At 56.4% G+C, this 57,671-nt stretch carries 15 protein-coding genes, 1 pseudogene and 1 CRISPR repeat array; of the genes and pseudogenes, 12 read left to right on the top strand and 4 right to left on the bottom strand.

What is annotated here, in order from left to right; genetic code table 11:
* Positions 1-252: 252 nt before the first annotated feature.
* The 10 genes from BN2106_RS14740 (at position 253) to BN2106_RS14695 (ending at position 42,108) form a co-directional block, all read left to right on the top strand.
* Positions 253-6,138 (top strand): LamG-like jellyroll fold domain-containing protein, encoded by a 5,886-nt coding sequence (locus BN2106_RS14740; protein WP_050699310.1) that lies wholly within the window; start codon positions 253-255, stop codon positions 6,136-6,138.
* Between the two features lie 411 nt (positions 6,139-6,549).
* Positions 6,550-7,045: direct repeats of the CRISPR family, unit length 28 nt; unit sequence TGCCCGCAGGGGCACTGTGGATTGAAAT.
* Positions 7,046-7,355: 310 nt separating this feature from the next.
* Entirely contained in the window at positions 7,356-8,387 is a 1,032-nt protein-coding gene (locus tag BN2106_RS14735; protein ID WP_050699309.1) for an acyltransferase, read from the top strand.
* Between the two features lie 235 nt (positions 8,388-8,622).
* On the top strand, positions 8,623-13,863 hold the full coding sequence (locus BN2106_RS14730) for a beta-L-arabinofuranosidase domain-containing protein (protein ID WP_050699308.1): 5,241 nt from the start codon (positions 8,623-8,625) through the stop codon (positions 13,861-13,863).
* A 552-nt stretch (positions 13,864-14,415) separates the two neighbouring features.
* Entirely contained in the window at positions 14,416-20,637 is a 6,222-nt protein-coding gene (locus tag BN2106_RS14725; protein ID WP_050699307.1) for a carbohydrate-binding protein, read from the top strand.
* A 403-nt stretch (positions 20,638-21,040) separates the two neighbouring features.
* Positions 21,041-24,649: an FIVAR domain-containing protein gene (locus tag BN2106_RS14720; protein WP_050699306.1), complete on the top strand. Its 3,609-nt coding sequence runs from the start codon at positions 21,041-21,043 to the stop codon at positions 24,647-24,649.
* Positions 24,650-25,423: 774 nt separating this feature from the next.
* Complete coding sequence (locus tag BN2106_RS14715) at positions 25,424-31,774, top strand: discoidin domain-containing protein (protein WP_050699305.1); 6,351 nt, start codon at positions 25,424-25,426, stop codon at positions 31,772-31,774.
* 647 nt (positions 31,775-32,421) lie between these two features.
* On the top strand, positions 32,422-37,662 hold the full coding sequence (locus BN2106_RS14710; RefSeq protein ID WP_050699304.1) for an FIVAR domain-containing protein: 5,241 nt from the start codon (positions 32,422-32,424) through the stop codon (positions 37,660-37,662).
* 437 nt (positions 37,663-38,099) lie between these two features.
* Complete coding sequence (locus BN2106_RS14705; RefSeq protein ID WP_050699303.1) at positions 38,100-39,392, top strand: SPFH domain-containing protein; 1,293 nt, start codon at positions 38,100-38,102, stop codon at positions 39,390-39,392.
* A gap of 26 nt (positions 39,393-39,418) precedes the next feature.
* Entirely contained in the window at positions 39,419-40,486 is a 1,068-nt protein-coding gene (locus BN2106_RS14700) for a TFIIB-type zinc ribbon-containing protein (protein ID WP_050699302.1), read from the top strand.
* Positions 40,483-42,108 (top strand): TPM domain-containing protein, encoded by a 1,626-nt coding sequence (locus BN2106_RS14695; protein WP_050699301.1) that lies wholly within the window; start codon positions 40,483-40,485, stop codon positions 42,106-42,108. Before BN2106_RS14700 ends, BN2106_RS14695 begins: the two co-directional genes overlap by 4 nt.
* Positions 42,109-42,248: 140 nt before the next feature.
* On the opposite strand, the gene BN2106_RS14690 is transcribed toward BN2106_RS14695, so the two are convergent.
* Positions 42,249-49,301, bottom strand: a complete 7,053-nt coding sequence (locus tag BN2106_RS14690) for a glycoside hydrolase family 3 C-terminal domain-containing protein (RefSeq protein ID WP_195891858.1) — start codon at positions 49,299-49,301, stop codon at positions 42,249-42,251.
* Between the two features lie 342 nt (positions 49,302-49,643).
* Here BN2106_RS14690 and BN2106_RS14685 point away from each other — a divergent pair, with 342 nt between their 5' ends.
* Positions 49,644-50,537: an N-acetylmuramoyl-L-alanine amidase gene (locus tag BN2106_RS14685; protein ID WP_050699299.1), complete on the top strand. Its 894-nt coding sequence runs from the start codon at positions 49,644-49,646 to the stop codon at positions 50,535-50,537.
* 65 nt (positions 50,538-50,602) lie between these two features.
* Here BN2106_RS14685 and BN2106_RS16855 read toward each other — a convergent pair whose 3' ends face one another.
* The 3 genes and pseudogenes from BN2106_RS16855 to BN2106_RS14670 all read right to left on the bottom strand — a co-directional run bounded on the left by BN2106_RS16855 (position 50,603) and on the right by BN2106_RS14670 (position 55,724).
* Positions 50,603-51,007 carry a hypothetical protein gene (locus tag BN2106_RS16855; RefSeq protein ID WP_050699298.1) on the bottom strand — a complete coding sequence of 135 codons (405 nt, stop codon included), beginning with the start codon at positions 51,005-51,007 and terminating at the stop codon, positions 50,603-50,605.
* Positions 51,008-51,578, bottom strand: a pseudogene (locus BN2106_RS16985) (hypothetical protein); the annotation flags it as partial. It abuts the gene before it with no gap.
* Positions 51,579-51,761: 183 nt separating this feature from the next.
* Positions 51,762-55,724, bottom strand: a complete 3,963-nt coding sequence (locus BN2106_RS14670) for a discoidin domain-containing protein (protein ID WP_050699296.1) — start codon at positions 55,722-55,724, stop codon at positions 51,762-51,764.
* Positions 55,725-56,190: 466 nt separating this feature from the next.
* Here BN2106_RS14670 and BN2106_RS14665 point away from each other — a divergent pair, with 466 nt between their 5' ends.
* Positions 56,191-57,432 (top strand): ROK family protein, encoded by a 1,242-nt coding sequence (locus BN2106_RS14665; protein WP_050699295.1) that lies wholly within the window; start codon positions 56,191-56,193, stop codon positions 57,430-57,432.
* Positions 57,433-57,671 lie beyond the last annotated feature (239 nt).

Raw genomic sequence — 57,671 nt, 5'->3', positions numbered from 1 at the left:
TGGAAGTTTCTTCGGACTCAGCCATTTTTTATGCGGCTCTGTTCCTGAATCGACAGGAAAAGCCTGCTAAAAAAACGGGCGTTATTGTCCGTTTTTCATAAATACAGCGGCGCCACCCCGATGCTATACTGAAAAAGAGTATCCAAAACTCCTGCGATCCGTCTACGGGATAACAGGAAAACGGGAGGAGGCGCGGCGTTACGTAGGGGTTGTATGAAAAGGAATTTATGAAACAAGGGGGAGAATGCAAAAATGAAATTGCAAAAAAAGATTACCGCATGGGTGCTTTGTCTTGCAATGTTGCTTGGCAGCGTCTCGACGGCGCTGGCTGTCGGAACGGAGACGGTTGAGGCACAGGCGGACGGCCTGCTTCTACAATACGATTTTGAAGAGCTAAACGGCACTGCGGTTCCGGACACAAGCGGGAACGGGTTTGACGGAACCTTGACGGGGAGTGCAAGCCAGGTGGATGCCAGAGGCGGGAAAGCGGTTTCTCTTGCCTCCGGCAGCGATTATATCCGTGTACCCATCGACGTGATGCGGGATGTTTCCGACATCACCATCAAAATGGATGTTTTCCTGAATGAGGTGCAGGCCTGGACGGCTCTGTTCTCCGTTGGGAACAGCGGCGGAGATTGCATGGTTATGGCGGCGAAGGGCCAGCCCGGCGGCGCGTCCGTCGGCTATACGCTGGGGATCCGCGTCGACGGAAACGAGCAGCGCATTGCCGCACCCGCCGCGCAGACGGTTCCCGTGGGCAAGTGGGTTACATTGGCGTATACCCAGCAGGGCAGCCAGGCAAAGTTGTATATGGACGGCACGCTGGTGGCCCAGAAGGATGATATGACCAACACCATCGGGCAGACCTATACGCTCGGAGAAACCTGCTATGTGGCAAAGAGCCCGTTTTCCGCGGACCCGACCGCCATCGGCCGCATCGACAACGTGCAGGTGTATCGCCGTGCATTGCGCGCGGACGAGCTGGCTGTTGAAAAGCTGGAAGATCAGGCCGTCGTAGCATCGGATGCGAAGTCCCTGACTCTGGGCGACATAGAGCCCTTTACGGGCAGCCGGCTTGCCCTGCCGCTGGACGGCGACTACGGCAGCCGCATCTACTGGGAGACAAGCGACCCTGCGCACATCACGGAGAACGGCCTTGTCACCCGGGAAAAGGACCGCGATGTATCGGCTACACTGACCGCGACGCTTGTTTCCGGCGAAGCAAAGGAACAGCGCTCCTTTGACGTGACGCTGAAAGCGGACCCGAACGCGGTTAAAAAAGAACCGGTCCAAATTTTGCAGATTGGCGATTCGAATACGGAATTCGGTTACCTGACGATGAACATGAAAGCCATTCTGGACGAACAGTACGGCGACTGCGGCACCGGCTTTGTTACGCTGAACGGCTCGTCTTATTTTCAAAAGGCGCCCGCCAATATCCGCTTTTCCTACAGCGGCTCCTGGTGGGAAGAAGATACCGCACGCTGGGGCGGCCACGGGAAAATTGTCGATTCCCCAAACGGCCTGTATGTGCATGGACACGGGACCGGCAGCAGCTTGCAAATTCAGTTCACCGGCTCAAAGATTGACCTGTTCTATCTCTCCTGGGGCGGCGCGGGCAGTTTCACCGCTACGCTGGACGGCGTGGAACAGGGCACGGTAGTGCAGAACCAACCCAACGACTACAACACCCATAAGGTGACGTATGATGCGGGCAAATATGGCCGTCACGAGCTGGTGGTCCGTCCAACGGACGACCGCGATATCAATTTCTACGGCGCGGACGTGCATATCGGACGCGATGAAGACCGTACGGTCATCCACACCTGGGGCAACGCGGAGGCCACCTCCAACGACTATGCCATCCTGACCGACAGTATCTTCACCTCCGCGCTCCAGCTGCTCAACCCGGACAAGGCCGTTGTGCTGCTGGGTACGAACGACCACGGCGCGCTGGACAAACCCCGCCCGGCGGCGGATGTGGAAGCGGATCTCGTCACCGTGCTCAGCCGCGTGCGGAAGGCCTTGCCGGAATCCGAGGTCTGGCTGCTCTCCACCTTCGACACAAACGATCCGGGGAAGAACCCCGCTTCCCGCGACATGCTGCGCGAATACTGGAAGACCTCCTTCCCGAACGCGGCGGAAGCCGCAGGCGTGCGGTATTGGGACATGGGCCAGTGGTTCGGCGAATACGATTCCAATAAAATGTCCGACGCCTGGCATGTCAACGACCGGTACGGGCGCGTCATTATGGAAGAACTGTATCACAAACTGGCGCCGCAGGAACCGGTTCCCGCGGAAGGCCTGGTCCTGCGGTATAAATTTGACGAAGCCGAAGGCGACACAGCGATTGACTCTGTCAACGGCTTTGACGGCACGCTGAACGGCGCGGCGGCCCGCACAAGCGGCTTCCTGGACGGTGCGGTCGCATTGGGCGGCGGCAGCGGCGATTATATTTCCATGCCGAGCGAAGCACTGGGCAAGACGGATGACAGTTCCATTTCCTTCTGGGTGAAGCTGGACCACACGGATATCTGGACTTCTCTGCTGGTGACGGGCTCTTCACAAAGCAACTACATGGTTATGGCGGCGCGAGGCAACCCGTACGGAACGCCCTGCGGCGTGACTGTGGCGGTGAAAACAGACGGAAAAAACGAAGAGCGAATCAAAGCCGACGCGGGCGTTGTTGTCCCGGCGGGCGAGTGGACGCTGGTTACCTTCACACAGAGCGGCAGCGACGCAAAGCTTTACCTGAACGACCGGCTGGTTGCCTCCGGCGTGCTGGAACAAAAGCTCAGCCAGCTTGCGCAGGGAACCACCACGCGCATCGGCGCAAACCATATCTTCCCCGATCCGAGTGCAAAGGGGCAGTTTGAAGAATTCTGTGTTTACGACCGCGCACTCACACCGGAAGAAATTCAGGTGGAGGTTGCGGCGCACAAAGACGACATTGCAAACGCGGCTGTGAAGGAAGCGCTGGACGGCATCGATCTGGGTGATCTTTCCGACGTGACGGAGAACCTTTCCCTGCCAAAACAGCATGCGAATGGAACCACCTTTGTATGGCGGTCCGACAAGCCGGCGTTTGTGACGGATGAGGGGAAAATTTCCCTGCCGACCACCGCACAGGGCGACCAGCTGGTTGCACTGACGGTTACGGCCACCGGACCGGTGGGACAGGTGTTGGAGCGCGTGTTCACCGTGACGCTGCTGGCCCTGACGGATGAACGCATTGTAGAACGAGAGGCAGACTATGTCCGCCGCTATGTCGATTACAAGATAAACGACGGCTATGAGCTGACGACACGGGACGCGCTCACCAGCAAAATTTCCTGGGAAATTGTCTCCGGCGATGCGGAGATTCTCAATGGGAAGGTCTGTAAGACGGAGACATCTCTGGAACGCCAGCCGATCCAGCTCAAGGCCACGCTGACGCTGGGAGAAGCGAAGCAGGAAGTGCGTTTTGAGCATGTTGTCCTGCTTGACAAGTTCACCGGTTATGTCTTGTCCCACTTCGGTGGCACGCAGGGCGTGGAGAACCTCTGTCTGGCATACAGCTACGACGGTGTGCACTGGACCTCCCTGAACGGCGGCAGGCCGGTGATTCAAAACAAGCTTGGCAACGGCAGAATCCGCGACCCCTTTATTCTGCGCAATAAGGACGGTTCCTTCACCGCCATCGCCACGCAGGGCTGGGATACGCCGCAGATTTATCTGTGGAGCTCCGATGACCTGACCTCCTTTGACGATGAGCGCCTTGCAACCGTGGCAAAACCCGGCGTGGACGGCTTGACCGGTGCGCGCGCCTGGGCGCCGGAGGCGTCCTACGATCCGATCAACGACGAATACCTTGTCTATTGGTCCGATCCAAGCGCAAACGGCGGCAACGGACCGATTTACTGCAATACCACAAAGGACCTGCACGAATTCTCCGCGCCATTCAAGTTCTTTGATGCCGGTTATTCCATCATCGACGCCAATATTACGAAGAACAACGGCTCCTATTATCTGGTCTATAAGGATGAGCGGGATTCCGGCAAGGCGATCAAGGCCGCGAAGTCCCAATCCCTGGCGCCCGGTTCCTTTGAAGTTTACACTGACGATTTCATTACCGACCGGATGGTGGAGGGTCCGTTTGTCTTCAAGGATATTCACGAGGACAAATGGTATCATTATTACGACTATTTCTACGAGCAGAAATTTGGTTATTCCGTTACGGACGATCTCGACAGCGGCGAATGGATTGACATGGGCCGCAATCCGGATATGCCGACGCAGGACGTGCGCCATGGCGGCGTGGTCACCGTAACGGAAAAGGAACTCCGTGCAATTCTGGACAAGTGGGGTGCGGAACCCCGCCGGGTTCTTTCCCTGGAGGAACCTGCGGCAGTCCACGCACAGCTTGGCACGGCCTTTGACCGTCTGGCCCTGCCGCCCACGGTACAGGCCGTACTGAGCGACGGCGGCAAAACGGCAATCCCGGTGGAGTGGAGCGCGGAAGGCTACAACGCAAACCGCGAGGGAACCTATCTTTTGACCGGAACGCTCATCCTGCCGGAGGGCGTGCAAAACCCGGAGCAGTTCACCACATCTGTGTCCGTCATTGTCAAACGGCAGGAGACAGAGGACGGGAAGCTGCTGACTGTGCAGTTTACAGAAAATGCGAATCTGACAGCGGAAGGCGAGCTGACCACCGTCTTTGATACAAACGGCATTTATGCGGCGAATGTTCTACCCGGCAAGGAGATTACGTTGCACTTTACTCCGACGGACGGCCCGTTTGCAAGCGCAAAGCTGAACGGTGCCGATATCCCGTTTGAAGTGAATGGCTGCGCCTATACGCTCGCGATGCCGGAGAAGAATACCACCTTGGCATTCCTCTTTACCGTTGTAAAAAAGAATGTTCTGGAAACTCTGCTGGAAAAGGCAAATGAAGTGACCGATGAGCAGCTTGCCGGTTTGGTCGAGTCTGTAAGCAATCGCTTCATCGCGGCGCGCGACAACGCGAAGGCCGTCTATGAAGACGACACAGCCACGCAGGAAGAAGTAAACGAAGCCTGGAAGGAACTGCTCGACGCGATGCATTACCTCTCCTTCGAGGCAGGCACCAAGGAACAGCTGGAATACTGGCTCGACTACGCCGCCATGCTCGACCTGAACAACTTCACCCCGAAGAGCCTGGAAGGCTACGCGGAAGCGCTCGCCTATGCGGAAGAGATCTACAACGACGAGGGCGAAACGCTGAAGGCAGAAGTTGAGAAGGCGGCCAACAACCTGCACGACGCGATTATGCGCCTGGAATTCAAGGCGGATACCGAGACGCTGGCGCTGTTTGTAAAGCAGGCACAGGAGATCGATCTGGACGAATATCTGGATGGCCCGGAGAAGGACGCCTTTGAGAAAGTCCTTCCGCAGGCGGAAGCCCTTCTGGCAGACGGCAACGCGACCCAGAAACAGGTCGATGCAATGACGGACAAATTGTTTGACGCACTGGCTGGCCTGCGTGTCACGCCGGACAGAGAAGCGCTGAAAGACCTGCTGGAGGAATCCGAAGCACTCGACCCGGCGGACTACACCGAGGCAAGCTATGCGATCCTCCGCGCGGCATTGAATCTCGCATGGGATACCTGCAACGACGAGAATGCCACCCCGAAGGACATCGCCGTGCAGTATGCGACCGTGGAGAAGGCCCGCGCGGGACTGGCGCTGGCAGACAAGCCGGAAGAGCCTGCGAAACCCGACAACAAGCCGAGCCATAAACCGTCCAACAGCGGCGGCAAGAAGCCGGTTGGCAACACCTCCGGTACGGGAACGGCAGTTGCTGTGCCCAACCCGTTAATCAACGCGGTACAGAACGTGATGGGACAGAAGTCCGTCCGTTCCGATACCACAGCGAACTTCACTCTGAAGAGAGGCAATGCCTACTGCTTCAAGATGACGGTTGTCAACGGCAGCAGCGCGGCCCCGAACTTCACCGTGGGCAACGGCAGCGTGCTGAAGACCCAGTTTGTGGCGAAGATCGGTAATGACTACTATTACAGAGTCTGGGCCGTTGGTACACCGGGCCAGAGCACCGGCGTGTATACCACAATGGCGGGTGAAGCACCGCAGCAGCACTGTGTGGTTACAATTGACTGATTGCTGCCACTGAAAAGCACCGTAGGTGTGATGGACGTTGCACGTCCGCCGCAGCATTGTGTGGTAATGGTTGGCTGGGAATCCATCAGAAGATCTGTCGAGAAAACCGTGATTATAGGTTTTCTGGTATTTGTAAAATTTGTATGATTATTAAAGAAGGAGGGCGCTTATCGTAAGCGTCCTCCTTCTTATCTTTACCTAATATGTAAATGAAAGCAGCGAAAGTGCGAACCGGAAGCAAACATGAAAAGCCTGGAGGATTCGCACTGAAAAAGAAATGTTATATTTCTTCTATGGGTTACATCTATAGTAAAGTTAGGGTATGATAAAAATGAAAATTGGCAAATAAGCAAATTTTTTGTGAAAGTTGTATCAGACACAAGTATGCTGCTTGGCAACTTTTGCTGTCAGTGCCCGTAGGGGCACTGTGGATTGAAATCGTAACATAGCGCGGATGCACCTTATTCCCCGGCGTCAGTGCCCGTAGGGGCACTGTGGATTGAAATCAGGCGAGCGAGTCTCCACCATAATACAATCAAGGTCAGTGCCCGTAGGGGCACTGTGGATTGAAATCAACGACCTGTATATGTCGTTGGAGCTTTGCGAGTCAGTGCCCGCAGGGGCACTGTGGATTGAAATGTCAATGAGGATAAGGGCACTCATGTTATTGCCGTCAATGCCCGCAGGGGCACTGTGGATTGAAATCGGGCGCGGAATAAATAGCGGTCAAGAGCTTACGTCAGTGCCCGCAGGGGCACTGTGGATTGAAATCCAGCAGGGGACGGTACACACCCGAACGAGATCGGGTCAGTGCCCGCAGGGGCACTGTGGATTGAAATATTCTAACGCCATTTGCATATAACAAACTGGCGCAGTCAGTGCCCGTAGGGGCACTGTGGATTGAAATCATACCGATCAGCTCGGCCATCTCTTGTTCTTTTGGTCAGTGCCCGCAGGGGCACTTGTAAATGAAAATGGATTGAGTGCCTGTGCGGAGATGGCGAGACAGAGGCCCGTGTCCGTGGGCACTGAGACGTATAGCCGGCTTCCAATGTGTTTTTGGAAGCCGGTTTGTGCTGTCCGTGCAAATTTGTAAGAAACTTTTGAAAAGGATGGAAAAGCCTTTGCGTTTACGATGGAAATGTAGTATGATTTTGTAGAAAAACGCGCAATTTTTTGGGTGCGGCATCCCCAGCGTTGGGAAGGGAAGAAAGGGAATGGAAGAAAACGAATCCAGTGAGTGGTACGGATTTATAGAAATCATGCGCGTAATCGGCGCGCTGGGCGTGGTGGTCATTCACGTCTATTTCAGTGTAATCGGAAATTTTCCGGATATCCGGCCATTGGCAAAGCAGGCGTTTAATACGGTATTTATGTTAATGAACTATGCCGTTCCGCTGTTTATCATGATTTCCGGCGCGCTGTTTTTAAACAGCGGCAAAACCTATACCTATAAGACCATCTGGAAAAATATCCGCCGGATTCTGTTCTGTCTGGTGCTGTTCGGCCTCCTGTATTCCCTGATGCAGCAGGTGTTTGAAACAAGGTCGTTGAACGGCGCGATGTTGCTGACCGGTTTTGTAGACATTTTTACGGGGAATCTCTGGGACCACATGTGGTACTTATATATGATTGTAGGCCTTTATCTGTTGGTTCCTGTCATGAAGCCTTTTTTTGAGCGGGCGGGCAACCGTGAGGCCGCCGTAGCTCTGCTTTTACTCTTTGCATTTAATTCGTTTCTGCCCTGGGTGCAGGAGACGTTTCAGCTTAAAAGCGGATTTTTTCTTCCCGTCAAGGGACCGTACCTGTTTTACTTTCTGGCGGGCGGTCTGTGCTTTCGCCTGCGCGGGACATATGGCGGGAAAATGCGTGCATGGGCGTGTGCGGCGGCGGGACTGGGTGCGGCGATGCTGGTGGCGCGTTCCTTTGCGGCGGAACAATTTACGGCGGGCGATTACAGCGCCATGCCGATCTGTCTGTATACGGTGGGGGTCTACCTGTTGCTGCAGGAGGGCCTGTTGAACCGTACCCCCACCGGACGAACCGTCAAGCTGGCGGAGACCACCTGGGGTGTGTACCTGATCCATCCGGTGTTTATTCATCTGCTGTTTAAGGCGCTTCGGTGGAATCCCTTTGATTTCGCACCGCTGTTCAGCGTGCCGCTTGTCGTTCTTGCGGTATTCCTGCTGAGCGCGGGAACCGTTTCCCTGGCAAGAAAGATTCCCATGATCAAAGAATATATTTTGTAAAGAAACCCTCGCTTTCAAAGCGGGGGTTTTTCTATGCAGGCATGTAAATGGTAAATTTGTTCTGAAATCCATATTAACGCTAAAATTTTGTACAATCTTGTTCTCTTTTTATAAATACAAACCAAATCTGAGCCGCTATGATAAAGATGAAATCAAATGAAACGAGAGAGGAGGGCAGAAATCAGTTCGTCTGGAGAGGGTTTGTACGATTAGGAGTTGAATAGGAGGAATTACATTGAAAAGGCAGCTATTGGCCGGATTGCTCAGCGCCGCAGTACTGTTGTCCGGTGTTCCCACAGCCTTCGCCGCCGGGTCGGCGGCAGGCGCCGCAGAGGAACCGGCAAAATCCATCGACTTTACCCATGTGAAAATCACGGACGACTTCTGGGGCGCCCGCCAAAAACAATTTATCTGTAAGGTCATTCCGACCGGAATCGCCAACGTGGAAAAGGGCGGCGGCGGGATCCCGAACATCATCAATGCCGCCAAAATGCACCGGGGCGAGGAGCACGGCGCTTTCCAGGGGGCGTTCTACGTCGATTCCGATGTGCATAAGGTTTTGGAATCCATGTGTTATGCCCTGCAGATCGATCCCATGGGGGACCAGGAGGTCATCGACGGACAGCAGGTTATCCGCGACAAACTGGAGGAGTGGATTCCCTATTATGTGGACGCACAGGAGGAAAACGGCTATTTTGACACCTACTTTATCCTGGGTGCGAACGGAAACACGCCGAAATGGTGGGATTTCAACCTGCATGAGCTGTACTGCGCGGGTCATTTTTACGAGGCGGCAATTGCGCATTACCGCGCCACGAACGGGCAGGATACCCGCCTGTTCGACATGGCAATCAAAAACGCGGACTATGTAAACTCCCTGTTTGGAGAGGGCAAGTGGAAGCAGGTGCCCGGCCATCAGGAAATCGAGCTGGCGCTGATCAAGCTGGCCAATCTCTGCGAGGAGATCGGCGGCGAATATGCGGCGAAGGCGCCGGAGTATATCAAGCTGGCGGAATTCTTCCTGGATACGCGCGGCGATTTTGAGGACCGCCACGGAACAAACCACAATGCGTCTTACGACCAGGACCACATTCCGGTTAAAGACCAGAAGGAGGCAACCGGACACGCGGTGCGCGCGGCGTACATGTATACGGCGATGGCGGACGTCAACCTGCTGGAGCAGGACGGCCGTTACGACGAAGCGCTGCTGGCCCTGTGGGACGATATTGAAAACAAAAAGACCTATGTAACGGGCGGCGTGGGCTCCAATCCGGCGAACGAGGGCTACGGTGCGGCGTACGACCTGCCCAACGATACCGCCTATTGTGAAACCTGTGCGAACATCGCCAATGTGATGTTTAACCAGCGCATGAACCTGCTGTACGGGGAGAGCAAATACGCCGATATTGTGGAACGCGGCCTGTACAACAGCATCATCAGCTGCGTGGACTTTGACGGCGAAACCTTCTTCTACGGCAACCCGATGAGCAGCAACGGCAATAAGCACCGTTCCCAGTGGTTCGGCACCGCCTGCTGCCCGCCGAACCTGATGCGCACCGTGGAGGCGCTGGGCGGTTATATTTACACCCAGCAGGGCGATACCATCACACAAAACCTGTACATCGGCAACGAGGCCAATCTCCAGACGTCGGGCGGCGCGGTGCTTCTGCGCACAGAGACGGAAATGCCCTGGCAGGGAGAAACGGCCATCACGGTGGAGGTTGACCAGCCGACGGCTTTCACCTACCGCCTGCGTGTTCCGGAATGGGCGACGGATGGCAATACCGTTTCCCTGAATGGAGAACCCATTTCCGCGGAACCGGACGAGCAGGGCTATATTACCCTGAGCCGGACCTGGAACGACGGGGACAGCATCGATCTGAACTTCCCGATGGAGACAAAGCGCGCCTACAGCGACCCGCGGGTCAAGGCAAATGAGGGCGCGGTCGCTGTCAAGCGCGGCCCGATCGTCTACGCGGCGGAGGCGGTGGACAACGAATATCCGATTTCCAAGTATATCCTGCCGACAGACGCGACCTTCTCCACCAAATGGGTGGAAAACCTGGAGGATGAGAAATTCAACCGCGAAGTTGTATATCCGGAATATGTGGAGGCAAATCTCACCGAGGACTTTGCCGACGCCGAAGCTGCCAACGCCAGTTGGACCAGGGTGGGCGACGCGGGCAAGATCGATATTTCCGGGGGAAAGGTTTCTGTCCAGAAGAGCACGAATAATAAGCTGACCACCGGCGACGAAGCCTGGAGCGATCTGGTCATGGAAATGCAGGTCACGCTGGGCGAAGACGGCACGGAAAGCGGCAATGCCGGCATGCTGATCCGCTCCACGCAGGAAGGCTCCGGCCCGGACAATTACCACGGCTACTATTTCGGCATCGGCCTGGAGGGCACCGAGTATGGCAAGGCCGATGGAGGCTGGACCCGGCTGGGCAAAAAGACGCACGATATTCAACTGGGAGTTCCCTATACATTGAAGGTTATTGCCTATCAGAACAAATTCCTGTTCTTTGTCAATGGGGAAAAGGTCGGTTCTTTTGACGATCTGGACCACCAGACGGGCAAAGTCGGCCTGCGCGGTTACAACCGCGCCTACGAGGTGGACAATGTTGTGGTTCGCCCGTTGACCGACGAGGAAATTGCTTTAACAGAGATGCCCAGCGAGGACCACTACGGCGTAAAACCCGCCATGCAGGTGGTGGCCCATACCAAAGCAAAGGTGCAGGACGAGGCGGTCGACGCGGATCTGGTCATGACCCCGTATTATGCGTGGGACAACCGCCAGAGCGGTGCGATGGCGATTTATCTGCCGGAAGAATTTAAAGAAATTCCGCTGGAGGGCTATGCAAAGGCCTCCGCGTCGTATGTTTACCAGAATGACTCAATTGAAGCGCTGAATGACGGAACAGACGCCAGATGGACCTCCTGGTCGGGTCCCCTCAATCCGTGGGTACAGTACGACTTTGACGAGCCGGTCACCCTGTGGGGCTGTGATGTCAAATGGTATGATGACAACGGCGGCGTCAAGGTTCCGGATGGGCTGGAAATCGTCTATTGGAACGGCGAAGCATTTGTCCCGGTCACACCGACGAAGGAATACAACAGCTTTAACAAGAACCAGTACAACAACTACGGATTTACTCCCGTTGTGACGGACAAAATCCGGATGAACATCAAAAACGACGTGAAGAAGGTCGCCTCCGGTATTATGGAATGGAAAGTCCAGGGGCAGCTGGGCGCGGTCGATTTTGGCCAGGTCTCCCTCGCATCGGTGCAGTATGGACATAAGCCGTACGCCACCGAATACAATACCCTGAATGAAGCCGACTTTACCCCGGTTACCGCAAACAAGTTCCGTGTGCTGATGGAAGGCCAAAGGTCGGTCGGCATGAAGGAATTCCGCCTGCAAAAGGAAGACGGCACGTATGCCGAACAGGACGCGGCGGTATCCGCTTCCTATACCTGTGAGGAATGGTCCACGCTGAAGGCCGTCAACGACGGAAAGGGCTGGGATACCTCGGCGGAGGTCGGAACGGGTTCCACCTGGTCCACCTATCCGGAGGCGGGAACCCAATGGGTAGAATATGCCTTTGAAGAACCCATTACTGTAAAACAAGCGGAAATCTGCTGGTACCGCGCCTGGGACGACGGCGTCATTGCGCCGGACAGCTGGAAAATCCAGTATGAGAAGGACGGCGAATGGGTCGACGTCGACCATGCGGCCTTTGATTTGGACTTTGATAAGGCTGTCATGGAGTACACCGTGAAAATGCCGAAATTGTCGGCGGTTCCGGTGGTCACCGCGGAGGCCGACGCATCCTATGCGGCGGTAGCAATCCGGCAGGCGGAGACCTTCCCCGGCAGCGCGCAGATTACCGTAAGTGTGCCCGGTTATCCGGACAGCGAAAAAACCTATACCATCCATTTTGTGGAGCAGACGGAACAGCTTCCGCAGCTGCTGAACGTGCAGTGGAACCCGAATCAGGCAAACGTGGAAATTGCCGGTGAGACGGACGTCATTCTCGACGGCAACGGCATCTACGGCGCAAAAGTAGTTCCGGGCACGAAGCTGACCTTCACCTTCACCCCGGCAAACGGCCCGTTTGCAAGCGCAAAGCTGAACGGCGAGAACATCCCGTTTGAAGCCGACGGCTTTACCTACACCTACACCATGCCGAACGACAAAGCGGTCCTGCGTTTTACCTTCACCAGCGTGAACAAGAGTGTTCTGGAAACCCTGCTGGAAAAGGCAAATGAAGTGACCGACAAGCAGCTTGCCGGTTTGGTCGAGTCCGTAAGCAAACGCTTCGTCGCAGCGCGCAGCAATGCAAAGGCCATCTATGAAAACGATAGTGCCACCCAGGAAGAAGTAAACGAAGCCTGGAAGGAACTGCTCGACGCGATGCATCACCTCTCCTTCGAGGCAGGCACCAAGGAACAGCTGGAATACTGGCTCGACTACGCCGCCATGCTCGACCTGAACAACTTCACCCCGAAGAGCCTGGAAGGCTACGCGGAAGCACTCGCCTATGCGGAAGAAATCTACAACGACGAGGGCGAAACGCTGAAGGCGGAAGTTGAGAAAGCGGCCAACAACCTGCATGACGCGATTATGCGTCTGGAATTCAAGGCGGATACCGAGACGCTGGCACTCTTTGTAAAGCAGGCACAGGAGATCGATCTGGACGAATATCTGGACGGCCCGGAGAAGGACGCCTTTGAGGAAGTCCTTCCGCAGGCGGAAGCCCTTCTGGCAGACGGCAACGCGACCCAGAAGCAGGTCGACGAGATGACAGACAAATTGTTTGACGCATTGGCTGGCCTGCGTGTCACGCCGGACAGAGAAGCGCTAAAAGACCTGCTGGAGGAATCCGAAGCGCTCAACCCGGCGGACTACACCGAGGCGAGCTACGCGATCCTCCGTGCGGCATTGAATCTCGCATGGGATACCTGCAACGACGAAAATGCCACCCCGAAGGATATCGCCGTGCGGTATGCGACCGTGGAGAAGGCCCGCGCGGGACTGGCGCTGGCAGACAAGCCGGAAGAGCCGGAGAAGCCCGGTAACAAGCCGAGCCATAAGCCGTCCAACAGCGGCGGCAAGAAGCCGGTTGGCAACACCTCCGGTACAGGAACGGCAGTTGCTGTGCCCAACCCGTTAATCAACGCGGTACAGAACGTGATGGGACAGAAGTCCGTCCGTTCCGATACCACAGCGAACTTCACTCTGAAGAGAGGCAATGCGTATTGCTTCAAAATGACGGTTGTCAACGGCAGCAATGCGGCCCCGAACTTCACCGTGGGCAACGGCAGCGTGCTGAAGACCCAGTTCGTGGCGAAGATCGGCAACGATTACTATTACAGAGTCTGGGCGACCGGCACACCGGGCCAGAGCACCGGCGTGTATACCACGATGGCGGGCGAGAACCCACAACAGCATTGTGTAGTTACAATTAGCTGATTGCTGCCACTGAAAACCACCGTAGGTGCGAATGACGTTGTACGTCCGCAGCAGCACTGTGTGGTAACGGTTGGCTGAACAAACTGTTGGCCAATTGAAAGGATTGTTTCCGTTAATAGAGCCTGAAGAAGCCCTGTTTGGAAAGAAGCTGCTTCTGAAAATCGCCATAGATGCATATTGAGTGCAGGTTTGCAAAAAATCAATGTGCGTCTACATGCCAACGGCAGATTTATAACGACACCCCTGATGCAAATACAGCAACGGGGGTGTCGTTTTTATTTGTTTCAATACGAAAGCGAAAATATAAATTTCATACAAATTCTTACTATGAAATTGACAATAAACAGATACTATGATACTATTTATTAATAATTGAATGTAATACAAAACATAATTTAATTTGTTATCTGGCAAATGCCAAATGCCGAAATAATGGACGGTGCGGCGATTCCCGCTCGCTTGTTGGAAAACAAACAGCGTGGTATAGAGGAGGTGTAACGCTCAGAGTTTGGTTCGCAGGAGTTTGTAGAAAAAGGAAAGTTGGTATGGAAGATGAAAAGTAAAAAAATACTCGCATTGGTTATGGCGATGACGATCGGATTGTCCGGGTTTTCATCCATGTTTGCGGCGGATACGGCCGCCCCGGTTTCTGAGAGCGCACAGGTGCAGCAAGTGGCGGAAGAAGCAGTAGAACTGCCCGCAAAACTGGCCTCCGCATCGTACAGCGACGCTTCGCAGGGCGTTGTGTTAAAGGCAAATACCGACCCGCTGAAAGTGGACGACCAGATGACGGGCGAAACCTACGGCGGCGCGTGGATCGAGTTCCAGGTTTCCGTTCCGGCGAATGGGGATTACCTATTTACCGCGCGCGTGCAGTCTTCAGCTGGCGCGAGGCCGCAGATGGACGTTCTGGTGGACGGAGAACGGATGCTCACGGTGGAGGAAGGCGACCCCGCCGGAGAGAGCGTGCCGTGGATGACGACAACGCCCCAGGCTCTTTCCATGAAAAAAGGGGAACACACCGTCCGCCTGGTGTTTAACAGCGATTTTGAGATGAGTTGGATGCAGTTTGCTTCTGCGGTAGAGCCGATTGAAATCAGTGATGGCACAGTGATTTCCGTAATGGACTACGCCCGCATTTCCAAGGACAATGTGGAGACGGAGCCGGGCGACGACCCGCAGGTTCCCGGCGGATTGATTCCCAAATACATGATGGCCGGAGATTGGCTGGAATATGAAGTGAGCGTCCCGGAAGAGGCGGCGGGCGCGTATAACCTGGTGATGAACGTTGCCCGTGCCGGCATTGACGACGGCGCGATCGGCCTGCAATGCTATGTGGACGATGTGATGGCCGGGCAGATTTCCCGCGCCGGAACGGGCGGCTGGAAGTCGTGGGTTCCCTCCGATGAGCTGGAGCTGGACCTCAGTGCCGGCGTCCATACGATCAAGCTGGTGTATACCAAGCAGTTCAACATGAGTATGCTGAAATTCACCGAGGCGGTCAAGGGGGACAAGCGCTTTAAGATCGACGCGGTCAATTATTCCAAGGCGTCCAAGACACTGAAAACAGAAGAGGCCAATAATCCCGAGGTGGAAAGCGGCCTGATTCCTGCGGGAACTTACGCGGGCGACTGGCTGGAGTACACCATTGATGTGCCGGAAGACATGGCGGGCAAATATTACCTGACCATGCAGGTGGCGCGCGCGGGTACGGCGCCGGGCGATATCAAGATAAAAGCGCATTTGGACGGCGTGCAGGTAATGGATTATGTGCGTGCCGGAACAGGGGGCTGGAAAGCCTGGGCAGAAACAGACGCGGCGCTGGTCAATCTAACCGCGGGCACGCACACACTCAAGGTGTCCTTTGTCAACCAGTTTAATCTTAGCCTGTTAAAATTCGAGCAGGAAAAAGACATTGGCAACAGCATTAAGGTGGAGGCTTCCACTTTTTCCCGCGCATCCGGCAACATCGGCCTGGAAAATTGCCAGGACCCGGAGGTTACCAGCGGCAAAAACCCGACGTCCACGATGGCGGGAACCTGGCTGGAGTACAATATTAACGTGCCGAAGAAGCTGGAAGGCGACTTCAAACTGAGCATGCATGTGGCGCGCGCCACAACGGAACCGGATCTGATCGGTCTGGAAGCCTATATCGATGGGGAACTAGCGGCAATCATCGGCCACGACGGAACGGGCGGCTGGCAGAATTGGCAGGCGACGGAGCCGGTTGGCGTCAATTTGACCGCGGGCAGCCATGTGGTTCGCATCCTGTTCACCAAGCAATTCAACCTCAGCCTGCTGAAGTTTAAACAACTGGAGGTCGATCCCGATGCGAAGGTGTCGGAGATCACCGTACAGACGCAGGAAGCGCAGGCGATTAAAGGGAAAACGACTTCTTTCTTTGCCACCGTCAAGGGCGATGAGAACTGCGACCCGTTTGTTACCTGGGAGGTGGAAGGCGCGGAGAGCGCGAGAATCAGCGCCTACGGCCTGCTTTATGTATCGTTCGGCGACCCGGCGGCGTCTGTGACCGTGCGCGCACGGTCCCGTTCCAACCCGGAGGTTGTCTCCGCACCGGTGACGATTCCGCTGATCGATGAATCGACCGAGCACGGCAAACTTTCCCGTGAGATCGCGGAGGAAGGCATGGTGCTCCTCAAAAATGACAATGAAGCGCTCCCGCTTAAAGCGGAAACCAATGTGGCGCTGCTGGGCATCGGGCAGGCGAGCTATGTCAAGGGCGGCAGCGGCTCCGGCGATGTGGAGTCCGCATATGTCCGCACCATCCAGGAAGGCCTGCTTGACAAGGCGGCGAATAAGAAAATTAAGCTTTACGAACCGCTGACGGACTACTATTCCCAGTATTACACGCGGGTTGGCGGCGGTTATGGGACGGACGAGCCGGAAATGACCGGCGAGTTGGCCAAGTTGGTCGACGAAGCCGCCGCACAGGAGAACGCCACGGCAGTGGTCGTTTTGCGCCGCCGTACAGGTGAGGGCTCCGATATCGGTATCAAAGCGGGCGAGTATTACCTGCGCAGCCGGGAAAAGGAGTTGATCCAAACTGCGCTGAACAAGTTCGACCGGGTGGTTGTGGTTTTAAATATTGGCGTAGTGATGGATGTCAACTGGCTGAACACCATTCGGAGCAGCGATGGCAGAAGTGTCGACGCGGTGTTCCTTGCCTGGCAGCCGGGTATGGAGGGCGGTGTCGCTGTGGCGAACACGCTCTGCGGCGAGGTCAATCCGTCCGGCCGTTTGACGGATACCTTTGTGACCAGCTTTGACGATTATCCTGCCGCGAATGTCTATGAAAATGCCGGCAGAAACGCGTGGGTTTCCTATGAAGAAGATATTTTTGTCGGCTACCGCTATTTTGAGACCTTTGCAAAGGACAAGGTCATTTTCCCGTTTGGCTTTGGCCTGTCCTATACCACCTTTGACATACACGATGTAACCGCGGTTCCTAACCCGGAGAAAGGTGTTATCGATGTTTCCGCAACGGTGACCAATACCGGCGATATGGCGGGCAAGGAAGTGGTACAGGTCTACTTCAGCGCGCCGGCAGGGGACCTGCCCAAACCGGCGCTGGAGCTGGCGGCGTTCCAGAAGACGGAGCTGCTGCAGCCCGGCGATTCGCAGACCGTTGCTATGTCCTTTGACATTGCGGATATGGCCTCCTACGATGATATTGGCAAAACAGGGGCAGAATCCGCATTCGTATGGGAACCGGGCGCATACAAAATCCTGGTGGGCAGCAATGTGCGCGACACCCAGCAGGCGGGCGTCTACACGGTGGACGAGCTGGAAGTGGCGGAAGAGCTCACAAAGGTCTTCCAGCCGGCGAATCCGGATAAGATGCTGGAACGCCGCCTGGATGGAAAAGGTCCGGACAGCTACGAAACGACCGTCTGGTCGGATCCTCAAAAACCGGAAGTACAGTCCCAGCAGCCGGAACCAAAAGCGGCACAGATGAATCAAGCGGCACGGGCCGTACAAGCTTCCGGCGAAACAATCATGCTGGCGGACGTGGCGGAAAACCCGGCGCTGATGACCGCGTTCCTGGAGCAGCTTTCGGACGATCAATTAATCATCCTTTCCCGCGGCACAGGCAGCGACAATCCCAGAGAGATTGTGGACGGTGCAAACACCGCCTGTACCAAAGAGGTGTTGGAATTTGGGATTCCGCGCCTGCAAACAGCGGATGGCCCTGCCGGTATCCGTAATAACAAATACACGGCGACTGCGTGGCCCTGCGCAACCTTACAGGCGTGTACCTGGAACCCCAGCCTGGTCGAGGCGGCGGGACAAGCCGGCGCGGAAGAGGCCAAAACCTTTAAGACGCTGGACAAATACAAGAACCTGTCCATGGGCAACGACGGATTCCCCATCTGGCTGACGCCCAGCACCAACATTCATCGCAATCCCAGATGCGGACGAAATTTTGAGTATTATTCGGAAGATCCGTTTATTGCCGGTAAAATGGCCGCCGCGCAGATCCGCGGGATCCAGTCGGAAGGCGTTTCTGCAACGCTCAAACATTTTTCGGCAAACAACAGCGAAAATTACCGCAAAAACAGCGACAGTATGGTTTCCGAGCGCGCCATGCGCGAAATTTACCTGCGTCCGTTTGAAATCGCGGTCAAGGAGTCCCAGCCGTGGTGCGTAATGTCCTCCTATAACCTGATTAACGGGGTGCGTGCGGCGGAGAATACGGACTTGCTCACGCAGGTGCTGCGCAACGAATGGAATTTCAAAGGCATGGTCATGACCGATTGGGGCAGCGAATCTACCCTGGTGGAGGAAATCAAGGCTGGCGGAGATTTGAAAATGCCGTCTTCCGGCAGCAACAACGACCCTGCCGGCGCCCCCGGCAGCCTGCAATTGCAGGCTGTGCGCGATGCGCTCGCGGATGGTTCCCTTTCCCGGAAGACACTGGAACGCAATATCCGCAGCACCATGCGTATGATCCTGCACACCTATTTCTTCGACGGCGATAAAGAAGCGCTGGAAGTTTACAATCCGGTCGACGTCGCGGCGGCGCCCGGTATCGATGCAGCGACCGATTTCCGCTTCTATTATGAGAACGAGCCGGTATCCCTGCATGTGACGCAGGCAGAGGGTAGCGAGCCGGTACAGACCGTGTCCGTTGTTGACGCGAATGGAAACGCGGTGGACGTGACCAAGCTGGCGGATGGCGAATACCGCTTTGTCATGCCGGCTTCCGCGGTGACAGTTTACACGGAACAGAAGGAAGCCGAGCCGCAGCTGCTGAACGTGCAGTGGAACCCGAATCAGGCAAACGTGGAAATTGCCGGTGAGACGGACGTCATTCTCGACGGCAACGGCATCTACGGCGCAAAGGTGGTTCCGGGCACGAAGCTGGCCTTCACCTTCACCCCGGCGAACGGCCCGTTTGCAAGCGCAAAGCTGAATGGCGAGAGCATCCCGTTTGAAGCCGACGGCTTTACCTACACCTATACCATGCCGGACGACAAAGCGGTCCTGCGCTTTACCTTCACCAGCGTGAACAAGAGCGTTCTCGAAACCCTGCTGGAAAAGGCAAACGAAGTGACCGACGAACAGCTTGCCGGTCTGGTCGAGTCCGTAAGCAATCGCTTCATCGCGGCGCGCGGCAACGCGAAGGCCGTCTATGAAGACGACACAGCCACGCAGGAAGAAGTAAACGAAGCCTGGAAGGAACTGCTCGACGCGATGCATTACCTCTCCTTCGAGGCAGGCACCAAGGAACAGCTGGAATACTGGCTCGACTACGCCGCCATGCTCGACCTGAACAACTTCACCCCGAAGAGCCTGGAAGGCTACGCGGAGGCACTCGTCTATGCGGAAGAAATCTACAACGACGAGGGCGAAACGCTGAAGGCGGAAGTTGAAAAGGCGGCAAACAACCTGCACGACGCGATCATGCGCCTGGAATTCAAGGCGGATACCGAGACGCTGGCGCTGTTTGTAAAGCAGGCACAGGAGATCGATCTGGACGAATATCTGGATGGCCCGGAGAAGGACGCCTTTGAGGAAGTCCTTCCGCAGGCGGAAGCCCTTCTGGCAGACGGCAACGCGACCCAGAAGCAGGTCGATGCAATGACAGACAAATTGTTTGACGCACTGGCTGGCCTGCGTGTCACGCCGGACAGAGAAGCGCTGAAAGACCTGCTGGAGGAATCCGAAGCACTCGACCCGGCGGACTACACCGAGGCAAGCTATGCGATCCTCCGCGCGGCATTGAATCTCGCATGGGATACCTGCAACGACGAGAATGCCACCCCGAAGGACATCGCCATACAGTATGCCACCGTGGAGAAGGCCCGCGCGGGACTGGCGCTGGCAGACAAGCCGGAAGAGCCGGCGAAACCCAACAACAAGCCGAGCCATAAGCCGTCCAACAGCGGCGGCAAGAAGCCGGTTGGCAACACCTCCGGAACAGGAACGGCAGTTGCCGTAACCAACCCGGTAGTCAATGCGGCACAGAACATGATGGGACAGAAGTCCGTCCGTTCCGATACCACAGCGGCCTTCACCCTGAAGAGGGGCAATGCCTACTGCTTCAAGATGACGGTTGTCAACGGCAGCAGCGCGGCCCCGAACTTCACCGTGGGCAACGGCAGTGTGCTGAAGACCCAGTTTGTGGCGAAGATCGGCAACGATTACTATTACAGAGTCTGGGCGGTTGGCACACCGGGCCAGAGCACCGGCGTGTATACCACAATGGCGGGTGAGAATCCGCAGCAACACTGTGTGGTAACGGTTGGCTGATTGCTGCCACTGAAAACCACCGTAGGTGCGAATGACGTTGTACGTCCACAACAGCACTGTGTGGTAACGGTTGGTTGAAAACAATAAAAAGCTGACTGTCTGCGAACGGCGTTGTGCGTCCGCATGCGGACCAGAGGTTAGCGCAATATGCAGCGCGTCTGCGTAATCAGAAAAACAAACAGAACCGTCTTCCGGCTGTCGCCGGGGGACGGTTCTGTTTATATGGGAATATGTAAAGATACATACACGAAATTTCCGAATTAGATGTATATGCTAAAATATTATATTATTTTGATCGATTTTCATAAATACAAACCAAATATGTGCGCCTATGATTATGATAAACAAGGGTGGTCAATCGGGGACCGCCTATGAGGAGTTACATTGGATTAGGAGGCGTATTATGAAAAAACAGATCATCGCATGCTTGCTCAGCACAACCATCCTGTGTTCCGGCGTTCCCACCGCGCTTGCCGCCACTCCCACACAAGGCAGAGTGATTCCCGGCGCATATGCATCGCTTGTCAACCGGGACGGTATGCCGGAAAATCTGGACAATCTGGCGCTCAATCCCCAGAATCTCGGTTTTCCAAAGGTCTTTGCCGAATTTACCTGTTCGGGCGACAAATTGGAACAGATCAACGACGGCATTATCTCCAGCAAGCAGGGCGCTCCCATCGACGAAGGCCCGCGCAACCGCTGGACCAACTACAACAAACAGGGAACCGCCTATGTGGATACCATCTTTGAAACGGAACAGAACGTCTACAGTGTGGAACTGTTTGCCTACAATGATTTTGGCGGCGTGCCGACGCCCAAAGCAGTCAGCGTGCAGTATTGGGACGGCAGCCAGTGGGTGGCGGCGGAAAACCAGGTTGTGGAGCAGGGAACCTATGGAACGGATACTTGGATCGTACCATTTACCATCACATTTGACAGGTTCCGTACCTCGCAGGTGCGCGTGCTGATGGAGCCGCAGGACGGGAAATCGGTCGGCGCGACGGAGCTGCGCATTTGGGGTGTAAAGGAAATGCTACACGGCTTTGAAATGCAGACGCCCGCTGTTGTCCCGGAGGACGGCGCATTGCCTGTTTCCATCACATTGGAAGAGGCACGGAACGCGGCGCAGCCCGTCTACATAAAGGCGGTGGACAGCCAAAGCGTGACGCAGACCTTCCAAAAAGAAATTCCGGCCGGGGAGACTTCCGGTGCCTTTACCGTGGACCTTTCCGCCTGCGCGGAGGGGGCGCTCGATCTGACCGTGTCTCTGGACGAGTCATACACACAGGCGCGCACCATTCAGTTGAAAAAACGCATGTCCGGCGAGGTCATCCAACAGGTTTATGAGGAGGTCAAAACGCCCTATGAATATGGGATCGTTTTGTCCTATTCCGGGCAGGGGACCGGTACGTTTGACAGTGACCTGATCGACAACCCGAACGTGTTTGCCATTCCGGGCGACGACACCTATGTTTATATGACTTATGTCGGCCACGACGGCACCGGATACCGCACGGGCTTGGCGCGCAGCAAAGACATGCTCACCTGGGAAAAGGTCGGCAAAATTCTGGAAAACGGTGAACCCGGCGCGTGGGACGAGTTTAACGCGGCGGGATACATTGTCCGCGACCACGAGTGGGGCGAGCTGCCGACGCCGCACGTCATGAAGGACGGACGGCTGGCCATGACCTATCTGGCCTCCGACACACCGGGCTATGAAGCGGGCATCAAGCGCGCGGGCGTGGCGTTTGCCGATACGATTTTCCAGGAGGAAGGCTCGCTCTCCCAGTGGGAACGCTATCCGGACCCGGTTCTGGATGCGCACGACGGGGCGTATCCCTACGAAAAGGGCACCATCTGGAAGCTGCAGGCGGTTTGGGACGAGGCAAACCAGCGCTATGTGGGCTTTTATAACGCCGCGGGCGGCCCGGAAGTCATGTGTCAGGCGTATTCCAAAGACCTGATACAGTGGGAACGTGAGGAAACCAATCCGGTTATTAACCAGGACAGTTCACCCACCGGCGATGTCTGGGGCGCCAGCCACAACGCGGACGCGGATGTAGTGAAAATTGGCGACTACTGGGTGATGTTCTACTTTACCAGTTCGCCAGGCGGCATCATCGATTCGTTTGCCGTTTCCCGCGACATGGTCCATTGGGAGAAATCCTATCTCCCGCTGACCACGCGCAACAGCACGTACAGCTCCACTTATGCGCATAAACCGTGCGTGCTGCAAAAGAACGGCGTCACCTATCATTATTATAATGCCGTCGGCAGTCAGGGCCGGTTGATCGCGCTGGATACCTCTGTTGACCTGACCGCCCTGCGGCAGGCACAGGAGATCGATCCGGCTTCCTGCCCCGGAGCATGGTATGCTGGATTGCAGGAAAAAATAAATGCGCTTCAAATAGAGCTGCGCCGCGAGGACGGTTCTCTGGAGCAGGTGCAGTCGGCGTTGAATGTGCTGCAAGCCTATCTAGAAGCAGGGCCACAGGAATCGGAGCAGCTGCTGAACGTACAGTGGAACCCAAATCAGGCAAACGTGGAAATTGCCGGTGAGACGGACGTTATCCTCGACGGCAACGGCATCTACGGCGCAAAGGTGGTTCCGGGCACGAAGCTGGCCATCACCTTCACCCCGGCGAACGGCCCGTTTGCAAGCGCAAAGCTGAACGGCGAGAACATCCCGTTTGAAGCCGACGGCTTTACCTACACCTATATCATGCCGGACGACAAAACGGTTCTGCGCTTTACCTTCACCAGCGTGAACAAGAGTGTTCTGGAAACCCTGCTGGAGAAGGCAAACGAAGTGACCGACAAGCAGCTTGCCGGTTTGGTCGAGTCCGTAAGCAACCGCTTCATCGCGGCGCGCAACAACGCGAAGGCCGTCTATGAAGACGACACAGCCACGCAGGAAGAAGTAAACGAAGCCTGGAAGGAACTGCTCGACGCGATGCATTACCTTTCCTTCGAGGCAGGCACCAAGGAACAGCTGGAATACTGGCTCGATTACGCCTCCATGCTCGACTTGGACAACTTCACCCCGAAGAGCCTGGAAGGCTACGCGGAAGCACTCGCCTATGCGGAAGAGATCTACAACGACGAGGGCGAAACGCTGAAGGCGGAAGTTGAGAAGGCGGCCAACAACCTGCATGATGCGATCATGCGCCTGGAATTCAAGGCGGATACCGAGACGCTGGCACTGTTTGTAAAACAGGCACAGGAGATCGATCTGGATGAATATCTGGACGGCCCGGAGAAGGATGCCTTTGAGAAAGTCCTCCCGCAGGCGGAAGCCCTTCTGGCAGACGGCAACGCGACCCAGAAGCAGGTCGACGGAATGACAGACAAATTGTTTGACGCACTGGCTGGCCTGCGTGTTACGCCGGACAGAGAAGCGCTGAAAGACCTGCTGGAGGAATCCGAAGCACTCGACCCGGCGGACTACACCGAAGCAAGCTACGCAATCCTCCGCGCGGCATTGAATCTCGCATGGGATACCTGCAACGACGAGAATGCCACCCCGAAGGACATCGCCGTGCGGTATGCGACCGTGGAGAAGGCCCGCGCGGGATTGGCGCTGGCGGATAAGCCGGAAGAGCCGGAGAAGCCCGACAACAAGCCGAGCCATAAGCCGTCCAACAGCGGCGGCAAGAAGCCGGTTGGCAACACCTCCGGTATGGGAACGGCAGTTGCTGTGCCCAACCCGTTAATCAACGCGGTACAGAACGTGATGGGACAGAAGTCTGTCCGTTCCGATACCACAGTGGCCTTCACCCTGAAGAGAGGCAATGCCTACTGCTTTAAGATGACGGTTGTCAACGGCAGCAACGCGGCCCCGAGCTTCACCGTGGGCAATGGCAGCGTGCTGAAGACCCAGTTTGTGGCGAAGATCGGCAATGACTACTATTACAGAGTCTGGGCGGTTGGCACACCGGGCCAAAGCACTGGCGTGTATACCACGATGGCGGGTGAAGCACCGCAACAGCACTGTGTGGTAACGGTTGGCTGATTGCTGCCACTGAAAACCACCGTAGGTGTGAATGACGTTGTACGTCCACAACAGCATTGTGTGATGACGGTTGGCTGAAACGGATGCGCTGCGCGATTGACAATTTCCCGGGCAGGTTTCAACTTGATTCCAGGTGTTTAGAAGGGTGCTGCTTGGAAAGGCGATTTAAAAAAGAAGATATAACAAAAGAGGGTCTGTATCAAAACGCGTGTTTTGATACAGACCCTCACCGTTTTTAAAGAATCTATTTTTAGAAGCAGGGATAAAGGGGAGGGCTCAAACAAAAAATCCGCTTGAGAGTCCCTATAAAGGATACGGGGGCATAGTATCCCAGTATCAAATGGCCTTATAAAAATTCCAATAAAACAGCATGTATCTCATGGAAACAGGTGTATTTTCCTATAGTTCTGAAATCAAAAACATTTAACGAATTATAATAAAAAATATTAAGAAAAGGCAGAAATTATATTGACATTATGAATCTGATCTGTTTAAATTGTGTTAAAGGCTAAACTCAATAAATGAGTTAACTGAAACGATATTCGCGCAAAGAAAGGGGATGAACAGGGGCCCGCGCAGATTCGAAGCGAGCAAAGAGGATGGACGGGATTGGAGCCCGTCCGGAACGGCTTGTTCTGTATAGGGAAATTGAAATGTGAGGGTCGGCGTGCTTTCCGCGGGATAACAGCTCAAAGTCTCACCGGCTAAGTGGAACCGGCATTTCTCATTCCGTTACAGTCCAAAAGTTTTTTAGGAGGAGAAAGGATAAGGATTATGAAACGAATCAAACAGATCATCGCGTTGATTCTGGTAGCATCGCTCATGTCGTTCAGCGCGGGTGCGATTCCCGCAAGCGCATCAGAGCAGGCGGCTTCCAGCAGTGTTTCTGTTGGGATCAGTGCGGCCAACCCGCTGGAGGGCGCAACCGTCACCTGCAGTTCGGAAGATGCAGACCACATGGCCAACGGGGAACCGACCGGCCCTGCCAAATATTTGATCGACGGCGATAAGAAGACCCGGTGGGCCGCAACATCCAGAGGAAAGGAATGGATTCAGTTCGATTTCGGCAAGCCAACGGCGATTGGCTCCCTGATCATCACCTGGGAAGCCGCATACGCCAGTGATTACTCCATTCTGGTTTCCAATGATGGCGAGAACTACACCAGCGTTCTCCATGAGACCCCTGGCTCCAAGCCGGAGGAAACGCCCCTTGTCATCAATCAGACCTGCCAGTATCTGAAATTGACCATGGATAAGCCCGGCAGCGGATACCCCTATTCGATTTATGAGATCGAAGCCAGGGATGCCGGCAACATCATTACCGCGTTGGATGAAGTAACCGCGGAAACCGTTGTGGGAACAGCTCCCGTACTGCCCGAAAAGGTGGCCGCCTCCTATTCCGATGGGAAACGGTCCGATTTAAAGGTGACGTGGAACCCCGTCCCTGCCCAGAAGTACAGCCAGGTCGGTACCTTTGAAGTCATTGGTGCGGTCAGCGGCACAGATATTCCGGCCAAATGCGCCGTGACGGTCCATCCCGCCGACGAGAGCCAGTATCTGCGCATTGCAAAGAAGCAGGTGGGCGGCAGAGTGCGGGTTCCCTCCGCCGATTATGCGGATGAGGACGCCATTGCCGCGGCGGCAACAGAGATTGCCCAGGAAAAGATTACGCTGGGCGATACGGTTGCCGATGTATCCTGGGTAGAGGACCGCTATGTGCTGACGCTGACAAACGGCGGGACAAGCAGCACGCTGGATCCCTTTACCGTGAGCCTGCCCACCGACCGGGATACCAGCGGCCGGTATGAGCTGCTGGAGGAGCGCATTGAGTTGGCCCGCCAGATTGGCGACGAAGGCGTGATTCTGCTGAAAAATGAGAACAAGACCCTGCCGCTGACGGAAGACGACCAGGTGGCGGTGTTTGGACGTATGCAGGTTGACACCATCCGCGGCGGCTTGGGCGCGGCCTACATGGACCCGGCCTATGAGATCAACGTGCTGGACGGCATGCGCAATGTGGGCATCCATGTGGATGAAACGCTGGCTGAGGTCTATGAGACCTGGTGCAACGATCCCGCAAACAAGAAGGAAGAAGTCATCTACACCAGCGACCGCTTCTTCCCCGAAATGCCCCTGACCGAAGAGATGGTCAAAGAGGCCAGCGCGCGCGACAACAAGGCCGTTGTGGTTATTGGCCGGATCGTGGGCGAGAACAACGACATGCAGAACAACAAGGGCGGCTGGCTTCTGACCGATGCGGAAACAAAGATGCTCCAGATGGTCACCCAATACTTTGATCAGGTCACGGTGGTGTACAACAACGGCGTCGTGGCGGATATGGAGTTTGTAGAAGACATGGGCGTCGAGGCGCTGCTCTTTATGGGGTACGGCGGACAGGAGGGCGGAAATTACGTCGGAGATATCCTCTCCGGCAGAGTCACCCCCTCGGGCAAATTGACCGAAACCGTGGCCAAGAGCTTTGATGCATATCCTGCCGACGGGTTCAGCGGCAGCACCACCCAGAAGTATACCGAAGATATTTTCACGGGCTACCGTTACTTTGAGACCTTTGACCCCGCGTATGAGACGGTCCGCTATCCCTTCGGCTACGGCCTGTCCTATACGGATTTTGCCATTTCCAATGTGACCGCCAAACAGGAAGGTACCCATATTGAGGTATCCGCCATGGTTACCAACACCGGGGACTTCTATTCCGGCAAAGAAGTCGTGCAGGTCTATTACAGTGCTCCCCAGATGGGAACCGGCAGTGCTCTGCTGGGCAAACCGGGAAAGGTTTTGGCCGCCTTTGATAAGACCGGCCTTCTTGCGCCCGGCGAGAGCCAGGTTTTGACCCTGACCTTCCCCATTGCCGATATGGCAAGCTATGACGATACCGGCGTGACCGGGCATCAGAACGCCTGGCTGTTGGAAGCGGGAGATTACGACATTTATGTGGGCAATTCCATTCGCGACGCCGGCACGCACAAGGCTTATACCTACAACCAGTCAAACCTGCGCGTCATCGACGAAGACCTGACCCAGGTGGATACCATGCTGAATGAGCGCCTTCTTGCCGACGGCACCCATGAAAAGCTGGAAGTCATCGAGATTCCCGGCCAGATCAACATCAAGGATGATGCCGTCAACAAAGCGGAAGTGGAAAACTACAAATCCGCCGATGCGGGTGTCACCGAAACGGACGGCGCCTTGAACATCCCGCAGGGCGAATCTGTGTCGTACCTGCTGCAGGTGACAAAGGGCGGCAAGTATCTGTTGAAGCTGACCTACAACAATCACGGAGAAGCGGTCAAACTCAACGACGTGTTGTCCGTATTTGTGGGCACGGCCGGCGCCCCGGTAAACATCGACGATGCGATTGTGCTTGAAAGCGGCGACGGTTTGGAGACCGCTGCAATCCCGGTCGGATTCCCCACCGGCGATATTACCCTTCAGTTCACCGGCAAAGCTGCCACGGATGTTCTGTGGGACAGCTTCACGCTGGAGCGCGACAACGACGCAGACGTCGTCAACGATATTCCCGCCAGCGGCATTGGCAAAGTGGAAGGCGAAGACTTCGTGGATGCCTCTGCTGGCGTCCGGTATGAGGACTTCCAGGACGATGGGCAGGGCCAGCCCGGCAGCTGCCTGTCCAACATGCGCGCCGGTTCCCGCGTCAACTACAAACTGAATGTGGAAGAAACCGGAACCTATCACATGGTAGTCCACTATGCGGCGGTCGGCGAGACTTCGCTGGGCAGCACGGCGATCTTCCTGATCAACAATATCACGCAGGCATTCGCCGACGATATTTCTTTCAAAAGGACTTCCATTGCGGGCAACACCTATTATAACTTTGTGGATCTGGATCCCCTGACGGTGGTTTTGCCCAGCGGTATGGCAACGCTAACCCTCGAATCGCAGATCGCGGCGTTCCCCAATATCGACTACATCACATTTGAGAAGGTGGACGCGCCGGCAGCCAAAGCGCGTGCCATGGCCCGGAATCCCCTCTCCGCCGCCGCTGAGAAGATCTCCTTTGAAGATGTGGCGGAGAATCCCGCGCTGATGGACCAGTTCGTTTCGCAGCTTACGGTGAACGAGCTGGCGTCTCTGGGAAGCGGACACGGAAACGTGGCGCCGAACACCAATACCGGCTCCATCGGCAATATCCCCTCCCTCGGAATTCCCGGCGTGCAGACGGCGGACGGCCCCACCGGCGTGCGCCTGAGCGGTACCACCGATCCCATCGCCTGGCCCGCCACCAACGTCATGGCCAGCTCCTGGAACGAAGAGCTGTGCGAAGACTATGGCCTGGCGTTCGGCAAGGACATCAAGACCTACGATATCAACTGTATCCTGGGCCCCAGCATCAACCTTCAGCGCAATCCTCTGGGCGGCCGTAACTTTGAGTACTATGCCGAGGATCCCTATCTTACGGGCAAGCTGGGCGCCGCTGTGACCCGCGGCATTCAGTCCGTGGGCGTCGCGACGGCGGTAAAGCATTTTGCTGTAAACTCAACCGAATACAGCCGCTTGGCCTCCAACAGCATCGTTTCCTCCCGCGCCATGCGCGAGATCTATTTGAAAGCGTTTGAAATTGTCATCAAAGAAGCGGATCCCTGGTCCATCATGACTTCCTACAACTTCGTCAACGGCACCAAGGCGGCGGAGCTGGAACCCATGATGAACGGCATCGCCCGCGGCGAGTGGGGATACGACGGCGTGTTTATGACCGACTGGGGCAATGACTCCAACATCGTCCGCGAAGCCCTGGCCAGCGGCGACGTTAAGATGCCCAGCGGCGATTCCAATGCGCTGGTCAACGCGGTCAACAGCGGTGTTTTGGACCGCGCAACCTTGGAAGCGGCCGCGGTCCGTCTCCTGAACCTGGCCCTGAAAACCGATAGCCTGCGCAAGGTTGCCCCGATCGACCATCTGGCCGTGGGCAAAACTGCCACGGCTTCCCACACCGAGAGCGACGACCACAATGCCGCAGGCGCCGTGGATGGTTTGATGACGACCCGCTGGGCAACCGGCTCCGTCAATCAGTCCTCTCAGCCGTGGTTCCAGGTAGACCTGGGTGACGTGCAGGATCTGGGTTATCTCCGCGTTTCCTGGGAGCACGCACCCAAAGCCTATGAAATTCAGGTATCCGAAGACGGCGATACATTTAATAAGGTCGCCAGTTACACAACAACCGATGCCAGCGGCGGCGACAATGATGCACAGGGATTTGACCTGTCCAATGTCTCCGGCCGGTACATCAAAATGCAGGCCACGGAACTCTGGGATGTTTGGGGCGCCAGCATCTACGAGTTTGAGGTATATGACAGCAGTTATGTGCCGCCTGTGGATGAAGAAGAAACCTATGTGGTTCTGACTCGAAATGCGTCTGTATCTGGCGCAAGCACCGGGCTTAAAGAAGGCGACAAGGTAACGGCTATCGCGAATGAAGCGCCCGAAGGCTATCATTTTACCGGTTGGAGCACCGTTGGCCTGACGCTTACCGCCGAAGAGCGCGTTTCCTCTGAACTGAACTTCACCATGCCCGCCAACAATGTTATCCTGACGGCGGACTTTGCCAGAAACCAGAAGCCGGATGTGCCGAAGAATCCGCAGCTGCTGAACGTACAGTGGAACCCGAATCAGGCAAACGTGGAAATTGCCGGTGAGACGGACGTCATTCTCGACGGCAACGGCATCTACGGCGCAAAGGTGGTTCCGGGAACGAAACTGACCTTCACCTTTACCCCGGCGAATGGCCCGTTTGCAAGCGCAAAGCTGAACGGCGAGAACATCCCGTTTGAAGCCGACGGCTTTACCTACACCTATACCATGCCGGACGACAAAACGGTTCTGCGCTTTACCTTCACCAGCGTGAACAAGAGTGTTCTGGAAACCCTGTTGGAAAAGGCAAATGAAGTGACCGACAAGCAGCTTGCCGGTTTGGTCGAGTCCGTAAGCAAACGCTTCATCGCGGCGCGCAACAGCGCGAAGGCCGTCTATGAAGACGACACGGCCACGCAGGAAGAAGTAAACGAAGCCTGGAAGGAACTGCTCGACGCGATGCATTACCTCTCCTTCGAGGCAGGCACCAAGGAACAGCTGGAATACTGGCTCGACTACGCCGCCATGCTCGACCTGAACAACTTCACCCCGAAGAGCCTGGAAGGCTATGCGGAGGCACTCGCCTATGCGGAAGAAATCTACAACGACGAGGGCGAAACGCTGAAGGCGGAAGTTGAGAAGGCGGCCAACAACCTGCATGACGCGATTATGCGTCTGGAATTCAAGGCGGATACCGAGACGCTGGCACTGTTTGTAAAACAGGCACAGGAGATCGATCTGGACGAATATCTGGACGGCCCGGAGAAGGACGCCTTTGAGGAAGTCCTTCCGCAGGCGGAAGCCCTTCTGGCAGACGGCAACGCGACCCAGAAACAGGTCGATGCAATGACAGATAAATTGTTTGACGCATTGGCTGGCCTGCGTGTCACGCCGGACAGAGAAGCGCTGAAAGACCTGCTGGAGGAATCCGAAGCACTCGACCCGGCGGACTACACAGAGACAAGTTACGCAATCCTCCGCGCGGCATTGAATCTCGCATGGGATACCTGCAACGACGAGAATGCCACCCCGAAGGACATCGCCGTGCAGTATGCGACCGTGGAGAAGGCCCGCACGGGACTGGCGCTGGCAGACAAGCCGGAGGAGCCGGAGAAACCCGACAACAAGCCGAGCCATAAGCCGTCCAACAGCGGCGGTAAGAAGCCGGTTGGCAATACCTCCGGTACAGGAACGGCAGTTGCCGTGCCCAACCCGTTAATCAACGCGATACAGAACGTGATGGGACAGAAGTCCGTCCGTTCCGATACCACAGCGAACTTCACTCTGAAGAGAGGCAATGCGTATTGCTTCAAAATGACGGTTGTCAATGGCAGCAACGCGGCCCCGAACTTCACCGTGGGCAATGGCAGCGTGCTGAAGACCCAGTTTGTGGCGAAGATCGGCAATGACTACTATTACAGAGTCTGGGCGACCGGCGCACCGGGCCAGAGCACCGGCGTGTATACCACGATGGCGGGTGAAGCACCGCAGCAGCACTGTGTGGTTACAATTGGCTGATTGCTGCCACTGAAAACCACCGCAGGTGCGAATGACGTTGCACGTCCGCAACAGCATTGTGTGGTTACAATTGGCTGAAAAATCATTTCAGCTGGCGGAGAGAATCTCTTCTTTGGTTAAACAGAATTTGAAAGTGCTCTGTTTTAAGAGGGATCTCCACTGAAAACCACCGTAGGCGCGAAAGACACTTTGTGTCCACCTGCTAACCGGGAGTCCCGAATAAAGCGGCAGTATCGGATCGTCGCGGCTGGCTAAAAACACACGATCGCTGACTGGACGAGTCGCAGAAGACACTGGCCGCTGGTTTAACGGAAACTGCATACAGGAAAGCGTGCTCTGTGGCCGATATGGCTGCGGGACACGCTTTTTTGTGGACAGATTCTGTTTGCATAAATTCAAGAAATACTAACTTCTTGTTTCTGTTTTTAAAGAAAGAAGACAAAAAAATAAAATGTTTTTCCAATTTTAAAGTCATTCTCCACAATCCAAAACACATTTTATCGTATAACTATTACATTGATTTTACTTATAAAATCATATATGATTAATATAACATAAGTGGTTTGTAAAATCAGTAAGAAGACATCATCTGCTGTTTTATAAGCTCGAAGAAGAAAAGGGAAAAAGGAAAATAGGAGGAGCTTGCATTGAAAAAGAAATGGACAGCGCTGCTTCTGGCGGTTTGCATCGCGGTACAGGGGCCGTCCTGGCTGACGACCGCTCTGGCGGCAAACGAAGGAACAGGAAAAGAACGCACATCGGCCGGTTATGCACAGGAAACGGAAGAACAAAGCCCTGTTTTGAGCGCGGCGGAGGAGAATTTGACCGTCAGCCAAATTGGCGCGCACCCGGTGGATCTGACCGCAGAAGGCGACCTGGACTGGATCTACTTTTATTCGGCCAATCTGGCGGAACTGGAACGGAAAAACGTGGAGAACAAGATGATTTCCAATGTGGTGCCCTTGGGACAAACGGGAAGTCTGACGGGGGATAAGTTTGCGGAATTCAGCTATACGGACGGAACCAGGAGGCAGAGCAACGGGGACGTTTACCAAAGGGAAAAGCGCGGCCTCATTTTGGAACACGCGGGCAACGGAATGACGTTCGACGTCAAGGGCAGTACACAGCCGCGCGTTTTAAGGCTCTATACCGGCGCGTATGCGGCGACGGTGAAGACAGAAATCCGTTTAAATGACGGGGTGGAGCCGGTTAAAGCCTTTGAGCGCGTGGTCGGCGCATCGCAGGGCAACATCATCACAGTGCAATACCAGACGGAAAGCGACGCGGACGTGCTGCATATCCGGATGGAAGTCACTAACGTAACCGACAGTACCTACGGCAGTATGAGCGTTCACGCAGTGACGGTTCAGGACGCGTCCCTGCCGGCGGAACCGGTGACGGTTGTGTCTGAGGACCTGCCGCAGGGCGAAACGCTTCCGGTCAACCTGACGGGCGAAGGGAATCTCGACTGGGCCTACTTTGATTCCGTAAATCTGAATGGCTATGAGTACAAAGATCTGCGGGATACCTACGTGGACAGCTTTATAACCAATGTTTCCGCGCTGGGGACGGCCAATGGGCTGACCGCGGACCGGTTTGCCGCGTTCCAGTTTACAGACGGGACCAACCGGGAAAATAATACAGGCTCCTATCAGACGGAAAAGCGCGGCATCATCATGCAGCGCGTGGGCGGCGGCTTGACGTTTGATGTTAAAAGCAGCAAATCTCTGCGCACGTTAAAGCTTTACACCGGCGCCTATGCGGCGACAGTGAAGACGGAAATCCGCGTCAACGATGAGCCAGAGCCGGTCAAGACGGTCACACGCACGGCAACCGCCACCACCGGCAATGTACTGACGGTGCAGTTTTATTCGGAAAATGAAGAAGATGTTCTGCATTTCCGCGTGGAGGTCACGGACGTTACGGACAAAACGTACGGCAGCGTGAGCGTACATGCGATTTCGCTGTACGATAAAAACCCGCCGGAGGTGGTCCCGCCGGATTACAGCGGCGAGGCGCTGGGCGGAGAGACGGAGGCTATCCAGCTTAACCATGCCCGTGGTTTTGTCAACAGCCTGCAATTCAAAAACGCTGGCAGCGAATGGGTGGACGTCCCTTTCCGGGGCAATAATTTGCAGGGGCCGACCTGGCAGTGGAACGGCAGCGACGTCCGTCTGCGGAAAGCGGCAGACAATGAACATTTATACACCGGGAAACGAGACGGCGTGGAATTCGGGATCTCTTACAGCATCGTAGGAGAGGATATGCTCCAAATTCAGGCCACGCTGCGCAATACGACGGACCAGGCGCTCACACCGGAGCGAGCCAGCATCAATCTGGGAATCGATACCTATATGAAGGATACCTACGACAGTTACAAGAATCTGTTTTTCCCGACGCTCCTGCGGTGTGAAAATACGCATCTGTGGGGCTATTTTGAAAGCCCGGAGAACCATGTCGTGGCCATTACGGCGGACGCGCCGGTTTCCTCCTATCGTCTGAGCTATGAGAGCGGGGCGCACCGCATCAACGGCGTCGTTTTTGATCTGATGCAGGCGGATGAGACATTGCCGGAGCGCCACCCGCGCGACAACGCCACCCTGGCGGCGAACGCAGCGCGCACCTGGAACATCCGCATGAAACTGAGCAGCGATGTGCAATCTGTCAAAGAGGATGTTTCCCGTATGTTGAGCGCCCCGTCGATTGACATCGACCGCTATACGCTGGCGGACGGCGAAAGCGCCCGGATTTCTGTGTTTGCGGGCGAACCGGTGGAAGAAATCGCTGTTACCGCGCCGAATGGCGAACCACTGCCCGCCGTCGCCCTGGAAAAAGCGGAAGACGGACGCTATGTCGGGACCTTTGCCCCGCAGAATGGGGAGGGTGTGTACAAGCTGCAAGCCGTTTCCGGCGGCTACAGGGCGGAAGCCATGGTTACCCTGCGCAAGCCGTGGTCGTGGTATATGGAACAGGCAAAGGAAGCGGCGATTACCCATCCGGCAAAGGCGGCGGATTGCTGCGAATCCTGGTATGGCCTGTACAGCGCCTATCTGGGCAAAAAATATTTCCCGGACGAAGAGCAGGACGCCCAAATCGAGGAAAAATTTGATGAGATTTACCGCATCATCGGCTACAATGAGCTGGGCGTGCCGAAAAACAACCCGTCCCGGATTCAGAACCACAGCACGACCGTCGGCATCCTGGTGGATAAATATCAGGCGGGCGGCGACGCGGAGGATCTGAAAAAGGCTATCGGCATTGCTGATTACCTCATCAGCCGTCAGAATCAGAATACAGGCGCCTATCAGGGGCCGTCCGGCGACTATACCTCCGTTATTTATCCTGCCAAGTCCATCATGGAACTGATGGAGGCGGAAAAAATGATCATGAACACAGGGAATACGGATTTTGATTGGCAGGCCTGCTATGACCGGCAGTATGAATCCGTGCGCAAGGCGATGGATAACCTGGTCAATTTGCACGGGGACCTGCACACGGAAGGCCAGCTGACATTTGAGGACGGCGCGTTCTCCTGCTCGGCCACGCAGCTTTCCCAGTTTGCGTTGCTCCATCCGGAGGGTTCCGCGGAGCGCGCCAAATATCAGGAAAGCGCGTTGGAGTACCTAAATAAGCATCAGGCGCTGGAGCAGGAGATCATTCCGGATTCCCGCATGAACGGCGGTTCCCTGCGCTTCTGGGAAGCGCAGTACGACGTGCTGCTGCATTCCAACCCGGACAACATGATGAATTCCCCGCACGGCTGGACCGCATGGAATATTTATGGCCTGTTTAATATGTATCAGCTCACCGGTGACCCGTATTACCTCAATAAAGGCATGAACGCGATGGGCTCCTGTGTGCAGCTGATGGGGCTGGACGGCAATTTGAACTGGGCGTTTATTGCCGATCCATATGTAAAAGGAAGCCTGTTTGTGCAAGTGGAGAACGATACGTCTCCCTATGGACAGGGAACCCGCAAGGATGTAATTCTTGGGGAATCGTACGTCGATATGATCAGCGACTGGTGGAAGGCTCCGCCGGATACGAACGTCGGTGGCTATTACGGGCAGGGCGGCGCATGCGACAACGATGTACATGAGATTTTCAAAGCGATGGAAGAAACCGTCCTGACCAAAGCGTATGTCGCACAGGCGGAGGACGGCTCTCTTGTCACCTACAACTGCACAGCGGAAATACAGGACGACGGCAGCGTTGCCATTGTGACGGACGCGGAAGAGATGATCGAACAGGTCAGCTTGAACCTTCCGGAGGGAACGGGCTATACAGTTGCTTTTGCAAACAGCGGGAAATCCGCCGCGGGCACGGCGAAAAGCGGTGTGGAATGGATTGTCGCGGACGAATCCGCGAAGGAGCCGCAGCTGCTGAACATGCAGTGGAACCCAAATCAGGCAAACGTGGAGATTGCCGGTGAAACGGACGTCATTCTCGACGGCAACGGCATCTACGGCGCAAAGGTGGTTCCGGGCACGAAGCTGACCTTCACCTTCACCCCGGCAAACGGCCCGTTTGCAAGCGCAAAGCTGAACGGCGAAGATATCCCGTTTGAAGCCGACGGCTTTACCTACACCTACACCATGCCGGACGACAAGGCGGTTCTGCGCTTTACCTTCACCAGCGTGAACAAGAGTGTTCTGGAAACCCTGTTGGAAAAGGCAAATGAAGTGACCGACAAGCAGCTTGCCGGTTTGGTCGAGTCCGTAAGCAACCGCTTCATCGCGGCGCGCGGCAACGCGAAGGCCGTCTATGAAGACGACACAGCCACGCAGGAAGAAGTAAACGAAGCCTGGAAGGAACTGCTCGACGCGATGCATTACCTTTCCTTCGAGGAAGGCGCCAAGGAACAGCTGGAATACTGGCTCGACTACGCCGCCATGCTCGACCTGAACAACTTCACCCCGAAGAGCCTGGAAGGCTATGCGGAAGCGCTCGCCTATGCGGAAGAGATCTACAACGACGAGGGCGAAACGCTGAAGGCAGAGGTTGAAAAGGCGGCCAACAACCTGCACGACGCGATCATGCGCCTGGAATTCAAGGCGGATACCGAGACGCTGGCACTGTTTGTAAAACAGGCACAGGAGATCGATCTGGACGAATATCTGGACGGCCCGGAGAAGGACGCCTTTGAGGAAGTCCTTCCGCAGGCGGAAGCCCTTCTGGCAGACGGCAACGCGACCCAGAAGCAGGTCGATGCAATGACAGACAAATTGTTTGACGCACTGGCTGGCCTGCGCGTCACGCCGGACAGGGAAGCGCTGAAAGACCTGCTGGAGGAATCCGAAGCGCTCGACCCGGCGGACTACACAGAGGCAAGCTACGCAATCCTCCGTGCGGCATTGAATCTCGCATGGGATACCTGCAACGACGAAAATGCCACCCCGAAGGACATCGCCGTACAGTATGCAACCGTGGAGAAGGCCCGCGCGGGACTGGCGCTGGCAGACAAGCCGGAAGAGCCTGCGAAACCCGATGATAACAAGCCGAGCCATAAGCCGTCCAACAGCGGCAGCAAGAAGCCGGTTGGCAATACCTCCGGTACGGGAACGGCAGTTGCTGTGCCCAACCCGTTAATCAACGCGGTACAGAACGTGATGGGCCAGAAGTCTGTCCGTTCCGATACCACAGCGGACTTCACCCTGAAGAGTGGCAATGCCTACTGCTTCAAGATGACGGTCGTCAACGGCAGCAATGCGGCCCCGAACTTCACCGTGGGCAATGGCAGTGTGCTTAAGACCCAGTTTGTGGCGAAGATCGGCAATGACTACTATTACAGAGTCTGGGCGGTCGGCACACCGGGACAGAGCACCGGCGTGTATACCACGATGGCAGGTGAAGCACCGCGACAGCACTGTGTGGTAACGGTTGGCTGATTGCTACCACTGAAAACCACCGTAGGTGCGAATGACGTTGTACGTCCGCAACAGCGCTGTGTAGTGACGATTGGCTGAAAAATCATTTCAGTTGGCGGAGAGAATCGCCTCTTGGCGAACAGAGCTTGGAAATACCCTGTTTTGAAAGTGGCTTCCACTAAAAGCACCGTAGGTGTGATGGACGCTGTGCGTCCGCGTGCTGACCGCAGGTTCAGGGGTGTGGGGCGCTTCCTGTCCGTGTGTTGACCGGAAAGCATCGCAAGAAAAAAGAAAAATCCGGCAGGTTTTCTTGAGAAACCTGCCGGATTTCTTGTCGAGCGAAGAAACTTCACGTCCCTTCCATTGCATCTTCCGGTTTTTTCCGTTACACTGAAAGAGTCTACAAATATTATTGCGAGAGACGGCCGGACCGTCCCTTCCATCAGGAGGTATATAAAATGGGAATCATCAAAGCAGCAGCAAATATGATCGGCGGCGCGCTGGCGGACCAGTGGCTGGAGGTCATCGAGCCGGATCATATGGGCGACACCACCGTGTTTACCAGCGGCGTGACCGTACGGAAGAACGACCGGCGCAGCAGCAACACCAAAGGGACGGTGAACACCGTTTCTGACGGCTCCGTCATCCATGTGTATGCCAACCAGTTCATGATGCTGGTCGATGGCGGAAAGATCGTCGATTACACGGCGGAGGAAGGGTATTACGTAGTAAACAACGCCTCCATGCCCTCTCTGATGAACGGACAGCTTGACGAGGCCATTGACGAGGCGTTCAACCGTTTTCGCTTCGGCGGTGTGACGCCGGTACAGCAGAAGGTGTATTTTGTCAACCTGCAGGAGATCAAGGGGATTAAATTCGGTACCCGCAACCCGGTCAACTATTTTGATAATGCCTACAACGCGGAGCTGTTCCTGCGCGCGCATGGCACCTACTCCGTAAAAATTACCAACCCGCTTTTGTTTTACAAGGAAGCAATTCCGCACGACCGCGAGCGTGTGGATATCGAGGATATCAACGAACAGTATTTGTCGGAATTCATGGAAGCGCTGCAAGCGGCGATCAATCAGATGTCCGCAGACGGCGTGCGCATCTCCTACGTGACCTCCAAAGGGCGGGAACTCAGCAAGTATATGAGCACCATTCTGGACGAGGACTGGAACCGCACACGCGGCTTGCAGATCCAGTCCGTCGGCATCGCCAGCATCAGCTATGACGAGGAATCCACCCGCCTGATCCACATGCGCAACCAGGGCGCAATGCTCAGCGACCCGTCTGTTCGCGAGGGATACGTGCAGGGCGCGGCGGCGCGTGGGTTGGAAGCGGCGGGCTCCAACCCCAACGGCGCCATGGCTGGTTTTATGGGTGTGAATATGGGCGCACAGGGAGGCAGTGTTGCGGGGGCGTTTTCCCAGTCCAACCAGCAGCAGATGCAGCGCCAGCAGGAGGCGGACACGCAGAAGGAGCCAAAGGTTTGGACCTGCTCCTGCGGGACGCAAAACAGCCGAGGCAACCGGTTCTGCAAAGACTGCGGAAAGCCGAAGCCGCAGTTGGGCACGCAGTGGGTCTGCCCGGAATGCGGCGCCTCCAACGACGGGAAGTTCTGCGGGACCTGTGGGCATAAACGGCCCGCGGGCGGATTCCGATGCGACAAATGCGGCTATACCTCCGATGAGGATATGAAGTTCTGCCCGGAGTGCGGCGACCGCGTGGACGAGAACGACCGGAGATAAAGCCAGGAAATCGGGGAGGGAAACAGATGGAGACCGTAACGTATAAATGTCCCAACTGCGACGCAGGGCTGGTTTTCAGCCCGGAAAAGCAGTCGTTTGTCTGTGAATACTGCCGCAGTGTCTTCTCGGAGGCGGAGTTGGAAAAAGTGGAGCAAAACAGCACGGCGGCGGGCAGCCCGCATGCCGTGCCATCCGGGGAGGAAGCGGGAGACGCGTTCGCCGCGCACGCCGCTCTGTATACCTGCGCGAACTGTGGCGCGGAGGTTGTGACGGACGACACCACAGCGGCCACACAGTGCTTCTACTGCCACAATCCGGTGGTGCTTTCCGGAAAACTCTCCGGGGAATACCGCCCGCAGAGCATTGTTCCGTTTGCAGTGGAAAAGGAAGAGGTCAAAAAGCGCTTTGCGGAGTTTTGCAGGAAAAAGCATTTTCTCCGCCGGGATTTCCGCACGGAAGCGCAGGCACAGGAACTGGCGGGTGTGTACCTGCCATATTGGCTGATTGACAGCAGACTTTCCGCAAAAATGGACGCAGAAGGCACCAAAATCCGCGTCTGGAAGGTAGGGGACACGGAGTATACGGAAACCAAGCGCTATCACATCCGGCGCGAGGGGTACGTGGACTTCCGCGATTTTTCCGCCGCGGCGTTTTCCAAGCGGACGATGGAGCTGGCGCGCGGCGTCCTGCCGTTTGATATGGACAAAAGAAAGCCCTTTTCCATGCCGTATCTGTCCGGCTTTCAGGCGGAAAAGCGCAGTGTGGAGCGTATGGACCTTCAAAACCGGATTCATGAGGAGATGGCGCAGGCGGCGGGACGCCGTTTGGACGACAGTGTACATGGGTATACCACCGTGCGGAAAGACGATTTGCAGACGAGTGTCCTGCAGGAGGACTGGAACCATACGCTGCTGCCGGTTTGGCTGATGACGTACCGGTTCCGGGAAAAGCTGTACTATTTTGCCATGAACGGACAGACCGGGAAAATCTGCGGCAGCCTGCCGGTCAGCGGCCCAAAGCTGGCGGCGCTGTTTTTCGGAGTGGCCGCAGGGATCTTTGCTTTGACCCTGCTGATTGGGGGTGCGCTGCTGTGAAACTGCGGATAACCGGCGGCGTGCTGGCGTTTTTTCTGTTCTTTACAGTGTTCTGCGGCGGCCTGACGGCATTTGCGGAGGAGAAACGGGTCTATGATCAGGCCAAATTGTTTTCCACGGACAGCGCCATGCGTCTGGACGCGCGGGCGTCAACCCTGACCGATAAGCTGGAAGTGGATTTTATCATCGTCACAACGGACGACGCACGGGGAAAAACGCCGCAGGCCTACGCGGACGATTTTTATGACGATAACGGCTTTGGTGTGGGCGGCGACAAATCCGGCGTGTTGTTCCTGATCGACATGGATAACCGGGAGGTGTATATTTCCACGTCCGGCAAAGCCATCGCCTACCTGACAGATACCGTTATCGACGGGCTGCTGGACGATTCCATCGGATACCTCAAGCAGCAGGACTACAGCGGCGCGGCCTCGCATTTTCTCGACCGGATGGAAAAGCTGTTTCCGGGAGATGACGTGCCGGCAGGGATTGAGACGGAACATATTTTTGATCAAGTGGGATTGTTTTCTTTAGATCAGGTTTTGTCTCTGGACAGCAGTGCGGATGCTCTTGAAAAAAGTTTGGATATGGCTTTAATTGTTGTGACAACAGATGATACCGGAGGAAGAGACTCCCGGGAATATGCAAAAGAGTTTTACGAAAAGGGCGGTTTTGGCAAAGGGAACGACAAAAGCGGCGTGTTATTCCTCATAGATATTGCCAACCGGCAGGCGGCCATTAACACGGCAGGGAAATCGGTGTGGCTTTTGTCAGAATTTGACATTGAATTGATTTTAGATGACGTTGTACCATCTTTAGAGACACAGGATTACAGTGGTGCGGTGGCGTCTTTTTTACAGGCGATGCAAAAGCGGGTTCGACCAACGACGCGCTATGTGATAGATGAGACCAGCGTGCTGACCGACGACCAGCTTAAGCAGTTGGAGACAGAAGCGCAAGAAATCTGCGATCGTACGAATGCGGATATTGTTTTTATCTATTCGGATGATTTGCAGGGGGAAGATATTGTGAATGTGTATTCTAGAAAAAGTTATGGAAGAGGGGAAATGGGAAGAGCGATTATATACATTTATAATCGCGTAGATCATTTGGTTTATATACAGATATTTGGTGAGGTGATCCAACCGCAGACATCCGAATCTGATATTTTATTATATCCGTTTTATTATATAGAGAATAATGATTATGTCAGTGCAGTACGGTGCTTTTGGAATGAAACAGAAAAGCAAGTGTCCATTAAGGAACAAGCGGAAGAATTAAAAAAAATCCAACTGATTGTAATCATTGGAACTGTCCTTGCTCTTATAGGCGGCTTTATCGCGGTGCAGATTGCGCGTTCCGGCTACAAGGCCCGCGTGGAGAAAGAGGAAGAAAAACAGCGGCGCGGCGGCATGCTGCATCTAACCGTGGATGAAGATACTCTGGTCAACACGTACACGACCAGCCGGTACATTCCGCCCCCGCCGCCGCCCAGTTCTCACAGCGGGGGAAGCTCCGGTGGAGGCAGTTCCAGCTTTGGAGGGGGCAGCTCCAGCTTCGGCGGAAGCACACATACTTCCAGCGGCGGCGCGACCCACGGCGGCGGGGGAAGGGGATTCTAAGCCCAAAAATTATATTTGGCTCCCTTATAAAAATGATAAGAGGGCCCTTGCGAATGGCATACGCCACCCGCAAGGGCCCTCTTTACAAGTTCACTGAACTTTAAGTTTTACAGCTGTCTTTGCAGTCTGTGATGGTGTATTCAGCCAACCGTCACCGTGCAATGCTTGAGGGGATTCTGACCGCTCAGTGTCGTGTACACGCCGGTGCTCTGTCCCGGTGCGCCGACGGCATAGACTCTGTAGTAGTAGTCATTGCCGATTTTCGCCACAAACTGGGTCTTGAGAACACTGCCGTTGCCCACGGTGAAGCTCGGAACCTGTCCATTGCCGTTGACAACCGTCATCTTGAAGCAGTACGCACTGCCTCTCTTGAGAGTAAAGTCGACGGTGGTGTCGGAACGGACGGAAGATTGCTGCGCCACACCCTGCGCCGCGTTTACCACCGCGATGCCCTGTGCGCCGTAAAGGTTGCCGTAGGACGGCATGCGGCTGGTGGAGCCTTTGGATGTGCCGTTGTGTTCCGGCTTCAGATTCAGCCCATTGTACGCGTTGGTCACAAGATCGATTGCCCGCGCGATCTGTTCGCCGGTCGCGTCCGGATCGTCCAGTACGCCGTTTGCCAGATTGACAGACGCCTTCAGGGCCGCAACACTGGAATCCGTGTACTTGCTGAGGTCCTGCGCATTGATCTGTTCGAGCACGTCTCTCAGTGCATCCTTGGTCGGAATCTTGCGGAGTACCTGCATCGCGTCATTCAGAGCGGATACCGCCTCTTTGATTTCCGCCGCGGTTGCGTCCTGGTCTTCCAGCACGGCCTGTGCGTGCGTGAGCGCCTCTGTGAAGGCTTCCTTGCCCTCGTCGAGGTATTCATTCAGGTCAATTGCCAGCGCTGTGTTGACCACCTCTTGCAGAAGATTCTTATCCGCCGCGCGGACCAGAGCGTTCCACGCCTTTTGCAGCGCGTCAAATGCTTTTTCCACGTCCGCCTGGAGCGGTTCGCCGTCCGCGATCAGCTCTTTCGCCGCGCCGACGGCTGTCTGGAGCGCCGCCCAGCTGTCGCTTGTGTAGTCCGCCGGGTCGAGCATGTCGATCACGGCCAGCAGGTTCTCCAATTCGGTGGTGTCGCCCTCGGCAAAGCTCAGGAAGTGGATGGCATTCAGCATCTTCGACCATGCGTTGTCGATGGCTTCCTGGTCGGCTTTCCGGTCAGCTTCCACGGCCTGCGCGTTTTCCAGCGCCTTGTCGAACGATTTCTGCACGGTTGGGATCGCCGTGCTGTACTCGTCGCCATTTTGGAGGTCTTCTGCGATGGAGATGACCGTGCGCAAAATCTGCTTGTTCACAGTGGTGAACGCAAAGTTCAGTTCTTTGTCTGCCTTTGCCATTTCGCCCTCGTAGGTGAAGGCGGATGCGTTTGTTTCCTCGTCAAACACAATCGCGTTGGAAACATCTTCGCCGTTGAGCTGGGCGGAGAGGAATTCCCTGCCTTCCACTCTGGGCGAGAAGACCAAGGTAAACGCTTCGCCCGCTTTCAGCGCCGCCTTGTAGACGCCGGTGATGTTTGCCAGGCCGGTGTCGCCCTCTGCTTCCAGCGCTGCCAGTCTGGCGTTGAAGTTTACGGTGAGGTGGCGGTCCGGCTGCTGTACGTCCGCCTGATTGTACAGGGAAAGTTCGTTGATGGACCACCAGTTTGCGGGTACGTCTTCCGTGGAAATAATCTTTACAAACTGCGCGGTCTGCGCCGGGAAGAGGATCTCCATATTCTCGGCGGAATAGCCCTTGCCGCTGACAACCGGATCGGACCAGGTTTCACCGTCGTTGGAGACGACGACTTCGTAGCCGTGTATGTAATCGCCGCTGCTCTGGCAGTTCAATACAATGCGGCTGAAGGTCTGTGGTTTGCCCAGGTCGACCATGAACCACAGCCCTTTGTACTGCCCGGTGCCGGAGGTCCAGCGGCTGCCGACGTTGTTGTCGATGGCGCAGCCGGGGCTGTCCTGCGCGGGCGTTGCAGAGGATGGCATGTCGGAGGCGTCCGCCGTCCAGCCGTCCTTCGGGAGCAGGACGGGGGCATCCGCCACCTGCACAGTGACCGTTTTGGACAGCACGGATTCGTTGTCGGAGGCATCCAACGCGCGGATGCTGTAGGTGTAGAATTCGCCGGTTTCCAATCCGGCATCCGTATAGGTACTGTTGGAGGTGCGGGCGATCTCTTCACCGTCGCGGTATACAACGTACATCACAACGCCGGTGTCGTCGGACGCGCCGCTCCAGCTCAGGGTAACATCGCCGTTGTTGGAGACCGCGGAGAGTTCCGTCGGCGGGGTAGGCGGTTCTTTATCCTCCACCCTGCGGTTGCAGATGTTCAGTTCAAAGATAGCCCACCAGTTGCCGCCCGCGACGCCAACCTGGTTGATCTTTACATATTCCGCCACCTGCTGCGGGAAGGTGATCACGGTCTGTCCCTGCACGCCAGCGGTGCTGACGACCGGGTCGGACCAGGTCACGCCGTCGTTGGAAACGCGCACTTCATAGGCGCGGCCGTAATCGGCGGTGTCGCAGTCGATCACAACCTGATTGAAGGCGTATCTGCCGCCCAGGTCGATCATGAACCACTGGTTGTTCGGGTCCTGCATCACGCTGGAGGTCCAGCGTGTACCCGGGTTGCCGTCGATGGCGCAGACCGGCGCGTCTCCAGAGGGGGAAGCGGAAGCCGGAGATTTAAACGCGCTGGCGGTCCACTTGTCGCGCGGGAGCTGCTCTTTGCTGGAGTCCTCCTGCGCCTGGAATTCCATGGACGCGTCGGAGAGGTTGCCCGCGAGGTCGTACGATTTGACGGTGTAGGTATAGGTGACGCCGCTCTCGACGTCCGTGTCCACATAGAGAAGCTCGGAGGTCCGGGCAATTTCCTCGCCGTTGCGGTATACGATGTAACCGGCCACGCCGACGTCATCGGAGCCGCCCTCCCAGTTCAGGATCACCTGCCCGCCGAGGCCGGTTGCATAGAGATATTCCGGCGGGGTCGGTGGCTCTTTGTCCGTAAATTCCTTGCAGAAGAGGTACGCCTCGTTGACGCACCACCAGTTGTTGGAGGAGGAACCGGTCTGCACGATTTTGATGTAGCGGCAGTTCTGCTTGGAGAAGTTCATGGTGGTGTAGCCCTTGACGCCCTTGCCGGAGGTGAGGACCGGGCCCCAGTTGGTTCCGTCGTTGGAGGCGTAAACCTCGTAGCCGCGGATGTAGTCGTCGTTCGGGGTGTACATCACAAGGGTGTTGATGTCCTTCGGCTCTTTGAAATCGACTGTCAGCCACTGGCCGGGGGCCTGCATCTGGCCGGAGGACCAGCGCGCTTCCGTGCCGTCGAAGATATTGGAGAACGGCTCGGAGTCGACCGCGTAGGAGAAACCGTTTACAGAGAAGCCGTCGGTGGACATCGGTGCGGAGGAGAGTCCGCCGACGATCTCCAGTGTGCGCAGGCCGATCGCGCCGTCCGCCGTGATGCGGACGCGGTGCATGCCCTCGGAGAGGGTGCCGGTGTCGTATACCAGCGCGTTGTCCGCCGCGTCGTCCTGCTGGAAACTGACGGAACCGGCGGCCGTATCGTCGATGGCGACGGAGGCGGTTCCGAGATCAGGACCCTTGGGGCCGTACAGCTTTGCGTTGGTGCCGTCGAACCAGAATTCCACGAAGTCGCCCGTGTTGGCGGTGGATTTGACGCCGTCCGCTTCGGTCCAGCCGGAGCCGTGGTAGGCGAGATCCGCGTCGCTGCTCTCATAGGTGAATACCTGCGGGGCTTTGACGGTAAATTGGTAATCCGCTTCCATCGCGTTGCCAGAAGCGTCCGTAATCGCGGCGGCAGGCAGTACCGCGGTATAAACCTTGCCGTATTCCAGCATTTCCTCCGGCGTCAGGGAGAGCTTGCTGCCGTTTGCCTCGACGGCGCAAGCGATGGCCTTTTCCCCGTCGGAGAGGGTGAAGGAAGCGCCGTCCGCTGTTTTGACCACCTCGGAGAAGTAGACGTCGATGCTGGCGGTCAGGTTGGGCATGTAGCGGCCCGCCATGGGCACCGTTGCGATGACCTCCGGCGCGGTGGTATCCAGCACGCCCATGCCGCCGTGCATCAGGACACTGTCGAGGAACAGGCCCTGGTTCAGCGCTTTGATCTGAATCTGGTTTAATCCCACCTTGAGGTCGACCGGCGCGCACATCTCGGTTTTCCAGCGCGTCCAGCCGCCGGTGGAGGGCAGGTAATAGGTTGCAGCCAATTTGCCGTTGACGTACAGCTCGCACGGGGCGGCCTCACGGTTGCCATTGGAGTAGGTGAGTCCCAGACGGTAGGCATTAAAAGTCGGCGCGAGCACGTCCATGTTGACGGTGCTGCCCGCGTTTTGAAGCTCTATATAGCCTGTCCCGGTGAAGCCGGGGGTTTTCTTGGCGATTTCCGCGCCGTTGAGTTCGGTGGCGTTCTCCGCCTGATAGACAAAGCCGTCGTCGGTTTCATCTGGGGGCGGCACGTCGCCGTCGTCGGGCGCGCAGTCCGCTGGCTTCGGCGCGGTGCGGTGGATGGTCTGCACGATCAGCTTATCAAGATGCAGGTTTTCCGTTGCGTCGGTACCCTGCAATTCGACGGTGTTGTCGCCCGCCGTCAGCGCGACGTCGATGCTGTCGTAGTTCCAGACGGTATCCCAGCGGGTGTTCTGGAAGTCGTACGCACCGGCGTTCTCCCCGTTGACCAGCAGTGTGGTCACGCGGTTCGGGCCGTAGCTCGAAGCGGTCGCGCCGTTGTAGCCGGGGTTGGAGTAGCGGAAGATCAGGGAATAGTTGCCGTTCTGCGGCACGTTGACCGTCCACTTGGCGTGGCTGTCCGCGCTGTTAAAGAGCAGATAACCGGTTTTGGCGCCGTCTACCTCTGCTCCCTCTTTGACCTGTGTGTCGGCGGTGTCGGCGGCGTCTTCTGCCTGCACGACGCGATAATCCGGATCCGGAAGCGTGTCTTCCGTCAGGGTAAAGGCGCCCTTCTGGCGGATATCGTCGGATGCGCTGCCGATCCAGGCTTCAAAATCGCCCTTTTCCGCCATCAGGGAATGCACGTCCACATCCCAGAAGCTCAGGGATTCCGCGTCAATGGAAAAGTCAACGGTTTTGGTTTCGGCGGGCTCCAGGGAAATCTTTTTGTAGCCCTTGAGCTCCTTGAGCGGGCGGTCGATGGAGGATTCCACATCGTGGATATAGAGCTGTACGACTTCCTTGCCCGCGCGGCTGCCGTTGTTGGTCACGTCCACGCTGGCAGTAATGGTATCGTCGCGTCCCATGGAATCCGCGCTGAAGCGCAGGTTGCCGTAGGTGAAGTCGGTGTAGGAAAGCCCGTGGCCGAATGCGAATTCCGGCTCGATGTTCTGCTGGTCGTTCCACTTATAGCCGACATAGACACCTTCCTTGTAGAACACGTCGTCATATTTCACATTGCGCTGGTCCTCGCCCTCGTGGCCCGGCACATAGCCGACGGTGTCCTCGTAGCGCTTGGGCCAGGTGTTGGTCAGTTTGCCGGAGGGGTTCACATTGCCCAGCAGGATGTCCGCGACGGCGTTGCCGCCCTCCATGCCGGGATAGTAGGTTTGCAGTACGGCGGGGACGTTGTCCACCCAGTCGCGCACCTCGTACATGGAACCGCTCAGAACCACAATGGTTTTCGGGTTCGCTTCCGCCACGGCGTTGATCAGTTCCAGCTGAAGCGGAGGGAAGTCGAGATTGGAACGGTCACCGTCCTCGGTGTCCGCCACATTCGGGTCGCCGGTGGTGGTGCTGTTCAGGCCCGCGAAGACGATCGCGTATTCGGAGTTCTTCGCGGCCTCCACCGCGGCGGCCTTGGTCGCCGCGAAATTGCCCTCGTCGTAGGTGGGGACGTTCAGGCTGACGGAATCGCCCAGTTTATTCTGTAATCCCTGTAAATTGGTGATCTGGTACGGCGGGTTGGTCGCGCCGCTGCCGCCCAAGCCGGGGACATAGAAGTTGTAGTTGACGTATTTGCCCAGCAGGGCGATGGAGCCGGTTGTCTCTTTGTCCAACGGCAGAAGGTTGTCGTTGTTTTTCAGCAGGACGATGCCTTCATCCGCGACCTGCCGCGCAACCGCCTGATTGGACGGGGTATTGGACTCGCCCTTTTTGCGGTCCGCCGCGGTGTAGCCGGTGGAATCGACCTCGTTCGTGGAGATCATGGACTTGGTCAGGTGCGCCAATCGCAAAAAGCGCTGGGACGCCTCGTTCAGGTATTTGACGTCCAGCTCGTCGCCGCGGATCAGCGCTTCCAGCTTCTTGAAGGGGCTGCCCGCGCTGTAGGGCATGGCCAGATCCAGTCCGGCCTTGGCGGCGATCACGTCGGTGCGGGTGTTGATCCAGTCGGTGATCACAACGCCCTTCATGCCGTAGTCGTATTTAACCAGATTGGTGAGAACATAGCGGTTGTCGCTGGTAAAGATGCCGTTCATGCGGTTGGCCGCGGTCATCACGCTCCACGCGTCGCCCTGCTCGATGGAGGCCTGGAAGGCCGGCAGGTACAGCTCGTGCATGGCGCGCTCGCTGACGTTGGACGACATGAAGTTGCGGTTTTTCTCCTGGTTGTTCGCCATCAGGTGCTTGACCGTGGCGGCGACGTCCATACTCTGGACGCCCCGCACATATGGGGCGACCGTCTGCGCGGAGAGGTACGGGTCTTCGCTGTAATATTCAAAGGTGCGGCCGTTGATTAGGTCGCGGTTGATGTTGGTGCCCGGTCCCAGGAAATACTGGATATCTTTATCCAGGCATTCCTTACCGATGACCTCGCCGATCTGGTAAACCAGCTCCGGATTCCAGGTGGAAGCCATAATCATGCCGGAACCGAAGGAGGTGTGGTGCCCCATGACGTTGCAGCCCATCGGGCCGTCGGACATGGTCATGTAGCCGAGCCCCTTGTCCGCGATCGCTTTGGTCTGGTTGCCGATTTTGCTGCTCTGTCCGGGTTCCCCCGCGATGCCGCCCAGCGTCAGGCGGGCGCGGTCACGCAGTGTGAGCTGCGACAGGGACAGGTTGATTTGTTCTTCCAGATCCGCGCCTTTCTGCGGCTCCGCCGCTTCAGGTACGGCAAACGCCGGTGTGCAGCTTCCCAGTGCCAGCAATGCGCTGAGCAGGACTGCGGTTGCTCTTTTCCATTTCATCTGCAAGCTCCTTTCATTTTGCGGGGACGCTGTGCCGGCGGTTCCGGCGGCGGTCCCCATTCCTCTGATCCAAATAAGCGCGCTTCATCCTCCTTTCAGTTTTACAACCAAAAGATTCAAGTTAAACCATTTAAATCTGTAATTGTATTAAATCAAAATTGATAAATAAAGTGATACTAATGGAAGAATTATATGGAATTATCATAAAATACCGTTTGATGAATGAATCGAATCATTCACAGAAAGTTTGCGGATTTATTCTGAATCTGACTTATTTGGCAGATGGTTTCCGATAGGATAAAGACAACCGGTTCACCGGAAAAACAGAGAGGAGAAACCGTTATGAAACGACCAGCTAAGACCAGCCTGACCGCCGCATTGCTCTGCCTTGCCGTGTCCGTTGCCGGGATCCCGCCGGCCTCGGCTGCCGTCGCGGAAAAACCGTTCCTTGTCTACATCAGCCCGTCCGCCCAGCCGTGGAATACCTATGCGGACGGCGTTGGCAACGAGGAGATGTACATGCGGAAGATCGCCGTAGCCATGGTGCCGTATTTGCAGCAGTACGGCATCAACTACATTGTCGCCGGTCCGCAGGACGGCCCCTCGTCCAGCCAGAGCAGTTTTCTGCGCGCCCGCATCCGGGAGGCGGAAAACCGCGGGTGCGACCTTTACCTGTCCATCCACTCGAACGCCGCCAACGGGCAGGCCCGGGGCGCGCGCTTTTATCTGCACGGGCAGGACCAGGGGGGCAACACCTTCACGCAGCTCCTTGCCAGAAACTATTCCTATCCTGATACGTCCAATATCCGGCGCGTCAACAACAACTCGTTTCTGGAGCTGAACACACCGACCATGCCGCGTGCACTGATTGAAACGGCGTTCCACGACAACACGCAGGACATGGTTTGGATTCAGAACAACATCGACGTTATCGCAAGAGATCTGGCGGAATCCGTCTATCAATTTTCACAGCAGCGGGACGTGCCGGCCCGCGCGGGCATTGGTTCCACCCGCATTTCCGCGCGGCTCTCGCCCGGCGGAAGCTTTCAGTGGCTGATCGATTCCGTGCCGACGGGAATCGTCTACAGTGCGTCCGATGTCCGGTTCACGACCAGCAATGCCGCCGTGGCAACTGTGAACGCGGGCGGCAGGGTGACGGCGCGCGCCAGAGGGACCGCCGTGATCCGCGCCAGCGTGGACGGCTATACCACCTCCTGCACCGTGACAGTCCAATAAAAAGCCATATAAAGGAAAAGAGCAGCGCCCCCGGAGCAATTTTACTCCGGGGGCGCTGCTCTTTGTTACAGGTCGTTCACAACAAAAATGCTGAGGGTGCCGGTGAGCGTACCGGTCAGCGCGCCGTGCACCTGGAGAGAAAGAAAGGTTTGCAAAGGTACGTCGACAAAAAAGCTGCCGGTCACGGAAATGGGATTGTCGCCGGAAACCGCCTGCGCGGTAGCGGTGAAATTCGGATCTGCCCTGCTGCCCACATAAGGGGCAACCTGCAGGTAGCTTCCCGCTGCTGCCTGCCCCTGTACCATGAACGCCACCTGGTAAAGGTGACGGGGAGAAAGGGTAATCGTCTGGTTGTTGGCGTCCAGCGTGATCCCTCCGTTCCCGCGCAGATACTGGTAAAGCGTGAGGAAGGAACCGTCGCGATAGGTGTCGGACTGTACATAAAACAGGGAATAGTCGCGGGTGTCCACTCCGGAAGGGCCTGTTGCCCCGGTTGCTCCCGTCGCGCCGGCGTCGCCCTGCGGTCCGGTTGCACCGGTTATGCCCTGTGGTCCGGCAGGCCCAATGGGGCCCTGGTCGCCGGTCGCACCGGTTACCCCCTGCGGTCCGGTTGCACCGGTTTCCCCCCGTGGTCCGGTGGGGCCGATGGGTCCCTGATCACCAGTTGCTCCTGTGGCGCCCTGCGGCCCTGCCGCACCGGTTTCTCCCCGCAGTCCGGCAGGACCGGCTGCGCCTTGCGCGCCGGTTGGTCCTGTGGCACCCTGCGACCCGGTTGGCTACCCCCTGCGGCCCGGTGGAGCCGGTTGCGCCCCGCATGCCGGTCGGCCCGGTTGGGCCGCGGGACCCGGTGGCGCCGGTCAATCCTCTTGGCCCGGTCGGGCCGGTTTCCCCCCGCAGGCCGGTTGCGCCAGTGGCCCCGGTTGGACCCGTTGCACCTCTTGGCCCGGTTGGTCCCACGGTCCCCGTGGGGTTGCATCCCGGAAAACATCCCGGTACATAAAACGGAACGGATCCGTTTGTTGTATATGGATTCATAGTCATAACCTCCCGCGCCAGTCTATGCGCCCTTTGCGGCGCGGGAAAGTTGTCCGAAAAGAATGGACCGCAGTAGCGGCCTTATACAGAGTGATGGCGGCATGAAAACGGCTCCTCCCCACCGGAGCGGGGAGGAGCCATCAAATGCAGCCGATTGTTACGCGTTTAGCCAACAGTAAGGCAGCTTTGTCAGTTGATAACCTGGTAGACGTTGAGTTCCGCGGCAGAGGCAAAGCCGCCGCCGCCCGCCTTGGCGGTGAGCGTGATGCTCTTTGCATTCACCGCGTCGAAGGTGGCGGTTTTCAGGCTGGCGTTGTTCGCCCAATTGCCGCTGGCGACTGTGACGGTTTCACCGTCGGCAGTGACTACCTGCAGGTCGTACTGCGTGATGATGCCGTTCGGACCGGAAGAGCGCGGCAGATAGGTGAATTTGTTAATGTGAAACGGTTCGCTGAAGGTCAGGGTGATGCTCTGCGGCAGCGCGTCGGAGGCGCCGGCCGGATAGTTGGTGTGCCAGAGCGTCGTCTCGTCCCCGTCGATGGCGAAGGAGGCCGGGCCGTCGGTGCCCGTGGCGGGATTCTTCTCGCTGGTCGCCGTGGCGGTCATCTTGCTGTGCGGCACCAGGCTCTTGTCAATGAAGAGGTCGCCTTTGGAAACGGTAAAGTCGTCGATCACACCCTGGAAGGCGTCTGTTTCGCTGCCCAGCGTTGCCAGCGGCAGCAGGAAGGTGCCGAACTGCGCGGCGCTGACGCCGTGCTGAGTGATGACGGTATTCGCGCGGCTGATCTCATCCACATAGACGTCGTTGACAAAAAGCTTTGTCTTGTTGTGCTGGCCGACGATGCCGAGCTTGACCCACTCGCCGACCGGCAGCGTGTAGTCAAAGGAATAGTCCACGCCGTCGCGGGAGAAGCCGACCTTGCCGGTGCCCGCCTGCACGGCTTTAAACGTTCCTTTGGCAGATTCCAGCAGAATCTGTTCGTCGTTTCCGCCCAGCTCGCGTTTGACCCACATGGACATGGAGTATTCCGGTCCCATGTTGGAAAGCGGCAGGGAGACGTGGCTGTCGTAGGAGGTAAATGCCAGGCCCTGGCCGTTCTTGCCGTCCTCCGTCAATTCGACGTTGGACATGTAGAGCGCATCGTAGCCATTTTCGGAGGTGTCGGACATGGCGCGGCCCAGAGAGCCTTCAAAATCGAAGGAGAGGACCTCGTCGCCCTTGGATTCCACAATGCCGCGCGGATTGGTGTTCGGCGCGGTGCCAATGGTTTTGGCGAGCGACTGGAATTCCGCGTAGGTCTTGTCCGAAGCCTCGCCCCAGCATTTCTCGGAAAGGGCCTGCATCGGCGGGAAGAGGCGGTCGAACATGTCGTACTCGGTGATGCCGTTGTAGCTGATGCCGGTCATGTCGTTCCAGAGGGCGAACGAACCGCCCAGCATCTGCGGCTCGCAGGCGGAAATGACCGTACCGTCAAAATTATTGGGGGTCCAGTTGTTGTACAGGTACTGTACATTTAGATAGTCGTGGTAGTAATTGGCGCCGGGCACAATGTACAGATTGCTGTCCAGAATATTGATCAAATCGTAGCCCTGATTGAACATCGGCAGCGGCTGCGCCCAGCCCTTGCTCCAGATATTCATCTGCACGCCTTCCGAAACGACCGGCGTGCTGCCGTTCTTGCTGGTCAGGCTGCCCCAGATGCGCGGGGTGATGCCTTTGTCCAGCACATATTTGAGCATGGTGTCCGCGTATTTCCGGTACTGCTCCGCGTTGCCGTAGAATTCGTCCGCGCCGACGTGGAAGACGGAATCGCGGAAGACCGGCTCCTCGCCGTCCTGCGGGTCCAGGTATTCGTCAAAGATACCCTTCATAAATTCAACGGCTTCCGGGTTGGTCACGTCCAGCATCGCGCCGTTTTCCTGCGGGCTGTGTGTGTTCGAGCCGTTGTAAGCGTATTCCGGATGTACCTTAATAAAGGCCAGGGAATGGCCGGGGCTGTCGAATTCCGGTACGATATTGACGCCGTACTGTTTGGACAGGTCGATGAAATTGCCGAAATCCCGCTTGGAATAGGACAGGTCCTGCGCCGTCAGATAGACGCCGTTTTCGCCCTGTACGCTGGACTCCAGGCGGAAAGCGGAATAGGCGTTTTCAATGGCCTCCTGTTTGGTGGCATAATTGTTCATCCAGATGTAGTTGTCATTGAGATGGAGATGGAAGTCGTTCATCTTATACCAGGACATGGTTTTCATGACTTCTGTGATGAATTCCAGGGAGACCGGGCGGCGAGCCACGTCGAACATGAAGCCGCGCACCTTGAACTTCGGATAGTCGCGGGAGACGCCCTTCGGGATCGTGGTGCCTGTCTGCTTGAGGATTTGCAGGACGGACCGCGTGCCCAGGAATACGCCCTGTGCGGTTTCCGCCTCGATGGTCAGGCTGTCGTCTACGCGGAGGTAATAGCCCTCGTCGCCAAGGCCGCCGTCTTCGGTGTCCAGCGTGAGGAAGAAGCCGTGCGCGTCCGCCTTGCTGCCCGTGGTGACGGAGGCCCAGCGGCCGGTGATGTCCTCATAGTCCTCCGCAAAGGTGTTTGCCGTCTCCAGCAGCTCGTTTGCGTAGACGTCATCCACCACGATGCGCGTCGCGTTCGAGATGGAGAAATTGCCCTGCCCGCCGCTCCACTCGCGCAGCTCCGGGATGACCAGCGGCTTTGCGTTGCCGCCGGCCGGCTCGGTGCCGGGAATCTCCACGGCGATGTCGGGGGATTTGGCGGTTTCAATGCCGCGCGTAACCAGGAACATCACGGAAACGGTGACGTCGGAAACCGGCGGATAAATGGTTCCGTCGCTGTCCACGACCTGCTCGTAGTCCGCGCCGATCAGTTCAACGGTGCAGTCCTCCGGCACGGCCGGCATCGTCAGCACGGTGTCGCCCGCCTGAACGGCGGGAACCTGCAGGGAGGCGGCGACGTCTGCAAGCGTCTGCGGGATATCGCCGCTGTAGGCCTCCACTTCATACAGGGAGACGGTGCTCCAGGTGACGCCCTCGCTGGTGGCGTTGAATTTGGAAATGTATACGCGGATATAGCGCGTTTTGACCGCCTCGTCCAGCGCGATAATCTGCCGGAAGTTGGCGGGTGCGCCGGTGCCGGTGTAGACCGGGTTCCAGTTTTCCCCGTCCTCGGAGAAGTCTACCGTGTAGGAGGTCGCGTTCCGGCGCTCCCATTCCAGTACGATATTTTTCACGGGCTTGACCGCGCCGAGGTCGACTTTCAGCCAGTGCGGGCCGTTGCCTACGGCGCTGGCCCAGCGGGATTTCTTATTGCCGTTCCGGTCAATCACACCGTCAATGGCTTTGCTGGCGGAAAAGTCGGCGGCTTCACTGGCGGATGCGGTGGCGGTGCCCTTCAGACAGAGGTTGCCCTCCTCGATGGGCTCGTCCGGCACCTCCGGTTCCTCTGTGCTGTACGCCTCCACCTCATAGAGGGAGACGGTGTTCCACTTGATGGTTTCGCTGATTTCATTAAAGGCGCGGATTACAATTTGCAGGTAGCGTCCGGAAACGGGCGCGTCCAGCGCGATCTCTTCGCGGAAATCGGACGGGGTCTGCGTGCTGGTGTAGACGGACGTCCAGTTTTGCCCGTCCTCGGAGAGCTCAACGGAATAGTCGGTGGGGTTCCGGCGTTCCCATTCCAGCGCGATGGAAGAGATGGGATACGATTTGCCGAAGTCGATCTTCAGCCATTTGGTGCCGCCGGTGGTATTGCTGGCCCAGCGGGATTGATCGCTGTTGGGTTTTACGTCGCGGTTGACAATGCCGTCCACCGCTTTGGAGGCGGGGAAGTTGGCGTCTTCTGTATCTGAGGCGGCGGCCGCAGCGTTCAACGCTACATTATAAAGCGTTTCTTCCTCCTGTGCGGAAGCGCTGCTGGAAGACGCTGTGCGCGAGGGAGCTTCTGCCTTCGGCGGCGCGGTTTCCTCCTGACTGGGGGTAGAGGGGAGCTCCATGACGGATTCTGGGCCGTGCATGGGATCATATTGTGTCCGGTTATTGATGGCGGCCATCGCCGTGCTGGCTGTGCCGCCGCAGAGCAGTGCGCAGGCCAGTGCCAGTGCGGTCAGCTTTCTGCCGATGCGAGTATTTCCTTTCACGTTTTCATTCCTCCTTAAACAATTGTTTTTTCAGTCTCCTTTCTACCCTCCTTCATCCGGACAGCCGGTCCGTTATTGTTTCTTTTTCAGTATAGAATCTGTAAAAGAAAAAAAGAGGTGAATCTGGAAAATTACAACAATTTTTCTGCTTGAATAAAATTATTTTTCAACATCATTCATAGCGTGTAAATGATCACCGGATGACAGATCTGGGCGGGTAAGGGAGATATGATTCTGAAAGGTGAAAAAATATACGGCCTGAATGGATGCTATCTATAGGTTATAGATCAAATTACATAGGACAGTGGTGTGATTTTATGGCAATTTTATAAATGCTATCTCGAGAAAAACATATTTTTTCGTAAAAATGGTGCATTCTGTATGGTTTTAATTAAATACAAGAATTTATATGCAAAAAAATTTTAGTATAATGGAGAAAATTACCAATGGATGGGCGGGAGTAAACATGAATGAATTTAATACGCGCAAAAGTATCAATCAGGAAAAAAGCCAGTTGATCAACCGTGCTTTGGTGCTGGATCTGCTGAGGCAGGAAGGGGTCTGTTCGCGTGCCACGCTTTCCCAACTGTCCGGGCTCAAGCAGGCGACCATCACCAACATCATCAACGAATTTATCACCTGCGGCCTGGTGGTCGAAACCGGCCTGATGAGCGGCAGTAAGGGAAGGCGCTCCATCGGCATTGCGTTAAATGACCAGAAGTATAAGGTGATCGGCATCCGTATGACGCGCAGCGCGTTTTTCCTTTGCCTGGCGGGCTTGTCCGGTAAGCTTTATACGGTCAAGCAGTACCGCATTGGGCCCAAGGAGAACGTGCAGATCACGATTACCCGGATTCGGACTGCGATTTACACCATGCTGCAGGAAAATACAGACACGGAAATCCCTGTGGTCTGCATGGCAATGCCCGGCCCGTATTACGAGGAGCGCGACAGCATCTTTTTTGTGACGGAGCTGTCCGGCTGGCAGAATTTTCCGATTAAGGACGCGCTGACCAAGGACTTCACCGTGCCGATCCAGATTGTCAACGACGCGAACGCCGGCGCGTTTGCACAGCTCTGGTACCGCAGTAAGGAATACGGCATCCGCAACATGATCTATGTGCTGGCGGGACAGGGCGTGGGCTGCGGCATGATCACGGACGGCAAGCTGGTGCTGGGCCACCGCGGGCTTGCGGGCGAGTTTGGGCACAACACGATCAATTTCAACGGGCCCCTGTGCGAGTGCGGCAACTACGGCTGTTTGGAAAAATACTGCTCCACCATCGTCCTGTGTGAAAACATTCAGAAGCGGCTGCAGGCCGGAGAGGATTCCGTGCTGTCCACAGAAGACCTGAGTGTACAGCGCATTTCCGAGGCGGTCAAGGCGGGGGACAAGGTCGCGCGCGAGGAATTTGAAAAGGTATGCGGCTTCCTGGCGATCGGCATTATCAATCTGGTAAACCAGTTCAACCCGGGCCTGATCGTCATCGGCGACGAGCTGACCAAAGTGGACGGCGAGCTGCTGCTCTCGATCGTACAGGAACGTGTACATAAATGCGTCAACCCGCTGATCTACAATGAGATCACCATTGAGCTGGACGAGATGCCGGAAAATCCCGTGCTGATGGGCGCGGCGGCCATTGCGGCGCAGCAGGTGCTGGCTGATCCCGGCAAGTTGATGGAGCTTCCGGAGGAGGAAGACGGGTAATCCCCGATTGACAAAAGAACGGGGCTGTCTCAAAACGCACATTTTGCACAAAATACGGACAGGATATCAGGAATCCCCCCGCCATAGGCGGGGGGATTTGTCGTTCAGCCGGGTCTGTGTATGCTGGCCATGATGGGACAGGCCCCTTTTTGGTCTCAGACCAGGCCGCTCCCGGGATGAAAAAAAGCGTTGAGGACCAGACAGGTCCTGTCTTCTTTACACCTCTACAAGGTGATAAA

Origin of the sequence: Anaeromassilibacillus senegalensis, assembly GCF_001261775.1 — a bacterium.
Classification (GTDB): Bacteria; Bacillota; Clostridia; order Oscillospirales; family Acutalibacteraceae; genus Anaeromassilibacillus; species Anaeromassilibacillus senegalensis.
This window is presented reverse-complemented; position numbering and strand designations above follow the sequence as displayed.

Bases quoted from the DNA above. Each gene is read 5' to 3' on its own strand.
- BN2106_RS14740 (WP_050699310.1), top strand. From the start codon at position 253: ATGAAATTGCAAAAAAAGATTACCGCATGGGTGCTTTGTCTTGCAATG.
- BN2106_RS14690 (WP_195891858.1), bottom strand. From the start codon at position 49,301: ATGAAATGGAAAAGAGCAACCGCAGTCCTGCTCAGCGCATTGCTGGCA.
- BN2106_RS14685 (WP_050699299.1), top strand. From the start codon at position 49,644: ATGAAACGACCAGCTAAGACCAGCCTGACCGCCGCATTGCTCTGCCTT.
- BN2106_RS14720 (WP_050699306.1), top strand. From the start codon at position 21,041: ATGAAAAAACAGATCATCGCATGCTTGCTCAGCACAACCATCCTGTGT.
- BN2106_RS14735 (WP_050699309.1), top strand. From the start codon at position 7,356: ATGGAAGAAAACGAATCCAGTGAGTGGTACGGATTTATAGAAATCATG.
- BN2106_RS14700 (WP_050699302.1), top strand. From the start codon at position 39,419: ATGGAGACCGTAACGTATAAATGTCCCAACTGCGACGCAGGGCTGGTT.
- BN2106_RS14705 (WP_050699303.1), top strand. From the start codon at position 38,100: ATGGGAATCATCAAAGCAGCAGCAAATATGATCGGCGGCGCGCTGGCG.
- BN2106_RS14725 (WP_050699307.1), top strand. From the start codon at position 14,416: ATGAAAAGTAAAAAAATACTCGCATTGGTTATGGCGATGACGATCGGA.
- BN2106_RS14715 (WP_050699305.1), top strand. From the start codon at position 25,424: ATGAAACGAATCAAACAGATCATCGCGTTGATTCTGGTAGCATCGCTC.
- BN2106_RS14665 (WP_050699295.1), top strand. From the start codon at position 56,191: ATGAATGAATTTAATACGCGCAAAAGTATCAATCAGGAAAAAAGCCAG.